Annotated in this window: 47 protein-coding genes and 1 pseudogene (2 of these 48 cut by a window edge); 18 read left to right on the top strand and 30 right to left on the bottom strand. The window is 61.4% G+C overall.

Features of this window, described 5'->3' with window-relative positions:
* The 5 genes from O7A70_RS27845 to O7A70_RS27825 all read right to left on the bottom strand — a co-directional run.
* Positions 1–357, bottom strand: the start of a protein-coding gene (locus O7A70_RS27845; RefSeq protein ID WP_140510395.1) for a carbohydrate ABC transporter permease. Its footprint begins 492 nt before the window's first position; the window shows 357 of its 849 coding nt (coding positions 1–357); it begins with the start codon at positions 355–357; the stop codon falls past the left edge of the window.
* The gene (locus O7A70_RS27840; RefSeq protein WP_442921219.1) at positions 354–1,289 is read right to left on the bottom strand and encodes a carbohydrate ABC transporter permease; all 936 of its coding nucleotides are present in this window, start codon (positions 1,287–1,289) and stop codon (positions 354–356) included. Before O7A70_RS27840 ends, O7A70_RS27845 begins: the two co-directional genes overlap by 4 nt.
* A gap of 1 nt (position 1,290) precedes the next feature.
* Positions 1,291–2,382: an ABC transporter ATP-binding protein gene (locus O7A70_RS27835; RefSeq protein WP_337143214.1), complete on the bottom strand. Its 1,092-nt coding sequence runs from the start codon at positions 2,380–2,382 to the stop codon at positions 1,291–1,293.
* Positions 2,383–2,430: 48 nt separating this feature from the next.
* A complete protein-coding gene (arfA, locus tag O7A70_RS27830) occupies positions 2,431–3,942 on the bottom strand; it encodes an arabinosylfuranosidase ArfA (protein WP_337143213.1) in 1,512 nt (503 codons plus the stop codon).
* 185 nt (positions 3,943–4,127) lie between these two features.
* The gene (locus tag O7A70_RS27825; RefSeq protein ID WP_337109004.1) at positions 4,128–5,054 is read right to left on the bottom strand and encodes an ArsR/SmtB family transcription factor; all 927 of its coding nucleotides are present in this window, start codon (positions 5,052–5,054) and stop codon (positions 4,128–4,130) included.
* A gap of 462 nt (positions 5,055–5,516) precedes the next feature.
* Between O7A70_RS27825 and O7A70_RS27820 the strand changes: the two genes are divergently transcribed.
* The 10 genes from O7A70_RS27820 to apnL all read left to right on the top strand — a co-directional run bounded on the left by O7A70_RS27820 (position 5,517) and on the right by apnL (position 18,552).
* Positions 5,517–6,539, top strand: coding sequence for an ABC transporter substrate-binding protein (locus O7A70_RS27820; protein WP_337143212.1), 1,023 nt, complete (start codon positions 5,517–5,519; stop codon positions 6,537–6,539).
* Positions 6,540–6,615: 76 nt separating this feature from the next.
* Positions 6,616–9,090 (top strand): ATP-binding cassette domain-containing protein, encoded by a 2,475-nt coding sequence (locus tag O7A70_RS27815; protein WP_337143211.1) that lies wholly within the window; start codon positions 6,616–6,618, stop codon positions 9,088–9,090.
* The gene (locus O7A70_RS27810; RefSeq protein WP_337143210.1) at positions 9,087–10,121 is read left to right on the top strand and encodes an ABC transporter permease; all 1,035 of its coding nucleotides are present in this window, start codon (positions 9,087–9,089) and stop codon (positions 10,119–10,121) included. Before O7A70_RS27815 ends, O7A70_RS27810 begins: the two co-directional genes overlap by 4 nt.
* A gap of 104 nt (positions 10,122–10,225) precedes the next feature.
* Entirely contained in the window at positions 10,226–11,053 is an 828-nt protein-coding gene (locus O7A70_RS27805) for a phosphogluconate dehydrogenase C-terminal domain-containing protein (RefSeq protein WP_140510409.1), read from the top strand.
* Positions 11,054–11,313: 260 nt separating this feature from the next.
* Positions 11,314–12,255: a D-ribose ABC transporter substrate-binding protein gene (locus O7A70_RS27800; RefSeq protein WP_337143209.1), complete on the top strand. Its 942-nt coding sequence runs from the start codon at positions 11,314–11,316 to the stop codon at positions 12,253–12,255.
* A 142-nt stretch (positions 12,256–12,397) separates the two neighbouring features.
* Positions 12,398–13,060 (top strand): DUF2291 family protein, encoded by a 663-nt coding sequence (locus O7A70_RS27795; protein WP_337143208.1) that lies wholly within the window; start codon positions 12,398–12,400, stop codon positions 13,058–13,060.
* On the top strand, positions 13,057–14,595 hold the full coding sequence (locus tag O7A70_RS27790; RefSeq protein WP_140718147.1) for a sugar ABC transporter ATP-binding protein: 1,539 nt from the start codon (positions 13,057–13,059) through the stop codon (positions 14,593–14,595). Before O7A70_RS27795 ends, O7A70_RS27790 begins: the two co-directional genes overlap by 4 nt.
* Positions 14,595–15,659 (top strand): ABC transporter permease, encoded by a 1,065-nt coding sequence (locus O7A70_RS27785; RefSeq protein WP_337108998.1) that lies wholly within the window; start codon positions 14,595–14,597, stop codon positions 15,657–15,659. Before O7A70_RS27790 ends, O7A70_RS27785 begins: the two co-directional genes overlap by 1 nt.
* 2 nt (positions 15,660–15,661) lie before the next feature.
* On the top strand, positions 15,662–16,696 hold the full coding sequence (locus O7A70_RS27780) for a Gfo/Idh/MocA family protein (RefSeq protein WP_337143207.1): 1,035 nt from the start codon (positions 15,662–15,664) through the stop codon (positions 16,694–16,696).
* Positions 16,693–18,552: a D-apionate lactonase gene (gene apnL / locus O7A70_RS27775; RefSeq protein ID WP_337143206.1), complete on the top strand. Its 1,860-nt coding sequence runs from the start codon at positions 16,693–16,695 to the stop codon at positions 18,550–18,552. The genes O7A70_RS27780 and apnL overlap by 4 nt, the downstream gene beginning before the upstream one ends.
* On the opposite strand, the gene O7A70_RS27770 is transcribed toward apnL, so the two are convergent.
* Positions 18,528–19,241 carry a transcriptional regulator NanR gene (locus O7A70_RS27770; RefSeq protein ID WP_027145252.1) on the bottom strand — a complete coding sequence of 238 codons (714 nt, stop codon included), beginning with the start codon at positions 19,239–19,241 and terminating at the stop codon, positions 18,528–18,530. The genes apnL and O7A70_RS27770 overlap by 25 nt on opposite strands.
* Positions 19,242–19,424: 183 nt before the next feature.
* Between O7A70_RS27770 and oiaX the strand changes: the two genes are divergently transcribed.
* Complete coding sequence (gene oiaX, locus O7A70_RS27765) at positions 19,425–20,675, top strand: 3-oxo-isoapionate-4-phosphate decarboxylase OiaX (protein WP_337143205.1); 1,251 nt, start codon at positions 19,425–19,427, stop codon at positions 20,673–20,675.
* 5 nt (positions 20,676–20,680) lie between these two features.
* Positions 20,681–22,015, top strand: coding sequence for a four-carbon acid sugar kinase family protein (locus tag O7A70_RS27760; RefSeq protein WP_337143204.1), 1,335 nt, complete (start codon positions 20,681–20,683; stop codon positions 22,013–22,015).
* A gap of 334 nt (positions 22,016–22,349) precedes the next feature.
* On the opposite strand, the gene O7A70_RS27755 is transcribed toward O7A70_RS27760, so the two are convergent.
* From O7A70_RS27755 to O7A70_RS27725, 7 genes are all read right to left on the bottom strand, one after another.
* Positions 22,350–22,736, bottom strand: a complete 387-nt coding sequence (locus O7A70_RS27755; protein WP_337143203.1) for a SapC family protein — start codon at positions 22,734–22,736, stop codon at positions 22,350–22,352.
* A 62-nt stretch (positions 22,737–22,798) separates the two neighbouring features.
* Positions 22,799–23,863 (bottom strand): alpha/beta fold hydrolase, encoded by a 1,065-nt coding sequence (locus tag O7A70_RS27750; protein ID WP_337143202.1) that lies wholly within the window; start codon positions 23,861–23,863, stop codon positions 22,799–22,801.
* A 91-nt stretch (positions 23,864–23,954) separates the two neighbouring features.
* The gene (locus O7A70_RS27745; RefSeq protein WP_337143201.1) at positions 23,955–24,392 is read right to left on the bottom strand and encodes a CBS domain-containing protein; all 438 of its coding nucleotides are present in this window, start codon (positions 24,390–24,392) and stop codon (positions 23,955–23,957) included.
* Between the two features lie 102 nt (positions 24,393–24,494).
* Positions 24,495–24,899: a cupin domain-containing protein gene (locus O7A70_RS27740; RefSeq protein WP_442921218.1), complete on the bottom strand. Its 405-nt coding sequence runs from the start codon at positions 24,897–24,899 to the stop codon at positions 24,495–24,497.
* An 83-nt stretch (positions 24,900–24,982) separates the two neighbouring features.
* Positions 24,983–25,741, bottom strand: a complete 759-nt coding sequence (locus tag O7A70_RS27735; protein WP_337143200.1) for an SDR family oxidoreductase — start codon at positions 25,739–25,741, stop codon at positions 24,983–24,985.
* 70 nt (positions 25,742–25,811) lie between these two features.
* Entirely contained in the window at positions 25,812–26,579 is a 768-nt protein-coding gene (locus O7A70_RS27730) for an alpha/beta fold hydrolase (protein WP_442921222.1), read from the bottom strand.
* Positions 26,580–27,053: 474 nt separating this feature from the next.
* Positions 27,054–27,971, bottom strand: a complete 918-nt coding sequence (locus O7A70_RS27725) for an MBL fold metallo-hydrolase (RefSeq protein WP_337143198.1) — start codon at positions 27,969–27,971, stop codon at positions 27,054–27,056.
* A gap of 465 nt (positions 27,972–28,436) precedes the next feature.
* On the opposite strand from O7A70_RS27725, the gene O7A70_RS27720 reads away from it, so the two are divergent.
* Both O7A70_RS27720 and O7A70_RS27715 read left to right on the top strand, forming a co-directional pair.
* Entirely contained in the window at positions 28,437–28,664 is a 228-nt protein-coding gene (locus tag O7A70_RS27720) for a hypothetical protein (RefSeq protein ID WP_337143197.1), read from the top strand.
* Between the two features lie 202 nt (positions 28,665–28,866).
* Complete coding sequence (locus O7A70_RS27715) at positions 28,867–29,139, top strand: hypothetical protein (protein ID WP_337143196.1); 273 nt, start codon at positions 28,867–28,869, stop codon at positions 29,137–29,139.
* 349 nt (positions 29,140–29,488) lie between these two features.
* Here the strand turns inward: O7A70_RS27715 and O7A70_RS27710 are convergent, their stop codons facing one another.
* From O7A70_RS27710 to O7A70_RS27680, 7 genes are all read right to left on the bottom strand, one after another.
* A complete protein-coding gene (locus O7A70_RS27710) occupies positions 29,489–30,469 on the bottom strand; it encodes an alpha/beta fold hydrolase (protein WP_337143195.1) in 981 nt (326 codons plus the stop codon).
* Positions 30,470–30,808: 339 nt separating this feature from the next.
* Positions 30,809–31,324: a Dps family protein gene (locus tag O7A70_RS27705; RefSeq protein WP_337143232.1), complete on the bottom strand. Its 516-nt coding sequence runs from the start codon at positions 31,322–31,324 to the stop codon at positions 30,809–30,811.
* Positions 31,325–31,675: 351 nt separating this feature from the next.
* Complete coding sequence (locus tag O7A70_RS27700; RefSeq protein WP_140813302.1) at positions 31,676–32,368, bottom strand: response regulator transcription factor; 693 nt, start codon at positions 32,366–32,368, stop codon at positions 31,676–31,678.
* Positions 32,358–32,747, bottom strand: a complete 390-nt coding sequence (locus O7A70_RS27695) for a response regulator (protein WP_337143194.1) — start codon at positions 32,745–32,747, stop codon at positions 32,358–32,360. Before O7A70_RS27695 ends, O7A70_RS27700 begins: the two co-directional genes overlap by 11 nt.
* A 3-nt stretch (positions 32,748–32,750) precedes the next feature.
* The gene (locus O7A70_RS27690) at positions 32,751–33,392 is read right to left on the bottom strand and encodes a response regulator transcription factor (protein WP_337143193.1); all 642 of its coding nucleotides are present in this window, start codon (positions 33,390–33,392) and stop codon (positions 32,751–32,753) included.
* Positions 33,389–36,283 (bottom strand): PAS domain-containing protein, encoded by a 2,895-nt coding sequence (locus O7A70_RS27685; RefSeq protein ID WP_337143192.1) that lies wholly within the window; start codon positions 36,281–36,283, stop codon positions 33,389–33,391. Before O7A70_RS27685 ends, O7A70_RS27690 begins: the two co-directional genes overlap by 4 nt.
* 186 nt (positions 36,284–36,469) lie before the next feature.
* On the bottom strand, positions 36,470–40,498 hold the full coding sequence (locus O7A70_RS27680) for a PAS domain-containing protein (RefSeq protein WP_337143191.1): 4,029 nt from the start codon (positions 40,496–40,498) through the stop codon (positions 36,470–36,472).
* A gap of 642 nt (positions 40,499–41,140) precedes the next feature.
* Here O7A70_RS27680 and O7A70_RS27675 point away from each other — a divergent pair.
* Positions 41,141–42,389, top strand: a pseudogene (locus tag O7A70_RS27675) (cytochrome b).
* Positions 42,390–42,514: 125 nt separating this feature from the next.
* Here the strand turns inward: O7A70_RS27675 and O7A70_RS27670 are convergent.
* From O7A70_RS27670 to O7A70_RS27650, 5 genes are all read right to left on the bottom strand, one after another.
* Positions 42,515–42,949 carry a DUF1810 domain-containing protein gene (locus tag O7A70_RS27670; protein ID WP_337143190.1) on the bottom strand — a complete coding sequence of 145 codons (435 nt, stop codon included), beginning with the start codon at positions 42,947–42,949 and terminating at the stop codon, positions 42,515–42,517.
* Positions 42,950–43,059: 110 nt separating this feature from the next.
* Entirely contained in the window at positions 43,060–43,845 is a 786-nt protein-coding gene (locus O7A70_RS27665) for a sensor histidine kinase (protein ID WP_337143189.1), read from the bottom strand.
* Between the two features lie 204 nt (positions 43,846–44,049).
* Positions 44,050–45,783 carry a DHA2 family efflux MFS transporter permease subunit gene (locus tag O7A70_RS27660; RefSeq protein WP_337143188.1) on the bottom strand — a complete coding sequence of 578 codons (1,734 nt, stop codon included), beginning with the start codon at positions 45,781–45,783 and terminating at the stop codon, positions 44,050–44,052.
* A complete protein-coding gene (locus O7A70_RS27655; RefSeq protein ID WP_337143187.1) occupies positions 45,780–46,814 on the bottom strand; it encodes an HlyD family secretion protein in 1,035 nt (344 codons plus the stop codon). The genes O7A70_RS27660 and O7A70_RS27655 overlap by 4 nt, the downstream gene beginning before the upstream one ends.
* Positions 46,815–46,879: 65 nt before the next feature.
* Positions 46,880–47,221: an SPW repeat protein gene (locus tag O7A70_RS27650; protein WP_337143186.1), complete on the bottom strand. Its 342-nt coding sequence runs from the start codon at positions 47,219–47,221 to the stop codon at positions 46,880–46,882.
* A gap of 390 nt (positions 47,222–47,611) precedes the next feature.
* On the opposite strand from O7A70_RS27650, the gene O7A70_RS27645 reads away from it, so the two are divergent.
* Positions 47,612–48,229 carry a TetR/AcrR family transcriptional regulator gene (locus O7A70_RS27645; protein WP_337143185.1) on the top strand — a complete coding sequence of 206 codons (618 nt, stop codon included), beginning with the start codon at positions 47,612–47,614 and terminating at the stop codon, positions 48,227–48,229.
* Between the two features lie 24 nt (positions 48,230–48,253).
* On the opposite strand, the gene O7A70_RS27640 is transcribed toward O7A70_RS27645, so the two are convergent.
* Positions 48,254–49,420, bottom strand: a complete 1,167-nt coding sequence (locus tag O7A70_RS27640; protein ID WP_442921217.1) for a patatin-like phospholipase family protein — start codon at positions 49,418–49,420, stop codon at positions 48,254–48,256.
* Between the two features lie 681 nt (positions 49,421–50,101).
* Between O7A70_RS27640 and O7A70_RS27635 the strand changes: the two genes are divergently transcribed.
* Both O7A70_RS27635 and O7A70_RS27630 read left to right on the top strand, forming a co-directional pair.
* The gene (locus tag O7A70_RS27635; RefSeq protein WP_337143184.1) at positions 50,102–50,770 is read left to right on the top strand and encodes a response regulator transcription factor; all 669 of its coding nucleotides are present in this window, start codon (positions 50,102–50,104) and stop codon (positions 50,768–50,770) included.
* A gap of 115 nt (positions 50,771–50,885) precedes the next feature.
* Positions 50,886–52,733 (top strand): PAS domain-containing sensor histidine kinase, encoded by a 1,848-nt coding sequence (locus tag O7A70_RS27630; RefSeq protein ID WP_337143183.1) that lies wholly within the window; start codon positions 50,886–50,888, stop codon positions 52,731–52,733.
* Positions 52,734–52,783: 50 nt separating this feature from the next.
* On the opposite strand, the gene O7A70_RS27625 is transcribed toward O7A70_RS27630, so the two are convergent.
* The 4 genes from O7A70_RS27625 to O7A70_RS27610 all read right to left on the bottom strand — a co-directional run.
* Positions 52,784–53,782, bottom strand: a complete 999-nt coding sequence (locus tag O7A70_RS27625) for an ABC transporter permease (protein ID WP_337143182.1) — start codon at positions 53,780–53,782, stop codon at positions 52,784–52,786.
* A 2-nt stretch (positions 53,783–53,784) separates the two neighbouring features.
* A complete protein-coding gene (locus O7A70_RS27620; protein WP_337143181.1) occupies positions 53,785–54,648 on the bottom strand; it encodes an ABC transporter permease in 864 nt (287 codons plus the stop codon).
* The gene (locus O7A70_RS27615; RefSeq protein ID WP_337143180.1) at positions 54,645–56,372 is read right to left on the bottom strand and encodes an ABC transporter ATP-binding protein; all 1,728 of its coding nucleotides are present in this window, start codon (positions 56,370–56,372) and stop codon (positions 54,645–54,647) included. Before O7A70_RS27615 ends, O7A70_RS27620 begins: the two co-directional genes overlap by 4 nt.
* A 117-nt stretch (positions 56,373–56,489) precedes the next feature.
* Positions 56,490–57,671, bottom strand: the 3' portion of a protein-coding gene (locus tag O7A70_RS27610; RefSeq protein WP_337143179.1) for an ABC transporter substrate-binding protein. Its footprint extends 492 nt past the window's final position; the window shows 1,182 of its 1,674 coding nt (coding positions 493–1,674); the start codon falls outside the window, past its right edge — the gene reads right to left on this strand; its stop codon occupies positions 56,490–56,492.

Here is a 57,671-nt window from a genome sequence, read left to right as displayed (position 1 = left end):
GAAGAGCACGATCACGAACAGGACGTTTCGGCCGGGAAAGTTCAGCCGTGCAAAACCGTAGCCGGCGAGCGATGACAAAACCAGCGTGCCGAGTGTCAATCCGCCCGAGACGACGATGCTGTTGCCCACCCAGAGGAATACCGACGAGGTGCCGATGGTGTTGAGGTAGTTCTTGAGGGTGTAGGGCGCGTGAAACACCGAATTCGGATCGGCCATCAGCTCGGCATTCTCCTTGAGCGACAGGCCGATGACCCACAGAACCGGGGCGATCATGACGATCGAAAGCAGGATGACGAGGGCCAACAACACGCGGTCGCCAAATGCCCGCCCCTTGATGGAAGTGGCTGGAGCACTCATGCCCGGTCTGCCTTGTTGCGTGCGACGAGGTACTGGGCCATGGCCGCGATCAGGATGAGGATGAACAGGATTTCCGATGCCGCGGCACCCATGCCGAGATCCCAGCGGCGGAATGCGGTGTCATAGATATAGAGCACGATCGGCTTGGTCAGGTTGTTGGGACCGCCGCGCGTCATCAGCCAGGCTTGGCCGAACAGCTGGAATTGCAGCACGATCTGGATGATGATCACCAGGACGAAAGTGCGTTTGATCGACGGCAGCGTGATCGAGCGCAAGGTCTGCCAGCGATTGGCATTGTCGAGGGCCGCCGCTTCGTAGATATCCTGCGGGATCTGCTGCAGGGCCGAGAGAAAGAGCATCATCGGCAGGCCGATGCACCACCAGACAGTGGCGATGGCGATACCGATCATCGCAAGGCTTGGATCGGAAATGAAGGCTGGGGCAGTGGCACCAAACCATCCGTAGATCGTCGACAGCAGGCCGACATTCGGAATGAACACGATGCGCCAGATCAGTGTGACGATGGTAACCGATAGCACCGAGGAGGAAAAGAACAGGGTCCGCAGCACAGCGGCAGTGCGCGTGCGGCGGTTGAGACAAAGCGCGAGGAAAAGGCCGATCAGAGCCAGCGTCGGCACCGTCAGGAGCACGAAGTAAAAGGTGTTCCAGACCGATTGCAGGAACACCTTGTCGTTAAACAGCCTGATATAGTTGCCGAGACCGACAAAATTTCCGGATGAGAAAGTGTCGGCCTTGTGGAAGCTCAGCCACATCCCCCAAAGGAGCGGGAAGATGAGCAGCGTCGTGAAGAAGAACAGGAATGGCGCGACGAAAATGAAATTTCGCCATTGCGGCGCGTAGATATCGACGCTTGGGGCCCTGACGCCGGCGGCCGGCGTCGAGGTCCGCGGGATCGTCAAACCGTCGGCCACGTCAGGCCTCCCTCGCGTGCCAGGCGCGGCCTGTCTCGTTGAACAGATGCGATTTCTGGCCATCGAAGGCTAGCCCGACCTTGTGGCCGACGGCGACGCGGCTGTTGCCGACATCGGAGCCGACGATCTGCTGGCCATCGCCCAGCCGTGCGTAGATCAAGGTGCGTTCGCCGAGCCGCTCGAGCACATCGACCACGCCGTCGGTATTGCCCTGCCCAGCAGGAACGATGCGGACATCTTCCGAACGGATGCCGAAGCTGTGCTTGCCGCCGGTCAACTGGCTGGAGGCGATCTCGGTCCGAACCGACATTCCGTCCGCAAACCTGACCGTGGCGTTCCCAGCCGATCTGTCGACTGTCGCCTCGACAAAATTCATCGCCGGTGCGCCGACGAAGCCTGCGACGAATTTGGTCGCGGGGCGTTCGTAGATCTCCATGGGAGAGCCTATTTGCTCGATCCTGCGATTGTTCATGACGACGATGCGGTCGGCGAGCGTCATCGCCTCGACCTGGTCGTGGGTGACGAAGATCATTGTCGATTGCAAGCGCTGGTGAAGCTGGGCAAGTTCGATGCGTGTGCGGGTCCGCAAAGCCGCATCGAGATTGGAGAGCGGCTCGTCGAACAGGAACGCCTTCGGCTCCTTTACGATCGCACGGCCGATGGCGACGCGCTGGCGCTGGCCGCCCGAGAGCTGGCCCGGCTTGCGCTCGAGCAAGTGCGCCATTTCGAGGATGCGGGCGGCTTCGTTGATCCGCGCGTCAATGACTTCGCGCGACATGCCGATATTCTCAAGCCCGAAGGCCATGTTGTCGCGCACGCTCATATGCGGATAAAGCGCATAGGACTGAAACACCATGGCAATGCCGCGCTTACCCGGCGGCAGATGATCGATACGCTCGTTGTTGATGGCGATCTCGCCGCTATCAACAGTTTCGAGGCCCGCGATCATTCGCAGAAGCGTCGATTTCCCGCATCCGGACGGCCCAAGAAACACGATGAATTCGCGTGCCTTGATGGACAGCGACAGATCCTCCAGCACCGCCATGGCACCGAAATGCTTGCTCACATTCCTGATTTCGATATCGGCCGTCACGTCGACGCTCCTCCTCAGCGCATGCACTTTTCGATGATCCGCCCGAGATCAGAGTTTCAGGCGGATCATCTGGTAGGAATAGGCCGGCAGCGATAGGCTCAGCCTGCCGCCAGCCACCGAGGCGCCCTCCCCCTGCTTGGGGCCGACATTGCCGGGGTTCCCGGCCGAATTGACGGCTTTCAAATCCGCGTGCGTTATCACCTGGTGATCAACGACGTCAGCCGCGCCGAAACCGCTGATGTCGATCACGGTTTCGATCGCCTCGCTCGAATGGCGGTTGACGGCGAAGAAGGTGACATGGCCGGTTTTGATGTCATGCACGCCGGCCACGTCGACGCAGGAAACCTCACCCGCGACGGTGGACTTGTAGGTCGGGCTGTCCAGCTTGAGATCCAGTGCATTGCCACGGCCGTAGATCGAGGCATAGAGATAGGGATAGAATATCGTCTGGCGCCATGCCGGGCCATCCGGAACGGTCATGATCGGCGCGATGACGTTCACCAGCTGCGCCAGGCAGGCGATCTTGACCACATCGGATCGACGGATGAAGGTGTTGAGGATCAGGCCAACCTGCAGCACGTCCTCGAAATTGTAGATGTCTTCGAGCAATGGTGGGGCGAAGGGCCAGCCGTCATTGCCGCCAAGGATCTTCTTGTCCTGCTGTTTGGAATGATACCAGACGTTCCATTCGTCGAACGAGATGTAGACCTGCTTGCTGGAGCGCTTCTTGGCCTTGATATACTCGATCACGCCGGCGACCGAGACGATGTAGCCGTCGAGCTTCTCGTTCATCGCGAGATAATTCGGCGCGTCATTGGCTTCATTGTCGAAATACATGTGCAGCGAGATATAGTCGACCTCGTTATAGGTATGGTCGAGAACGGTCGCCTCCCATTCAGGATAGGTTGGCATCTTGGCATTCGAAGAGCCGCAGACCACCAGTTCGAGCGACTTGGAAAAAGCGCGCATGGCCTTGGCGGTCTCATGGGCCAGGCGGCCATACTCGTCGGCGGTCTTGTGGCCGATCTGCCAGGGGCCGTCCATTTCGTTGCCGAGGCACCACAGTTTGACGTCGAAGGGCTCCTTGCGGCCGTTGGCGATACGCTTGTCGCTCCACTCACTTCCGCCTGGATGATTGGTGTATTCCAGAAAGTTGCGGGCTTCATCGAGGCCACGCGAGCCGAGATTGACGGCAAGCATCATCTCGGTGTTGGCGGACGCGCACCAGTTGGCAAATTCATGCAGGCCGACTTCGTTGCTTTCCGACGTGTGCCAGGCGAGGTCGAGGCGCACCGGGCGTTCTTCCTTGGGACCGACACCGTCCTCCCAATTGTAAGCTGACACGAAATTGCCGCCGGGATAGCGGACGATCGGAACGTTGAGTTCCCTGACGAGATCGATGACGTCTTGACGCATGCCGTTGGTGTCTGCCGTCGGATGGCCGGGCTCATAGATGCCGGTGTAGACCGCCCGCCCAAGATGCTCGATAAAGGATCCGTAGAGCCTCGGATCGATTTCCGAGACGACGTAGTGCGGATGCGCCGTTATGGCTGCCTTCATGCAATTCCTCCCTAAATATCACAAATGATGATTTAAATCATCTTACTCGATATCAAAGAGAAGCGGCATTCATTCGTCAAGCGAAAAACCACCAAAAGTCTGACAATTGACCGAAAGCCTCGGTCGTAAATGGAATCAATATATTGAAATCGCTGCGTTATTTTTTGGACCCGATTTGATGATTATCAACCGGTTTTGATCCTGAGCAGGATGTCCTGATCGTAATTTCCAAATCCCTTGCCGAAAATGTTGATGCCGCCGGGACGCTTGGCGTCGTCCTTGACGCCAATACGGACCCGGATTGAATGATGGCCCTTGAGGTCGAGGGCGGCGAGGCTGGCTTCTGAAATCCTGACACCGTCGACATAGGTGCCGTCGGTGGAAATTCGCCAGTTCTTCAGCTTGCCATACTGCGAGCCCTTGAGCTTCCACCAGGAGGGCGTGAAGACGCCGCGCTTGTCGCCGAAATCGCCGGGTGACGTCCACGTTCCGACATCGACGCCATTGATCGTCAGCGTGATGTCGGAGGGCCAATCGGCGCTGGTGCCAGGCACTTCCGAGGACAGCTCGGTCACCAGTTCGAGTTCGGTAATCTCGGCATTGGCGAGCTTGGCATTGTTGGGGAACTGGTATTCGACAAAGCCGCGCGTGAACCACAACAGACCAGCCTTCATGCGGTCCGGATCGAGGAAGGTGTTGGGCACATCGAGGAGACCGATGATCCCGTCCGGCGAGCAGAGACCGCAGGGCGCGGTGACCTCGAATCCAGTGTAGAGCCCAATCGGCATCGACACTTCGATCGCGTCGTTCTTGAGCGAACGATATTCGCTCTTGAAGACCACGAGCACTTCCTCAGCGGTCGGATAGCAGATCTTTTGGCTGCCCTTCTTCGCCTTCTGGTTCTCGGTGCGGATCAGGCCAGCATCCTCGAGCACCTGTATATTGGTCGAGACCGTCGACTGCGGCAGCGACAGCAGGGCGGCGATGTCATTGACATTCATCGGCCCTTTCTCATGCAGCAGTTTCAGCATCGAGATGCGCGCCGAAGAGGCCAGCCCCTTGAGAACGGCCATGCCTTCCTCAGGCTCGATCACCAGAAAATTGCGACTCATCGATTGGCCAGTCTATACGAATTCCATATCCGAAATTGCTCCTGTATATCTTGGAATCTGATTTAATCAATGCGCTGACCGCCTCCAAGTCACTTTTATTGATCGCAACCGTGCGGCGGGTTCCTTCCTCGGGGACTTTCGTACGTACGCCTGCCGGTGCCCGAAACTCTTCACGAAAGCGAAATGGCAGCGCAACAGCATCGGGATGGCGATAGCGGCATGGAACGCTGGAAGTCTCGACCTGACCCTCGGACTCTGGGGGTCCCTTACCGGACGACATGCTGCCAATTCAACGCAATTGGCGGGCCTACGCTCAGCAGTCCGACCAGAGCAGCAAAACGCTTGCCTACTTGGTATGCTGGTATAATATGTAGATGGTATGGTGTCTTTCGAAAAGAGCCATCGTCACGGAATGAACAGACGAGCCGATCAGGTCGGCCGGTATTTTTGGGAGGAGATATCATGAAGTTTTCAATTGTGGCGGCGCTTGCCGGCGCCGCGCTAGCCAGTGTTTCGGTTTTGCCGGTGATGGCGTCGCCGGACGCACCGGTGATCGCACTCGCCAACGCCTATTACGGCAACACCTGGCGGCATCAGATGGTGGAGGCTTTCGAGGCCTCGGCCAAGGAAGCCAAGGCGGCCGGTCGGATCGCCGACTACGTCGTCATGAACGGTGACGGCTCGGTGGCGCAACAGAACAGCCAGATCGCCGAACTGATCCTCAAGAAGGTCGACGTGCTCGCCGTCGACGCCGCCTCGGAAACCGCCGTCAACGGCATCATCGAAAAGGCCTGCAAGGCCGGCATCATCGTGGTTTCCTTCGATTCGGTTGCTTCGGCGCCCTGCAACTACCAGCTCAACTTCGACTTCAAGGGCTACAAGGCGGCCCAGGCCGAAGCCGTCTTCAAGATGATCGGCGGCAAGGGCAACGTCATCCAAGTGCGCGGCGTGAAGGGGTCGGCGCCCGACAACGACATGTTCAACGCGCAGCAGTCGGTGCTGGCGAAATATCCCGACATCAAGGTTGTCGCCACCGTCTATGGTCAGGCGACCGCCTCGGTCGCGCAGGCGGCGATCGCCAACGTCCTGCCCTCGCTGCCACATGTCGACGCCGTGCTCGGCCAAGGCGGCAGCGACGATGTCGGCATTGCTCAGGCCTTCGTCCAATATGGCGGTGATTATGCCGGCAAGATGCCGATCATCGAAGGCGGCGGCGGCACCGACTTCGTCAAATGGTGGGCCGACGAGAATGCCAAGAACAGCTACCAGACGGTCTCGATGAACACCACGCCGGGCATTGGCGGCGCCGCATTCTGGCTCGGCCTTTCGCTGCTCAAGGGCGGCAAGGCACCGAAGCTGATGATCATGCCGGTGGCGACCGTCGATGCCAGCAATCTCAAGGAGTATGCGAAGCTGCCGGGTGGCCAGATCATTAGCCCCAGCTATTCGCTCGACTGGGTCAAGCAGAACCTGCTCAGCAAGTAAGGCTTGTCATTGCCAAGGACCGGGCGCCGCCCAGACGGCCGCGCCCGGTCCTTGCCCGTAAAGAAACGGAGGGCGAATGTCCCATCTTGCCGTAGCCGATCCGGAAGGCGCAGCCGCTACGATACCCGACATCAGGCCAAACGTCGTCTCGCTGTCGCGGATCACCAAGAGTTTCGGGCCGACGCTGGCGAACGCACAGATCGACCTCGCCGTCTCGGCCGGTGAAATCATCGGCCTGGTCGGCGGCAACGGCGCCGGCAAGTCGACACTGATGCGCATCCTGTGCGGGGCGACGTCGCCGACCCTCGGCTCGATTTCGTTCGCCGGACAGGGCGTGAGCTTCGGCGCTTACGACACGGCGGAGGCGCAAAGGCGCGGCATCCGCATGGTTCACCAGGAACTGTCGCTGTGCGCCAACCTTTCCGTCGCCGAGAACTTCTTCCTGGAGACACCCGGCGACGCGGCCAACCGGCCGGGCTGGCGCGCACTCTACAGGGGCCGCGCCCGCGCAGCGCTGGACGCCGTCTTTCACGCCAACGGCATCGATGTGAACGCCGAAGTCGGCCATCTCTCCATCGCCGAGCGGCAGATGGTCGAGATCGCGCGCGCCGCCGCCACGCCCGGCGTCAAGCTGATCGTGCTCGACGAGCCGACCTCCTCGCTCGACCTCGACCGCTCCAGACAGTTGCGGGCCTTTATCCGTGAGCGTGCCAAATCCGGCTTCGCCTTCATCTTCATCAGCCACAAGCTGCAGGAAATCATCGACATCGCCACGCAGGTGATGGTGCTGCGCAACGGACGCACCGCCTGGCGCGGCGATGTCGCCGACACCTCGATCGGCCAACTGGTGCAGCTCATGGGCGGCGACGCCAATTCAATCCACCAGCACAGCGCCGTCGCCGCCAGCAGCGGCGAGACGCTGGTCAAATTGTCCGGTTCCCTGACCGCCGGACTCGGCCGCGATATCGAGATCGGCCGCGGCGAGATCATCGGACTGGCGGGGCTCGAGGGCAGCGGCCAGAAGGAGTTGCTGCACGCCATCTTCGAGCCGGATTCCACCGGAGGAACCGCGATCACCAGGAGCGGCGATGCCGGTTTCATTGCCGGCGACCGCCAGAAGGAAGGCGTGTTCCCGCTGTGGAGCGTGCTTGGAAACATCAGCATCGGCAGCCTTGCCCGCCGTCCGGCACTGGGCCTTGTTTCGGAACGTGCCTGCCGCGAGGCGGCGGGCGTTGCAGCCGGCCGGTTGCGGCTTGACGACAAACGCTTCGGCTCCAACATCCTCGAACTCAGCGGCGGCAACCAGCAGAAGGCGCTGGTTGCCCGCGCGCTCGTCGCCGACTCGCCGATCCTGCTGCTCGACGATCCGACGCGCGGCGTCGACATTGCCACGAAACAAGACTTCTACAGGCTCTGCAACGAGATCGCGCGCAGTGGTCGCACGCTGGTCTGGCACACGACCGAAGACGCCGAGCTTTTGGCCTGCGACCGCGTGCTGGTGTTTTCAGGCGGGCGCATCGTCAAGGAATTGAGCGGCGAAGCGATCACGGAATCGGCCGTCGTCGGCGCATCCTTTGCCCAGCAGGCGGACACCCGTGCCGGCGCGGGGCACAGCGCCGCCGGCGCCGGCCTTGCCCGCCGGCTGGTCAACGCGGCCCCCTTCATCAGCCTCGCCGCCGTACTGGCGGTGATGATCTCGGCCAACCCGGCGGTGGCCTCGATCTTCGGGCTCGACCTGCTCTTGATGCCGGCGCTGTCCCTTGTGCTGGTGACGGCGGCGCAGATGTTCATCGTCGGCGGCAGCGAGATCGATCTCGGCGTCGGCGCCTTTGCTGGTCTGGTCAGCGTGCTCTCCGCCACGCTGCTCTACGATCAGCCATGGCTCGGTGCGCTGGCGCTGGTGGCGGCGGTCGCCGCCTATGCTGGGCTCGGCGGCCTGATCCAGGCGCGCAAGATCCCGGCCATCGTCGTCACGCTCGGCGCCTCCTTCATCTGGATGGGACTAGGCTACGCACTGCAGCCGACACCGGGCGGCACCAGCCCCGAATGGTTGTCGGCGATGTTCAGCTGGTCGCTGGTTTTCCTGCCCACCTCCATCATTCTCATCGCCGCCGTCGCGCTGGTGGTGCTGGTGATCGACCGGCTGCCGTTCGGCGTGGTGCTGCGCGGCTTCGGCAACAATCCGACCGCCATGATCCGCTCCGGCTGGTCGCCGACGCGCTATGCGCTGGTGCGTTACCTCGTCGCCGGATTGTTCGCCGCTGCCGCCGGCCTGTCGCTGACGGCGATCAACACGGCAAGCGACATCAATTCCGGCAATTCGTTCACGCTGCTCAGCGTCGCCGCCGTGGTGATGGGTGGCTGCTCGCTGCTGGGCGGTGTCATCTCGCCGGTCGGCACTATCGCCGGCGCGGTCACACTGGCCTTGATCGGCGCCCTGCTCGGGACGCTGAACGTGAGCAGCGACTTCAACGCGGCAACGCAAGGGCTGATCCTCATCGCCCTTTTGACGCTGCGCGGCCTGACCGCAGACCGCAGGAGCGAACGATGAACGGTCTCGCCGCCTTCAGCCTCTGGGCGCAGAAGAACCGCTGGGTCTGGTCGGCGATCGGCGTGCTTTTGCTTTGGCTGGTGCTGTCCGTGGTCACCAACCGCTTCAGCCTCTCCAGCCTGTCGGGCATCATGCTGTCGGCCTCGTTCCTGACCGTCGTCGGCATCGGCCAGATGTTCGTCGTCACCACCGGGCGCGGCAATATCGACCTTTCGGTGGCCTCGGTGATCACGCTCAGCGCCTTCGTGGCGCTGCTCACCATCAAGGGCCAGGACGCCAACCTTGCCATCGGCGTCGGCGCCGCGATCCTGCTCGGCCTCGCGGTCGGCGGGTTGAATTCGCTGCTCGTCGTCGGGCTGAACATACCGGCCATCATCGCCACGCTGGCGACAGGTTATGTACTGGCGACCGCGACACTGCTATCGAACCGCGCCATAGCGGGCTTCGCCGTCAGCCCGCTCTTGAAGACACTGGCGACGGGCCGCATTGCCGGCGTGCCGATCATGGCCGCCATCGCCATCGTTGGCGTGGCCGCGACCTCCTTCGTGCTGCGCTACACGGTTTTCGGACAATTGCTGTCGGCGGTCGGCCAGAACCGCACCGCCGCGCGGCTGGCCGCGATCCGCAACAACCGGGTCATCGCTTCGGCTTTCATCATCTCGTCGGTGCTGGCTTCGCTCAATGGGCTGCTGCTCGGCGCCTATATAGGTGGCGCCTTCCTCGAAATGGGCCAGCCCTATCTCTTGCAGTCGATCGCCGCGGTGGTGCTGGGCGGCACGCTGATCTTTGGCGGCTCGGCGAGCGCCGTCGGCACGCTGTTCGCAAGTATCCTGCTGATCTTCATCGTCACCACCATGCAGATCGTCGGCCTGCCGCCAGGTGCGCAGGACATCGTGCAAGGCATCGTCGTCATCTTCGTTCTGGCGCTGGCCGGCCGGCAAGTGCTGTCGCGCCGAGCCGCCGTCGACCGCACCGACGACGACGGCACACTGGAATCCGAGCCAAATGCGGCGGCTGTCCGCCGGGAATGACAAGCGGATGATGATTTCTCTTGCCAATGTGGTAGAGTGATCATACCAGTAGATAAGATGACGATCGGTAACGCCATCGTCCACGACCAGGGAGCAAGGGCTAGATGACGACGATTGCGCTGTTCGGTGCCGGCGGCAAAATGGGCTACCGCCTTTCGACCAATTTCCGCGGCTCGCCCTATACGATCCGCCATGTCGAGGTCAGCGAGGCCGGGCGTGAGCGGCTGAAGACCGGACTGGGTTTCGACACGGTCAGCGCCGACGAGGCGCTGGAAGGCGCCGACGTGGTGATCCTGGCCGTGCCAGACACCCATATCGGCAAGGTCGCGACAAGCATCGAGAGCAAGCTTGCGCCGGGCACGATGGTCATCGTACTCGACGCAGCCGCGCCGTTCGCCGGCCATTTGCCCGATCGTCCCGACCTGACCTACTTCGTCACCCATCCCTGCCATCCGCCGATCTTCAACGACGAGACCGATATGGCGGCGAAGAAGGACTATTTCGGCGGTGTGAAGGCCAAGCAGCACATGGTCAGCGCCCTGATGCAAGGACCGGAAGCCGACTACGCCAAGGGCGAGGCTATCGCCAAGATCATCTGGGCGCCGGTGATGCGCTCGCACCGCGTTTCCGTCAAACAGATGGCGCTGCTCGAGCCAGGTCTTTCGGAAACCGTCTGCGCTTCGCTGCTGGTCGTCATGAAGGAGGCGGTCGACGAGGTCGTGGCGCGTGGAGTCGACCGGCAAGCGGCGCTCGATTTCCTGCTTGGCCACATGAACGTGCTCGGCGCCGTCATCTTCGGCGAAACCAAGGGCGTGTTCTCTGACGCCTGCAACAAGGCGATCGAATTCGGCAAGCCGGTGCTGATGCGCGACGACTGGAAGCGGGTCTTCGAGCCGGAAGAGATCGCAGCCAGCATTCAGCGGATCACCTGAGTCGACTTGGGTACAGATTACCTGAATTTGTGGTTGACTCATCATACCAGTTGGCTAAGCTAATCTTCGCTCGGATCAACCACGCTTCGCCGGGAGTTCGAAGCTGAGACGGGTGGAGGATGGCGGGGAACAGGAACTTGCTTGGGAGGCCGACCGACGGCTTGGGCCAGGCGTTCCGCAACCTTCACAGCCTGATGGATTCAAACGCAGACAGTGGCCTCGATCGATCGAGACACAGGCTTTTCAAACGGGAGGACTTCATGAAACTGACTCGCAGAATAACGCTTGCGGCGTTCGCCGGCGTGCTGGCACTCGGCACGGCGATACCCGCCTACGCGGCGGACCTCATCGCCATCATCACGCCATCGCATGACAATCCGTTCTTCAAGGCGGAAGCGGTCGGCGCCGAGGCCAAGGCCAAGGAACTCGGCTACGAGGCGCTGGTGCTGGTGCATGACGACGATGCCAACAAGCAGTCCGAACTGATCGACACCGCGATCGGCCGCGGCGCCAAGGCGATCATCCTCGACAATGCCGGCGCCGACGCCACCGTGGCCGCCGTGCAGAAGGCCAAGGACGCGGGCATTCCCTCGTTCCTGATCGACCGCGAGATCAACGCCACCGGAGTCGCCGTGGCGCAGATCGTCTCCAACAACTACCAGGGCGCCCAGCTCGGCGCGCAGGAGTTCGTCAAGCTGATGGGCGAAAAGGGCAACTTCGTCGAGCTGGTCGGCAAGGAGTCCGACACCAATGCCGGCATCCGCTCCAAGGGCTATCATGATGTCATCGACGACTATCCGGATCTGAAGATGGTCACGCAGCAGTCGGCCAACTGGAGCCAGACCGAGGCCTATTCCAAGATGGAATCGATCCTGCAGGCCAATCCCGACATCAAGGGCGTCATCTCCGGCAACGACACGATGGCGATGGGCGCCTATGCCGCGCTCGCCGCCGCGAACCGCAAGGATGTCATCGTCGTCGGCTTCGACGGCTCGAACGACGTGCGCGATTCCATCACCTCCGGCGGCATCAAGGCGACAGTGCTGCAGCCTGCCTTTGCCCAGGCGCAGATGGCGGTCGAACAGGCCAACGACTTCATCAAGAACAAGAAGTCGCCCGAGAAGGAAAAACAGCTGATGGACTGCGTGCTCGTCAATGGCGAAAATGCCGCCAAGCTGGAAACCTTCGCGCTGAAGAACTGAGCCGGCTCAACGCAACGGCGAGGGGCGGACCCGTGTTCGCCTCTCGTCCAGTTTTGTTTTGACGCAAATTCGGACGGAAAACCGTTTCACACTTTTTCTGGAATTGCTCCAGTTTCACGTTCCGGGTGATTCTTTGACCGCCATGCCGAACAGATTGACCTGGCTGACCCGTTTCACCGGGATGATGCTTGCGGCGCTCGTGGGCCTTGGCCTCAGCGCCTGCAAGATCCTGCCGACGCCCGTGGCGCAAAGCGAAAACAATGCGCCTGCCTTCAAACCGGAGAAGATGGTCGAGGACATCTGGGCCTCGAAGGTCCGACCCTATCTCAAGCAGAAGGCCGGGCCGTTCGCCGAGGTCCATGCGTTGGCGAAGACCGATCCGGCGGCGGCCGGCGCCAAATACGGCAACCCCAGGAAGCAGGCGAATTCGCCATGGACCTTCGCGGTGCGTGTCGAGGGCAAGATCATCGCCGCCAACACGCAGTCGCGCGCGGCAACGATGGACATTGACGTGGACGGCGACGGCAAGGCCGATGCGCGCGTCCAGATCGGCCCAGCGATGCGCGGCACGGCACTGCGCGACAGCCTCGATTTCGTCCAGTTCAACGACTTCACCAACCAGATCGACTTCGCCCAGTTCGGCAAGGCCTTCAATGCCTACGCGAGCAAGGCCGTGCTGTCCAAACTGCCGCGCGAGGCACTTGAAGGCCGCGCCGCCAAGGTGATCGGCGCTTATACGATCGAAGGTGGCCAGGACCTGCCGCTGGTGACTCCGGCGGAGGCCGAGATCGGGCCGAAGCCATGAGCCCTGGTCGCGAGGTCATCCTCAAGCTGGAGGACGTCTCGAAAGTCTATGCCGGCACGGTGGCGGTCAAGCAGGCGAACTTCGAGGTGCGCAAGGGCGCCGTCAACGTGCTGGTCGGTGAAAACGGCGCCGGCAAGTCGACCCTGATGAAGATCATCGCCGGCGTCGAGCAGCCGACCGCCGGCCGCATCCTGCTCGAAGGCGAAGAGGTTTCCTTCTCCTCATCGGGAGATGCGGTGGCGCGCGGCATCGGCATGGTGTTCCAGGAGCTGAACCTGTTCGGCAACATGACCGTCGCCGAGAACATCTTCGCCACACGCGAAATCACCAACCGGCTGGGCAAGATCGACCGCAAGGAGCAGGAAAAGCGGGCGGGCGAATTCCTCGACCGGCTCGAAGCCGGCATCCGGCCAGACATGCTGGTCGAGGACCTGCGCATCGGCCAGCAACAGCTGGTCGAGATCGCCAAGGCGGTTTCGCTCGACGCCAAGATCCTGATCATGGACGAGCCGACCTCGGCGCTGAGTGCGGCGGAAGTCGAAATCCTGTTCAAGGTGATCGCCGACCTCAAGGCGCGCGGCGTCGCCATCGTCTACATCTCCCACCGGCTGGAAGAACTGATCCGCATCGGCGACACCGTCACCGTGCTGCGCGACGGCCGCATCACCGGCCAGGAGGAAATGAGACGAGTCGACACGCAGTGGATCGTGCGGCAGATGATCGGCTCGGATGCCAAGGATTTCGCCAAGGCCGACGGACATCAGCCCGGCGAGGAAATCTTCCGCGCCGAGGAGATCTGCCTGCCGCGCGTTACCGGCGGGCTGGCGGTCGATCATGTCTCGCTGTCGCTGCGCGCCGGCGAAATCCTCGGCATATACGGGCTGATGGGCGCTGGGCGCAGCGAGTTGTTCGACTGCATCATGGGCCGTCATGGCCATGCCAGCGGCAAGATCTTCATCGCCGGCAAGCAGGTGAAGGAGCGCGACACGACGCGCCGCATCCAGCGCGGGCTGGCATTGATCCCCGAGGACCGCCAGCGCGAAGGGCTGGTGTCGATCCTCTCGGTCGCCAGCAACCTGACGCTGGCAAGCTTGTCGCGCTTCGTCAGCCTGTTCCATATCCGCGGCGGCGCCGAGCGGCAGGCCGTCGTCCAGATGGTTCGGGAACTGGCGATCAAGGTCGCCGATCCGGCGCAGGAAGTCTCGTCACTGTCGGGGGGCAACCAGCAGAAGGTGGTGATCGGCAAGGCACTGCTCACCGAACCGAAAGTGCTTTTGATGGACGAACCCAGCCGCGGTATCGATGTCGGCGCCAAGGCCGACGTCTTCCGCACCATGCGCAAGCTTTCGCGCGACGGGCTCGGCATCCTGTTCGCCACCTCCGATCTCGACGAGGTGATGGCGCTGTCCGACCGCATCGCGGTGATGAGCAATGGCAGACTGACCGGCATGTTCGACCGCGCCGAGGCGACGGAAGCGGCGATCGTCGCTGCGTCGGCGCTGGGCCACGGACCGGCACATGGAGAGCAACGCTGATGACTGACATTCCGGCCAAGGCGGCCGCTCCTTCCGCCTCCAGCGGTTCCGCGCTGCTGACGCTGATGAAGCTCAGGACCTTCATCGCGCTGATCGCGGTGCTGGTATTCTTCTCGATCGCCGCGCCGAACTTCCTCTCGGCCGCCAATTTAATCCTGATGGCCAAGCACGTGGCGCTCAACGCCTTCCTCGCCATGGGCATGACCTTCGTCATCATCACCGGCGGCATTGACCTTTCGGTCGGTTCGATCGTCGGCCTGTGCGGCATGGTGGCCGGCTATCTCGTGCTCAACGGTATCGACCTGCAGATCGGCTACACCGTCTATTTCAACGTCTTCGAGATCATCGTGATCACGCTTCTGGTCGGCATAGCGATCGGCGCCGTCAACGGGCTGCTGATCACCAGGCTCAACGTCGCGCCCTTCATCGCCACGCTCGGCGTGCTCTATGTCGCGCGCGGTTTCGCGCTGCTGTCCTCCGACGGCCGCACCTTTCCCAACCTCGTCGGCAAGCCGGAACTCGGCACCACCGGTTTCGGCTTCCTCGGCGCCGGCCGGCTGCTCGGCTTGCCGGTGTCGATCTGGATCCTGATCGTGGTGGCGCTGGGGGCTGCCTACCTCGCGCGCTACACCCCGCTCGGCCGCCACATCTTCGCCGTCGGCGGTAATGAGCGCGCGGCGCGGATCTCGGGCGTGCGCGTCAACATGGTCAAGATGTTCGTCTATATGTTCTCCGGCTTCTGCGCCGCGATCGTCGGCCTGATCATCTCCTCGGAACTGATGGCCTCGCACCCGGCGACGGGCGAGAGCTTCGAATTGAACGCCATTGCCGCGGCGGTGCTCGGCGGCACTTCGATGTCGGGCGGACGCGGCACGATCGGCGGCACAATCGTCGGCGCCTTTGTCATCGGCATCCTGTCGGACGGGCTGGTGATGATGGGCGTGAGTTCCTTCTGGCAGATGGTGATCAAGGGCCTGGTCATCATCGTCGCCGTCGTCGTCGACCAGGCGCAGCGCCGGCTGCAGCAGCGCGTCACGCTGATGCAGATGGCAAAGGTGGGTTGAGCATGGAGATCCTAAGTGGAGCGCTGATCGGCTGCGGCTTCTTCGCCGTCAACCAGATGCATGCCTGGCGCGACATCGAGGGCGCCTCGATCGTCGCGGTCTGCGACCGCGATGCCGAGCGACTGCGGATCGTCGGCGACCAGTTCGATGTCGCACGGCGCTACACGGACGCAGCGGCGATGTTTGCGGCGGAGAAACTCGACTTCGTCGACGTCGCCACCACGGTGGGCAGCCATCGTGAGCTGGTCGAGATGGCCGCCGCGCACGGCGTTCCCGTCATCTGCCAGAAGCCGTTCGCGCCGACGCTCAGTGATGCCAAGGCGATGGTGCAGGCCTGCCAAACAGCCGGCTTGCCATTGATGGTGCATGAGAACTTTCGCTGGCAGTCGCCGATCCAGGCGGTGCGCGCCGTACTCGACAGCGGCGAGATCGGCACGCCCTTCTTCGGCCGCATCTCCTTTCGCTCCGGCTATGACGTGTTTTCCGGCCAGCCCTATCTGGCGACGGGCAAACGCTTCATCATCGAGGATCTCGGCATTCATATTCTCGACATCGCCCGCTTCCTGCTCGGCGATGTGTCGAGCCTGACCGCGCGGACCGCACGCATCAACCCGGCCATCGCCGGCGAGGATGTCGCCACGATGCTCATGGACCACGCCGGCGGCGCCACTTCGGTGGTCGATTGCAGCTATGCGACCAAGCTTGCTGTGGAGCCGTTCCCGGAAACACTCATCGAACTCGACGGCAGCGACGGCACGATCCGGCTGGCGCAAGGCTACCGGCTGACCGTCACAGGCAAAACCGGAACCAAGGTGAGCGACGTCTCGCCACCACTGCTGCCCTGGGCCTCGCGACCATGGCACAACATCCAGGAGAGCGTTGCCGCCATCCAGCAGCACTGGATCGACTGCCTTGCATCAGGCCAGGAACCGGCTACTTCAGGCGCCGACAATCTCAAGACATTTGCCCTGGTCGAGGCCGCCTATGCGGGTGCCGCCAGCCGCGGGCCGGTGCAAATCGACGCCTTGCTCAGATGACGGCTGAGGCTTTCCAGCTCTACGGCACGCTCGCGGCCGAGCCCAAGCCGGTCACGTTGCGCGCGGGCGCGCTGAGTACGGAGCTGGTCAACGGCAATCTGCGCACCATCCGCCATGGCGGCACCGAAGTGCTGCGCGCCATCGCCTATATCGTGCGCGACCGTGACTGGGGCACATACGAGCCTGATCTGACAGATCTGGCGATCGACCAGAAGGATGACCGTTTCTCAGTCAGCTACACGGCAAGCTGCCTCGGCCCGAACGGCAGCCGGCTCGGCTTCCGCGCCACGATCGAAGGCTCCGCCGACGGCAGGCTGGTGTTCGACGTGACCGCGTTGCCAGAGAGCGATTTCGAAACCAACCGCTGCGGCTTCTGCATCCTGCACCCGATCGCCGGCCTTGCCGGCAGCCCGGTGACGGTCGAGCATACCGACGGCGGGGTAGTCGAGACGGAACTGCCCGATCTGATCGACCCCTGGCAGCCGTTCAAGAATTTGCGCGCCATCACGCATCAGGTGCGGCCCGGCGTTGTCGCGCAATGCCGGATGGATGGCGACACATTCGAGATGGAAGACCAGCGCAACTGGTCTGACGCTTCCTACAAGACCTATGTGAGGCCGCTGGCGCTGCCATGGCCCTATGTGCTGCCGGCCAGACAACCCCTGCGCCAGACGATCAGCCTGCAAATCACCGGCGACGCCAACGTGCCTGCCTCGGCAGCGGCGGCCGAACCGGTCCGCGTCAAACTCGGCAAGGCCGGCTCGAAGCTGCCTGACATCGGCGTGGTGATCTATCCCGAGGATGTCGAGGCGGCACTTGCCGACCTGCCGATGCTGGGGAGGCTCGGTCCCCGGCAGCTGCTTTTCCACTTTGATCCGACCCGCGGCCACGGCCTCAACGCGCTGCGCGCCCATGCCCGGCTCGCCGCCGCCTACCCTGTTTCGACGACGCTGGAATGCGTGGTCGCCTGCGCCGGCGATCTCGACGCCGAACTTTCCAATGTCGCCGATTTGGTACGCCGGGCAGGCCTGCGGCTCGATGCTGTCGCGGTGTCTCCTGCGGTCGACCGCCAGTCGACGCCGCCGGGCAGTGCCTGGCCGGCATGCCCGCCGCTCGAGGACGTGTATGCGGCCGCTCGCCGTGCCTTTCCCGATATCCGTCTCGGCGGCGGCATGTTCAGCTATTTCACCGAGCTCAACCGCAAGCGCGTTCCGGCCGACCAGCTCGATTTCATCACCCACTGCACCTGTCCGATCGTGCATGCCGCCGACGATCTCAGCGTCATGCAATCGCTGGAGGCGCTGCCCTTCATCACCCGGTCCACCCGTGCGATCTTCGGGACAGAGCCGTACCGGATCGGGCCATCGACGATGGCCATGCGCCAGAACCCCTATGGCGGCGCGACCAAGGACAATCCGCAGGGCCAACGCATCGCCATGGCGAACCGCGATCCCCGCCATGCCGCGCAGTTCGCCGCCGCATGGACGATCGGCTATGCCGCGCGCGTCGCGCCGGCGGGACTGGAGATGCTGACACTGTCCAGCTTCGCCGGACCGTTCGGCGTGGTCGCGGGATCAGGCGAACCCGTCGCGCAAGGAACGCCGCGGCCGATCTTCCAGGCCATCGAAGGGCTTTGTGAGTTGGCTGGACTGACGCATGTTTCCGCCACGACGAGCGACGAGACGCGGGTCCTGGCGCTGGCCGGCCGCTCTGTCTCGGGCAAGATCATCGTCTGGCTGGCGAATCTGACATCGAAAGACGTCCCGGTCGACGCTTCCGCGTTTGGCCAGGGCAATCTCGCAATGCCGCCCTATGCGATTACCAGGATCGGTTACTTCTCGGAATTCATCACATAGAGCGCACGCGAGCGCTCGAGGTGCTTGATCATCGCCTTCTCGGCGCCGTCGGCATCCCCGTGCTCGATGCGGTCGATGATCTCCTCGTGCTCGGTCAGCGTGTATTTTTCCTTGCCGGTCCAGATAAGCATTTCAGTGTGGTATTCCTTCAGCCAGCCCAGCGTGGCTTCGCTGACGGCGACATAGATCGGATTGCCTGAAATGGACGCGATCTGGGTATGAAACTTCATGTCGGCGGAGATGAAGGCTTCCGAATCGCCGCGCGCGGCGCGCTGCTCGGCCACGGTTGCCTTCAGCAGTTGCACATCCTCCGATGTGGCCTTTTCCGCGGCTTCCCTGACCATGCCGCGTTCGAAAAAGATGCGCGCGGTCTTCAGGTGCTCCAGCGTGTCCCTGGACGAAGACAGTATGATCTTGGCCGCGCCGTCGACCTGCTTGATGATCGACTTGGCGGTCAGTTGCAGCACCTTGGCGCGCTCGCCATGCGAGATGGCGACGAGCCCCATATTGCTCAGCGCCTGCATGGCTTCACGGATCGCCGGCCGGCCGACCTCGAAGCGCTCCATCAACTCGCGCTCGGACGGCATGTCATCGCCGGGCTGCAGTTCGCCACTGGTGATCAGCCGCTTCAGTCTTGCAAAGACTTCGTCGGAAAGTTTGCGCCGGACGATCGGCTCCGAACGGTTCATCGTCGCGAATCACTCCCTTGACCCAGCCCTATCTAGCATTGCCGCTGCGATTCCTGGAATGCCCGTCCGCTGACCGCACTGTAGCCGCCAATGGGATATTCCTTGCAATACTTATGTACTCATTATACCAGATTTCTTGCGCGACGAAACTTTTTTCGAACCCTTTTCGACCGGCCGACATCCATGATCACCTTGACCTACCGCATCGAGACGCCAGGCAGCATCGAGTCGCTGGCGGCCAAGATCGCCAGCGACCAGTCGACCGGCACCTTCGTCGCGCTGCCGGGCGAGACGGAGGAACTGAAGGCTCGCGTGGCGGCGCGCGTGCTGGCAATCCGCCACCTGCCTGATGCCGCGCAGCCGTCTCTCCCGGGATCCGGCAACGGACCGTTCAGGCGCGCTGATGTCGACATCGCCTTCCCGTTCGATGCCATCGGCACCGACCTTGCGGCGCTGATGACCATTGCCGTCGGCGGCACATATTCGATCAAGGGGCTCACCGGCATTCGTGTCATCGATATGAAGCTGCCGGAACAATACCGGGGCGCCCATCCCGGACCGCAATTCGGCCTCGCTGGCAGCCGCATGCTGACCGGCGTCGAGGGCCGTCCGATCATCGGCACCATCGTCAAGCCGGCGCTGGGCCTCCGGCCACATGAGACGGCCGCGATGGTGGGCGAACTGATCGAGGCCGGCGTCGATTTCATCAAGGACGACGAGAAGCTGATGAGCCCTGCCTATTCGCCTCTGGCGGAGCGGATAAAGGCGATCATGCCGCTCGTCCTCGACCATGAACAGAAGACCGGCAAGAAGGTGATGTATGCCTTCGGCATCTCGCATGCCGATCCCGACGAGATGATGCGCAACCACGATCTGGTGATCAAGGCCGGCGGCAATTGTGCCGTGGTCAACATCAACTCCATCGGCTTCGGCGGCATGGCGTTCTTGAGGAAGCGCTCCGGCCTGGTGCTGCACGCCCACCGCAATGGCTGGGACATCCTCACCCGCCATCCCGGGCTCGGCATGGATTTCAGAGTCTGGCAGCAGTTCTGGCGGCTGCTCGGCGTCGACCAGTTCCAGATTAACGGCATTGCCTCGAAATACTGGGAACCAGATGCATCCTTCGTCCGCTCCTTCAAGGCGGTGACCACGCCGATCTTCTCGCCTGACGATTGCGCGCTGCCGGTGGCCGGTTCCGGCCAATGGGGTGGACAGGCACCCGAGACCTATGAACGCACCGGGCGAACGGTCGATCTCCTTTATCTCTGCGGCGGCGGCATCGTCAGCCATCCGGACGGACCGGGCGCCGGCGTGCGCGCCGTGCGTCAGGCCTGGCAGGCGGCTGTGGACGGCATTCCGCTGGCCGATTATGCCCGCAGCCATGCCGAACTAGCGCGGTCGATTGAAAAATTCGGCGATGGCAGGGCGGCCTGACACCCATGCAAGACCTGCTGCTCAGCTACTATGGCGACGACCTCACCGGCTCGACCGATGTGATGGAAGCACTCGAGCTTGGTGGCGTCCCGACCGTGTTGTTCATGCGCCAGCCGGACGCCGAGCAGCTTGCACGGTTTTCGCACTGTCGCGCGGTTGGCCTCGCTGGCACCAGCCGCAGCGAGACCCCGCAGTGGATGGACACGCATTTGCGTGACGCGTTCGCCTGGCTGAAGGCGCTGAGAGCCGATATCTGCCATTACAAGGTCTGCTCGACCTTCGATTCAAGTCCGGTAATCGGCAGCATCGGCCGGGCAATCGAGATCGGCCGCTCGGTCTTCGCACAGGACAGCGTGCCTATGCTGGTCGGCGCACCGCAGCTCAGACGCTACACTGCCTTTGGCCACCTGTTCGCGGCCTATCGCGACCAGTATTTCCGCATCGACCGTCATCCGGTGATGAGCCGCCATCCGACAACGCCGATGAATGAGTCCGACCTGCTGATTCATATATCGCGACAGACCGGACTCTCCTTGGGATTGCTTGACCTGGCGACGCTGCAGTCCACATCGCGATCGCAGGCATTCGATCGCCTCGTGGAGAACGGTGCCGCCATCGTTCTTATCGACGTCGACAACCGGGAGACCCAAGCCCTTGCTGGCAAGGAAATATGGCGGGTTCGCAAACCGGGCGGTTCCATCGTCGTCGGCTCGTCCGGAATCGAATATGCGCTGTTGACCGAGTGGGCGTCGAGGGGCATCGCCAACGCTGGGCCACGCTTTGCGCAGCCGGGTGCCATCGACCGGGTGGCCGTCGTGTCGGGCAGTTGCTCGCCGACCACCGAACGACAGATCCGGCATGCCCTGTCCGACGGTTTCGACGGCATTGAGGTCGACCCTGTCGAATTGGTTTCGGAGGGGTCGGTGCAGGCGATTGCGCGTGCGGCGGCAAAGGGCCGCGCCAGTCTGCAAGCAGGGCGCAGCGTCATCCTTTATACGGCACTTGGCCCCACCGCCGACAGGGGCGCCGAAATCGACCGGGAGGATGGTGCCCGCCACAAGCTTGGCCGCGGCCTTGGTGCGCTGCTGCGCCAATTGACGGAGGAGCAGAGCTTGCGGCGCGTGATCATCGCAGGCGGTGACACGTCAAGCCATGCGCTGGGACAAATGGGCGTAGACGCGCTGACCGTCAGGATGCCCCTGCCCGCCTCGCCCGGTTCCCCGCTTTGCGTAGCCCATTCCAGCATCGATGCGATCGACGGGCTGGAGGTCGCGTTGAAGGGCGGGCAGGTAGGAACCGACCGCTATTTCTCGTCCATCCGTGACGGCCTTCAGAATTGACCTTGGCGTTGCGCTGGGACATTGCGAAACCTGGGGAGACATGCACAGTCGATTAGGGCTTGCGCCCGAGCACCAAGCGAGCACATGTCTGCTCGAAAGTCGACCGGCAGAGCCCCTCCGGAACAGGCCTTTAAGCATTGGTTCAGCGACGACCGCTTTCGAAAAAGGCTGCGCTTCGCCAGGAATGGCAGACATGCCGCGCAGGCGAGCCACCCCGCCTGACTGCTCAAAATGACCGCTTTCGGGAACTGGCTACGGCGGGCTCTACAGCTGATTGAGGCGCATTGCGGACCCGCCTTTGCGCACGCCAAACCGCAGTTCGACGCTTTTGCCTTCAGGCGCTCTTCGCCCCCTCCGCCTTGCGCACCGACGCCTGATGCACCAGCGAGGTCCAGCTGTTGGTCGAGGCGAGGTGGCAATAGAGCAGGCCGAGCGCGCCTGACTTCCTGAGGTCGAGGAAGGCCCCGTCGCTCAATGTGTTGAAGGCCGCCTCGTCGATCACCTGGAAGTCGGTGAGGTTGAGCACTTCGCCGCCTTCCAGCGTCACCTTGCTCTGACGCGGCGAAAACAGGCCGTGGGCGTCGATCTTGTCGACCATCTCGCGGGTGGCCCTGAAGTCGATCTGGAACTGGTTGCAGAAGGCGAGCGCGCCCCAAAAGCAACGGCTTGCTGCTGCGTGAGGCACAGGTGCCAAATTGCGTCGGGATGCCGACATACCCATACAGCCCACTCCTGGATTCACGGAGACCCGGAAAGCCTACCCTCGGAGGTGTAGGTCGGCAATCAGTAGCCGCCGATTTCGATGACTGCATCGGCAAATGCTCGCGGAGCTTCCTGCGGCAGATTATGTCCGATCCCGCCGCTGATGAGCCTGTGCGAATATCTGCCGGAGAATTTCTTGGCGTAGGAACTGGCGTCCGGATGTGGCGCGCCATTGGCGTCGCCTTCCAGCGTGATGGTAGGCACGGCAATGACCGGGGCTTGGGCGAGCCGGTTTTCCAGATCATCGTATTTCGGCTCGCCTTCAGCAAGCCCGAGCCGCCAGCGGTAGTTGTGCATCACGATGCTGACATGGTCCGGATTGTCGAAGGCCGCTGCGCTGCGCTCGAAGGTGGCATCATCGAAATTCCACTTCGGCGAAGCGAGCTGCCAGATGAGTTTGGCGAAATCGCGCCTGTATTTCTCATAGCCGGCACGACCGCGGTCCGTGGCGAAGTAGTATTGGTACCACCACTGCAGCTCCGCCTTGGGTGGCAACGGCAGCGTGCCGACTTGCTGATTGCCAATGAGATAGCCGCTCACCGAGACCATCGCCTTGCAACGTTCGGGCCAGAGCGCAGCAAGAACGTTCGCCGTCCGGGCACCCCAATCGCAGCCGGCGATCGTGGCTCTTTCGATTCCTAGCGCATCCATCAGGGCGATCGCATCGACCGCAAGCGCCGACTGCTGGCCGTTGCGCATCGTCTCGTCCGACAGGAAACGTGTCGTGCCATAGCCGCGCACGTAAGGCACAATCACGCGATACCCTTCTGAGGCGAGCATGGACGAGACTTCGACGTAGGTGTGAATATCGTATGGCCAACCATGGAGCAGGACGACGGGTGCGCCGTCGGCGGGCCCCAGCTCCGCATATCCGACGTTCAGCGCCCCGGCATTGACCTGCCTGAGCGGGCCGAATGATTTGTGTGCCGCCTGCGTCGTGGACGCTGGTGCCTGGCTCGTCCAAGTGGCCGCCATGCTTCCCGGCACATTCAAGCCAAACTCGGTGGCGGCGAACGTCATTGCCGCGGCACCAACAATGCGGCGGCGACTATGGTCGATTGTCTCGGGAGACTTGCTCGTATCCATGATGATGCCTTTGTGATTGCGGTGACCAGCAAGGAGGAACCTCAGCATCGACCCAAAGAGGCCGCTGCGAGACCGGCGCCCTGCCCTTGCGCTATTGATAGCCGATACCACCAATGTAGCTGGCGAGCAGCTGCTCCTGGAGTTCCTCCTGTTCGAAGAGCGCCTTCATCGCATCGCGGATATCGAGAATGCCAAGCGGTTTCGAGTCGGCGCCGAGAACCGGAATGTTCTGAAGCCGTTGCGCGACCATGATCTGCCAGACCGAATGAACGTCGTCTTCGGGACCGCAGGAGACGAGACCCCGGCTCATCAATGCCGTTACGGGGGCTTCCGCCGATCCTGAATTCGCCAGGTGACGCACGAGGTCGGACTTGCTCAACACCCCTGCCGCCTCGCCACCGCCATGGCAAACGATGACCAGGCCTATGGCCGGATTGGAAAGTGACAACGCTGCATTCCGCGCCGTAGCGTCCACGCCGATCACCCTGAGGCGGGCCGATGTCACCGGATGCAGGCTGTCGATGCGCATGACGTCCTCCTAAGAGCGCCTTGCGGCCGCAGCCGAAGGATAGCTTTCAGTTTAGGCATGGTTGTGGAGTTTGGCCAGAAATCCGCCGGAAGCGTCCCGCTTTCATTTCCCGTAAATCGTCAATTCCTTCTCGCTGGTATCGACGACGAAGATCGCAAGCAGGCGGGCGCGTTCCGTCTTGCTCGCGTTTTCGCTGACGGAATGATGGTCGCCCGGAAATTCAGAGAAACTTTCGCCGGCGCGATATGTCGTTACGGGTCCGTCGTTGACCTGGCTTCGGATCGCCCCCTCCAGGACTGTCGCGTAAATGAACGCCGAATTCGGATGGGTGTGGGCCGGCGATGTACCGCCCGGCTCGTACTCGACAAGCACGGCTTTCATGCTCTTGCCAGGCACATTTGGAAGAACATGGTCGTAGACAAGCTTCACGCTTGCATCATCATGGGCCATGGCTGCGGGAACAAAAGCGGTGGTGAATGCCGCCGCGCAGACGAACGTCTTGATCATGTCTTATCTCCAGTTTGCAAGAATGAGTGGGAGAGACAGCCGATCTGCTTGAGATGAGCTCGGCGTTCCCTTCTTCTGACTGCTTATTGCTGTTGCGCGGACCGGCTGAGCCAATCGTCGAAGTGTATCGAGCCGATGCGAGCATTCTCGCCGGGGACGAGCGTTCGATCGTCAATTTCCACTGCGCCGTAGTAGAGCGCGTGAGGATCCACGACCAGTTTGCGAGGGTCCTTGGTTGCCTTCAGGAACCGCCCGACCAGTTCGCTGAGACGCACGCGCTCCGGACCGGCAATTTCGATCATGCCGTTCAGTGGCGCCGCAAGCGCGGCGTCCGCCATCGCGTCGGCGACATCATCGGCCGCCATCGGTTGGAAATACGCCGGGGACATAGTGATGGTATCCCCAACCGCGCCTGTGTTTGCGAGAGCGGCCGTGAATTCGAAGAACTGCGTCGCGTGAATGATCGTGTAGGGAATTCCCGACTCTTTGATGAGCCTCTCCTGAGCCATCTTGCCGCGGAAGTAACCCATGCCCTGCAGGCGGTCGGTGCCGACGACCGACAGCGCAACGTGATGACGCACGCCAGCTGCCGTTTCGGCTGCAAAGAGGTTTCGCCCGGCCGTCTCGAAGAACTCGATGGCAACCTTTTCCTCGAACGACGGCGAGTTCGCGAGATCGACGACGACCTGCGCGCCCGCAAGCGCAACGGCCAGGCCTTCGCCCGTGACGGTGTTGACTCCCGAGTTCGGTGAAGCCGCAAGCACGTCATGTCCTTTGTTTCGCAGGCGCTCCACGGTCTTTGAACCGATCAGCCCGGTTCCGCCGATGACGACGATTTTCATGTCTGGTCTCCTGGTCTTGCGTGTCGGAATGGATTGTTTCGATAGAACGGATGGCGTTCCGGCCAGATGCTCACTGTGCCGATGCCGCGTCTTCGATCAGCGAGGTGACCTCGCCGGGATGCGAGACCATCACAGCGTGGGATGCACCCTCGATGACGACAGTCTTTACGGCGTACGCGCGCTTTGCCATGAAGCTCATGACGGCTGGCGGGATATTGCGGTCACCCGAGCCATAGATCATGTAGGACGGCAGAACCTTCCACGAAGCAACGCCCGAAACCTCAGCCAGAGCTGCCTGCGTAACGGGGCGTTGAGTGGCCGCCATGAGCAAAGTCTGCTCTTCCGGGACGTCGGCGGCGAACTGGGCGCGGAACTTGGCCGGCTGAATGAAGAGATCCTGTCCGCCGTCGGGCAATGCGACTGGGACAATTGCGCTCCCCAAGGTGCTGCCGGGAAACTTGCTGGAAAGCGTGAGGCTCGATTCGCCGGTATCCGGCGCGAATCCCGCCACATAGACCAAGGCCTTCACATTGGCATTGCCATTGGCCGCCTCGGTGATGACAGGCCCGCCATAGGAATGGCCCACCAGCACGACCGGCCCGGAGACCGACCGGACGATGGCTGAGACCGCCGCCGCATCGCTCGCGACGCTGCGGAGCGGATTGGCTGCGGCTATCGCTGTATAACCGTCGGCGCTGAGTTTTGAGATGACTGCATCCCAGCTTGAAGACTCGGCGAAGGCGCCATGCACCAGCACGATCGTCGGCTTGGACTGAGAACCCGCGGTCTGGGCCATCGCGCTGCCCGATACGGCAAGCGCCGCGGTGAGCGCCAGGATTCCAGTGATATTTGGCATTTGCTTTCTCCTTTGTGGCCTGTCGTGACCAGTGAGGAGGAAAATGCGACGACGCGGCCCGCGCGGCTATTCTACGGAAGGGTCTGTCATCCGATGCCAAGGTACAGGGTAGGCCATCGGGGGACAGGATCCGCGGGACGAGGCCCGATTTCCCGTGCTTCGCAATGGGATATCTCTCGCTGGTGTGGAAGGCCGGCAGAAGCCGGATCAGGAATCGCGGCCGCTGGCCAGCGGATGTCCGCGCTAACTCTTCACGGCCTTGGCGCCGAAGGCCTCTGGCGAAGAGAGTTCACACTTCAAGCGGGCCGTCGCCATGATGCTCGACGATATCGGAGCGGCGGTTTTGGAGCGCGTCGCGTCGAAACGGATTCATGCGACGCGCTCTAAGTCTTTGTTCGATGCATGTCTGCGAAACCGGGGGCACTTTTGCGCGACGTGCATCAACCCGACAGGCGGTCAGTAATCCCAGACGGCCGGTACGCAACGAAAGGCGTCGCCCTCGACCGCGACGTGGCAGACGGATGGGAACGACAGGTGAGTGGCCACCAGGGGCTCGCGGGTCGCCGCCAACTCCCGCAAGAGGCTGACGCGGACGCGGGCCGCCTCTTCGGGATCGTGTTCGAAGCCGTTGTGCCAGTCGGGGCGGTCGAACCCGACCTGGAACACAGCGTCGCCGGCGAACGTCAGCCGGTCGCCGCCGGACGCGAGGCGGACCACGCTGTGTCCGGGGGTGTGGCCGCCGGTGCGACGGACGACCACCCCCGGCGCCACCTCGTACTCATCCTCGAACGGCCGCAACTGGTTATGGTACTCGTTGACGAACCGCTTGGCCGTCCGCCGAAGTGCGTCCGGGAAACCTTGCGGCATTGAGACCCGAGAGAAATCGGGCGACTCCCAGAACTTGAGCTCCGCGGCTGCCACGTGGATCCGCAGATCCGGACGCAGTTGGTCCTTCACCCCCTCGACGAGCAGCCCGCCAATGTGGTCCATGTGCATGTGGGTAAGCACCACGTCGGTCACCGATGCGAGATCGATGCCGGCGGCCTCCAACCGCTGGCCCAACCGCCCGGCCTGCGGCAAGTGCAAGTCCGGGTCCATCCCCAGCCCAGCATCGACGAGTATGGTCCGGCCGCCGCTACGCACCACGATCACATTCAGCGGCCACTCGAGCATTTCCGGCGGCAGGAACATGTCCTCCAGCCAGGCCGCCCGGACGGCCGGGTCGACATTGTATGCCATAACCGGGGCCGGTATCGGTAGCACTCCATCGCTGACCACCATTACTTCAATCTCGCCGACCCGCAGCGCGTAACGCGACGGAACCAACTCGTCGGACCCCGGTCTACCGGGGTGTGAGGTGTTGTCCAAGCTCATGTTTGTCTCCTGCTGATCGCCTTATCCACGGCCATATCGGCCACCTCCGCCGCTGGTCCCATGGGTTGGCACGCGCCTCCATCGACCCACTGGCGTCGGTGGAGGAAGTTGCACCGCATCGGCCCGCGCGGCCATCGAGCGGAAGCGTCGGTTTCGCCATGCGAAGGTCTATGCCGGACCCGTTGAGAGCATCGGTGATCTCCCGCAAACGGCTATGATGCAGTCGGCGCGCCCCCGACATAGCGTTTTCAGGCATGTCTTGGTTGGCACGCTGGTCCGAACGAGCAAGTCCGGCGCGGCCGAAAATCCTGCTCTCGCAAACAACGTCATCTCCTAAACTTTGGCCTACACACCCCGATCCTTTTGTGCTGCCTAGACAGTCAGCTCGTCTGGTCGTTTAGCAAACGTACGGCGCTTATCCTAATGGAGTACTAACGATCGAAAACTCAAAGCAGAAGTCACCCAATGAAAATCATCCCCCTTATTTGCACTGCTCTTGTTGTTTCAGCAGGAGCGACATTTGCCGGAAGCGACCACTATGAACCGAGTGGGGATCAGCAGTCTGCAACTGTCACTGACTACATGCATGTCTTCTCGACCAAGAAGACTGGCAATGGTGCCCGCATGCCGCAAACCGTGCTCAAGCCGGCGGCTCCCACCCGCGAACCCGGCCAAGGCATTTGGGGCCACTGACGCCCGACAATCAGAAAATTGAAGGGCCGAGGCGTGACCTCGGTCCTTCTTCCGCCGCACCAGCGATACGTCCTGGATATGTGAATCCGGATTTCCTATCCGGGCCGCGGTCAGCTGCCTGTCGCATCTCGGAGACGATATCGATCGCGCTCGATCGATATCGTGACCTGCCGATTTCCACCATTTCGGGATCATCACGAAATTGCTGCCGGAGGCCTGTTTTACCATCGGTGACGGTATCGGCCAGCGGTCGGTTTCCAAGATCGCCCAGATGTCGCTGGCAAAACAACTATCTATGATCGACAGATTCCCGGCGCTCGGCAGGCTTGTCTTCCAGAACGCTTTGGCCTTGCAGGCGCTCGCCGGCGACGGCCGACGACGAGACGTGGTGTCTGTCGCCTGCTGCCGTCTCCGCGGCGACCGAAATGTGGGCAGAGGTCTCAACAACCTCCGGCGTTGTCCCTCCCTCAAATAGTGACCAGTTCGCCAAGTCGCGGGCGAGCTGCGCGTAAGCACAGCCCGTCTGTCCGCAAGGGGTTTCATGCCTTGGCGGCTGTGGTCCGAGTGGCCGTCCGTGCATCATTTGTCCCTCAGTGTGCGTCCCGTGCCGGCGCCAGCGCTGGAGTTCGATGGCGCAGTGGTTCCGTTCCACCGTCCGAGACATGAGCCGGCAGAACCAGCATTCGGGCCACCGCTCGGCTATGCGAGCGCACAACGTTTGGCCTCTTGGGCCGCCTGAGATAAGGTTCAACGCGCGCGACAGATTGCCAGAGATGGTCATCGAGAGCTCCAAGGAATTGCGGATGACGCGCGGCCAGCCGGCATCATCCCCTGATGAAGGCGAGCAGGTCAGCGTTGACTTGGTCCTGGAGCGTGGCTGTGATGCCGTGCGGCGCCCCGGGGTAATAGATATCCTTGGCACCCTTGATCAGCCGCGCCGACTTGACTGCCGAGTCCTTGACGGGAACGATCTGGTCGTCCTCGCCGTGCAGGATCAGGGTCGGCACGTCGAACTTCTTGAGATCTTCAGTGAAATCGGTCTCGGAGAAAGCCTTGATGCATTCGTAAGCGTTCAAAAGACCGGCCTGCATGCTCCACAGCCAGAACTGATCGAGCGTCCCTTGCGAGACCTTGGCGCCCGGCCTGTTTGCGCCATAAAACATGGGCGCCAGGTCGCGGTAGAATTGCGAGCGGTCCCCGACGAGGGCGCTTCGCATACCGTCAAACACTTCCTGGGGCAGGCCTTCCGGATTGGCTGGCGTCTTCAGCATGATCGGCGGAACCGCCGCGATAAGAACGGCTTTGGCAACCCGCTTCGTTCCGTGCCGCCCGATATAGCGAGCGACCTCACCTCCTCCGGTGGAATGGCCGACCAGCGTCGCGTCGTGAAGATCAAGCGCCTCGATCACTGCCTCCAGATCGTCGGCATAGCCGTTCATGTCGTTGCCAGACGAGGCTTGGCTGGACCGGCCATGGCCGCGGCGGTCGTGCGCCACCACGCGGAAGCCGTTCCGCGCCAGGAAGAGCATCTGGCCGTCCCATGCATCGGAATTCAGCGGCCAGCCATGCGAGAAGGTTACAGCCGGACCCTTGCCCCAGTCCTTGTAGTAGATTTCCGTGCCGTCCTTGGTCGTGATTGTGCTCATCGTCTTGGATCCTTTGCTTGATTTAGAAGTGGGAAGGTTTTGCACTCGGCTCGCGGCCGAAGCGGCGAGCGGCGATCCGGCGGCGGCAACTACGCTCAAGCCGGCCAACAGAACATCGCGGCGGGATGCGCCAACGGAGAAAAGTCCATCCTGGTTCATCGCACCGTCCTTGGTGTGTGGCTTTGAACATTCGGTTCACCATCACGACCATCGATCGACCTGCGCGATCGCAGTTCGGGGAGGGACGGGCGAAGGAGCAGTCGAAACTCGACGGTCGTGATGGCTTGCAAGGAGGATGCACCGATCCGGGGAGCCAACCTATTCTACGGAAGGATCTGCGATACGATGCCAAGGTGCAGGATAGTCACGCCGAGGCATGGGTCTTGGCTAAGGGGAAGGCCTGGCGATTAGAGTGCTTCGACTCTTCGGGCAGACATATGCACGTTCCGGGGCGGGCACCAGAGACACAGGCCCCCGACCCGTCACAACCGACGAATATTAGTTCGATCTGTGAAGCGTCTCAAACAGGAACCAGATCCGCTGCTCGGACTCGTCAATCCAATTTTCCAGGAGGCTCGCTGTGGCCACGTCGCCGTGTTCGTCGCAAAGGCCATGCAGGACGCGCATTCGGGCGGCCAGCGTGCCATTGTCCTCGCGCAATTCCGCCAGCGCCTCGTGCGATTGGACGAAATCGGCATCGTTGTCCGCCAGTCGTTGGCGGCGGGAAATGTCGCCGATCGAGCGAATGGTGGTGCCGCCGAGTTTGCGTACCCGTTCAGCCAGTGGATCGGTCACGGCCAGAATCTCGTCTGCCTGATCATCGAGCAATAAGTGGTAGTCGCGGAAATGTGGTCCCGACATGTGCCAGTGGAAGTTCTTGGTCTTCAGATAGAGGGCGAATAGATCGGCCAACAGAACCGTCGCTGCAGCCGAAATGTCGTGCACCGCTTCGTTGGAAAGGCCTGACCGGGTGTGCAGGTCGGCACTCATGCGGGACTTAGCATTGTCTTCCATGGTCCTTACTCCTTTGTTGGGACGAAGCCGAAAGGGGCTTCGCGAATTGACATTGAGCTCGGCCTGCCAGAACCGGCCGGGGCATTGGCGGCATGGGTATTGCGAGACCACCTCGTTCAAATTTCTCGGCGAGGCAGATCTTGGGTCGGCAGGGTCGTTATCTCACGCTCGGTTCACGTTGCCGGCTAACCTACCCCCTGAGATTTGTGCTGGACCCGGCGAAGGTCGCGAGCCGGCGCAGTGCAGACTCCGCTGAAAATACGGCGACGGCTAGAACCTCTTGACGAAGAATGGTCTGCGGCGCTGGGCAATCCTATTGGACGGGAGGCATGGAGCGGCCTATGCTAGCGTCTAGGTCGCGCCGGCCTCGCGCATCGGCGCGGGCAGTGTCTCCCATGCCCGGATCAGCTCGCCGATGGAAGCGGCCTCCATCTTGCGCATGACATTGCCGCGATGCAGTTTGACCGTCACTTCACTGATGCCGAGGTCGAAGGCAATCTGCTTGTTGAGGCGTCCGCGCGCCACTTCGCAGAGAACCTCGCGCTCGCGTGGCGTCAGCGTCTCGACGCGCTCGATGTTGCGCTTGACGACGACCGCCTGCGCCCGCCGCTCGGCATCCATCGCAATGCCCGTTATCACAGCGTCTAGCAGCGTTTGATCCCGCACCGGCTTGGTGAGAAAGTCCACGGCGCCGGCCTTCATCGCCTGGACAGTCATCGGAATGTCGCCATGCCCGGTCAGGAAGATGATGGGCTTTGGGTTTCCGTTTTTCGCAAGATGATGTTGCAGATCGAGACCGCTCGTCCCCGGCATGCGCACGTCGAGGATCAGGCAGCCGGGGCTGTCCAGTATGCCGGCGTCGAGCAGTTCGCGGGTCGAGGTGAAGCAGACCGGCAGGAAACCCGCCGACAGGATCAATTCGAACAGCGCCTCTCGAACAGACGGATCGTCATCGACAATGATGACGAGCGGCTGCTCCGCTTCACTCTTTCGTTGCTTTGCCAACGGCGCCGATTTCCGCAAGAGCGGCTGGTCAACTCTCATGTTTGTCCTCGGTTTCTTGGTTGCGTAAAGCTTCGGTGACGGCAGCAAGCAGAACCTGGCCGTCAAAAGGCTTCCGGAAAAACCCGCTAATGCCCTTGGCGCGGTACTGATTCGCTATCTCGTGACGGCCGGTGATCAGGAACACCGGCAGTCCCGGACGCGCCTTCTTCACCAGATCACGAAGCTCAAAGCCGTCCGTGCCAGGCATCCCAATGTCGGTGATGAGCACGTCCACGCCCAACAGCCCGTCGATGAGCAGGGATCCCGCCGACGGAAAGCTGCGGGCCACATAGCCCGCCGACTCCAGAAGGTCCTCGAGCGACTCAAGCAGCCTTGGATCGTCATCTACAACCGCCACGACAGGTCTTCGCTTGGTCACGGCTCAACTCCCTCCCGCTCGGCGCGAGTGAGTGATCGGTATCTCCAGTCGCTCCGCGATACGCACGAGGTCGGCGAGCGATGCCGCCGCCATCTTCTGCATCACATTCCTTCTATGGATTTGTAATGTGACCTCGCTGATCCCGAGTTCGGCGGCGGCCTGCTTGTTGAGAAGACCGCTCACCACCAGTGGCAGCACCTCACGCTCGCGCGGCGTCAGGTCAAGATAGCGTTGCCGCAACACACCAAGTTCCGCGCGGTCTGCTCGCTTTTCCCGATCCTGGGCGATCGCCGCGTGGATTGCGGCCATAAGATCCGCATCACTGAAAGGCTTGGTAAGAAAATCCACGGCGCCGTGCTTGATCGCACGCACCGAGGATGGAATGTCGCCATGTCCGGTTATGAAAACGATCGGCGGATGATCGCCCTCCGCGATCTGCCTCTGCAGATCGAGGCCGTTAATATCCGGCAATTCGACATCGAGGATGAGGCACGACGGGGCGTCCGGCTTGTTCGCGCCGACATAGTCGCCCGCCGATCCAAACGAGATGGCGCGCAAACCGTGCGAGGCCAGCAGTTCGCCGAGCGCCTCCCGGATACGTTCATCGTCATCCACGATGAAGACAATATGATCTTCCATCGTCATGGCGCCTTTATAGGCAACGTGAAGATGAACGTCGCTCCATGCGGCTCGTTCCTCTCCATCCACAATCGCCCCCCGTGAGACTCTATGATCGACCGGCAGATCGCCAACCCCATCCCCATGCCCTGCTCTTTCGTCGTGAAGAACGGCTCGAATATCCTGTCCGGATATTCGACGCCCAGGCCGCGATCGCTGATCTCCGTCTGGACCACATCTCCCATTCGGCGCACGCGCACCCCAAGAATCCTGTCACCTGCAGTAGAGTCCATTGCATCCATGCCGTTGCCGATGAGATTGACCAGAACTTGCTGGATCTGGACACGATCCAGCGCGACAAGTGGAAGCTCGGTGTCGACATTGATGTCGATGCGGACACGCCGCCGCGCCGCTTCCTCGGCCATGAGGTTGTGCGCCTCCGCAATGAGGCCGCTGAGCGCCGTAGAGATCCTGCTGTCCATGGATTGCTTGAACAGAGCGCGGATGCGGCTCACGACATCGGCGGCTGAGTTTGCGTCACGAATGATGCGCTCGGCCGTGGTCTTCGCGCGAACGAGGTTCGGAGGCTCGGCGGCCAGCCAACGGTAGCAGGCGTGTGAGTTGGCCACGATCGCCGCCAGTGGCTGGTTCACCTCATGCGCGATGGATGCCGAGAGCTCCGCAAGGCTTGCCGCTTGGCTCGCCCGTGCAAGTCTTTCTCGCGCCAGACGCAGTTCCTCCTGCGCCCGAACCTCGCCGTCAATGTCCAGGCAGATGACATTCCACCGCACAATGGCGCCCTCGGCATTCCGCATCGGCGCCGCGCGCATGTCGACCCAGAGATATTCCCCATCGAAGCGCCGCAGACGGTGCCTCCCCGAGTATGGCTCGCCGGTGGACAACGAACGGGCGTACTGCTCCTTGACTGCCGCGAGGTCGTCAGGATGAACACCGGCGTCGAGTGTGCCGGCCAACCGGGACTTTCCCGCACCATCCAATTCTTCAAGGTTGTATCCGAGGAATTCGCGGAGCTGCTGGCTGCGATACATCGGCTCGCCATCCGGCGCGGCGCAATCGATCATCACCGGCAGCGTTTCAACGAGCTGCCAGAGAAAACGCTCCCTCTCGCGCAGCGCTTCCTGCGCACGCATCTCATCGTCGATGTCGATGGAAATTACGAACCATTGTACAATCGCTCCGCCTTGGTCCCGCACCGGCTCGGCGCGGCCATCAACCCAGCGATACGCGCCGTCCGCGCGACGCATACGATACTTCAAGGAGTAGGGCTCGCCGGTAACGAGGGAGTGGCGGACTGCCTCCAGCAGGCGGGCTGCATCTTCGGGATGAATGAGAGACTGTACGACTGCCGCCAGCCGGCTCATATCCGGCTTATCCAGTTGCGCCAGGTCGTTCAACCCGAAGAAGTCAAGCAAGCGCTTGTTGAAGAAGGTTGGCTCGCCTTCGGGCGTCAGACGCCTTATCTGGACCGGGACCATGTCCACGAGCTGCGAGAGCTCACGCTCCCGACCGCGCAACGCCGCCACGGTTTTCTTATAAACGTCGTTGTCAAGCGCGATGCCAAACCATCCTGTGATTTGACCCTGGCTGTCGCGCGTTGGGCGTGCGGCGGTTCGAGCCCAGACATAGACGCCCGTCGCGCGCCTAAAGCGAAACTCGACATTGAAGTGATCGCCGGTCTTCAGACAGTGACGCCATGCGGCTGCGACCTGGTCATAGTCGTCCGGATGAAGCAGCCGTTTCCAGGCGGTATGACCCTCCTTCAAGGAAGCATTCAAATCCTCCGGCGTCACCCCGAGGGAATTCTGGGCAAACGGATGTAGATAGATCCATCGGCCAGCCGCATCGAATGCCCATCCGTTGCCGAATATGCTCTCGATGACCTTCGCCGACCGGATTGGCTCGGCTTCGTTTTCACCTAACGGGTCTGATCCTGTCGTAGTCAGCGGCTCCCTGTCTGTCACCAGATCGTCGATGTCGACACTTACACTGTACCCCGGCTCCGATCGGGTCTCGGTCCAACGATAGTAGCCGTCGGCCTGACGTTGCCGATGTTTCGTGACCTGGGGGACACCCGTCCAGAAGGCGCGAGCGGCCGCATGAGCCGTCGCAGTCCGGTCATTCGGATGAATAAGGCTCAGCGAATGCGGTGCGTTGGGCGCGGTTTTTTCCTTGAGCGCGGCGCTGTCGGCGTCAGCAAATCGATCGCTGACGAGCGGAACATCGCCGTCAATGATTGTACCGTACCATGCAAGCACATGACCCTGGCTGTCACGCAGTGGCTGCCCCGAGATTCGACCCCAACCGTAAGCACCGCTCGCGCGTAACATGCGGTGTTCGACATTGTAATGCTCACCTGTTTGCAGGCAGCGGCGCCATGCGGCGACGGCGTCGTCATAATCGTCTGGATGAATGACGCGCTTCCAGCAGAATTCACCTTCTTCCGACGGAGAATTCAGATCGTCCAGCCTCATCCGAGCAAGGGTCAGCGCGGTCGGCGTCACGTAGATGAACCTGCCGGCGGCATCGGTTGCCCATGCATTGCCGACTACCCTCTCGACAACCTGCGCTGCCCAACCCGCGTCGGCATCGGGTGACGCCGGGAGACGTGTGGCAACGACCGCCGCAACGCAAAGTGCCACGGCAAAGAACGCTGCCCATAGCAATGCGAGATCGCGCATACCGCCAATGTCGAACCAGGCGGCCCACACCAAGCCGGCGAGCGCAGTCCCCAATATCGGATAGAGGAGCTGAACCGTGCGACAACGTGCATAGAGGTTGAATGCGGCAACCGGGGCCAACAGGCCAAATGGCGTCGCGGCCAGCCAGGAAGCGCCCATGCCGATGACGGATACTCCGATCGCAAGGGCCAGGCGTTGTTGGGGAAGCACTGCCGTCACGATCGGCTTCTCCTGCCGGACAAAGAAAGCCTGGGGACTTGTTCTCAACATCTGAACCTGGCGGCGAACTCGCACCCAGCCTAGTGCCATCACGCCGGCCCCGCATCTTATGGAAATCCATGCATCGGAGATGTTGCAGCTATCGGGAACCGGAATGCACGATGGAGACAATGTGATCTTCCATCGTCATGACGCCGCTTTCGCTTCGACAGGCAATGTGAAGATGAACGTCGCTCCATGCGGTTCGTTTTTCTCCATCCATAATCGCCCGCCGTGAGACTCGATGATCGACCGGCAGATCGCCAACCCCATGCCCATGCCCTGCTCTTTTGTCGTGAGGAATGGCTCGAATATTCTGTCTGGAAACTCGACGCCCAAGCCGCGATCGCTGATCTCCGTCTGGACAACCTCTCCCATTCGGCGCACGCGCACCCCAAGAATCCTGTCGCCCGCGGTAGAGTCCATCGCCTCCATGCCGTTGCGGATGAGATTGACCAAAACCTGTTGGATCTGGACACGATCGAGCGCGACAAGCGGAAGCTCGCTCTCGACATCGATGTCCATACGGACACGGCGCCGCGTAGCTTCCTCGGCCATCAGGTCACGCGCTTCGGCAATGACGCTGGCGATCGGCGTGCTGGTCCTCATTTCAAGGGCTGGTCTGAACAGAGCGCGGATGCGGCTGACAACATCTGCCGCGGAGTTGGCGTCGCGGATAATGCGCTCGGCCGTGGTCTTCGCGCGAACGAGGTTCGGAGGCTCGGCGGCCAGCCAACGGTAGCAGGCGTGTGAGTTGGCCACGATCGCCGCCAGTGGCTGGTTCACCTCATGCGCGATGGATGCCGAGAGCTCCGCAAGGCTTGCCGCCTGGCTCGCCCGTGCAAGACGCTCTTGCGCCAGACGCAGCTCTTCCTGCGTCCGAACCTCGCCGTCAATATCCAGGCAGATGACATTCCACTGCACAATGGCGCCCTCGGCGTTTCGCATCGGCGCGGCGCGCGTGTCGACCCAGAGATATTCGCCATCGAAGCGCCGCAGACGGTGCTTCCGCGCATACGGCTCGCCGGTGGACAATGAACGGGCGTACTGCTCCTTGACGCCCGCGAGGTCGTCGGGATGAACCCCGGCGTCGAGTGTGCCGGCCAACCGGGACTTTCCCGCACTGTCCAATTCTTCAAGGTTGTACCCAAGGAATTCCCGGAGCTGCTGGCTGCGATACATCGGCTCGCCATCCGGCCCGGCGCAATCGATCATCACCGGCAGCGTTTCGACAAGCTGCCAGAGCGAGCGTTCCCTTTCTCGCAGCGCTTCCTGCGAAGTCACAAAATCGTGGATGTCGACGTTGGCGCCGTACCATCGGATTATGCGACCATTCTCATCGTGAAGCGGATCCGCGCGTCCCTCTGTCCAGCGATATGAACCATCCCATCGACGGTTACGAAACTTCAGCTCGAACGGTTCACCCGTGCTGAAGGAATGAGTTAGGGCTCCCAGCAAAAGAGCCCTGTCGTCTGGATGGACGATGGTTTCAATGGCGCTTGGCAATCCTGCCTGAGCATCGAAATCTTCCAGTTTCAAACCGATATAGTCCGCCATGGTTTTGTTGATGTATGCTGGCTCGCCGCCTGGCGTTACGCACCAGATCTGCATTGGCACTGTGTCTATGAGCTGCTGAAGCTGCCGCTCGCTGCGTCGCAGCGCCTGTTCGACGTGCAGCTGATCGTCGACGTCGTGCGAGAGGCCGTACCACTGGACGATGCGTGCGCTCTCATCCCGCAGTGGCTCCGCGCTGCCTTCCACCCAGCGGTAGACGCCATCACCACGCCGCAGGCGATATTTCCTGGAGAAGCGCTCGCCAGTGGCCAAGGAATGGTTGAGCGCTTCCCTGAGGCCGTCCGCATCATCGGGATGGATGGCGGTCTCCATGAAGGCCGACAGCCGGCTTATGCCCGGCTTGTCTGCATCGGCTATGTCCCGGCCGAGAAATTTTATCAGGCGCTTGTTGAAGAACGCCGGCTCGCCCTCCGGGCTCAACCGCCAGAGCAGGCTCGGAACCATATCCACGAGTTGCGAGAGTTCCCGCTCCCGATCGCGCAACGTTTCCTGCGCACGCATCTCATCGTCGATGTCGATGGAAATTACGTACCATTGCACAATCGCTTCGCCTTGATCTCGCAGCGGTTCGCCGCGGCTATCAACCCAGCGATACGCGCCGTCCGCACGACGCATACGATACTTCAAGGAGAAGGGCTCGCCACTGGCGAAGGAGTGGCGGGCGGTCTCCAGCAGGTTGGCTGCATCATCGGGATGGACGAGGCTCCCTATGACAGCAGCCAGCCGGCTCATGCCCGGCTTGTCCAAACCCGCTACGTCGTCCAGACCAAAAAAGTCGAGCAAGCGCTTATTGAAGAAGGTCGGCTCGCCTTCGGGCGTCAGACGCCTGATCTGGACCGGGACCATGTCCACGAGCTGCGAGAGTTCCCGCTCCCGGTCGCGCAATGCCTGCTGCGCGCGCACCTCATCGTCGATATCGAGAGAGACCCCGTACCATTGCACAATCGATCCATCTTGATCCCGCCGGGGCTCCACCCTGCACTCCGCCCAGCGATAAGCGCGATCTTTCTCAAGCCAACGAAACCGCATCGCGGAGCCGCCGCCGGTTTCGAAAGAATTCCGCAACGTTCGCTGCACCTCGAGAGCATCTTCGGGATGAATCAGCTCGTGCAGCAATTCTTCGATGCTCGGCTCCTCGAGCTCTTCGAAGTTCGGGATGACGGAGCGAAAATGGTCCTGGTATCGCTTGTTGAAGTAGACTGGCCCACCCGCAGGGGTTGCACTCCAGACGCGGACCGGCACAGCGTCGATCATTTCCTGAAGCTGACGCTCGCTCCGCCGCAGCGCCTCTTCGGCGTGCATCTGATCGTCGATGTCGTGGCAGAGGCCGTACCACTGGACGATGCGTCCGCCCTCATCGCGCATCGGCTCCGCCCGGCTCGACATCCAGCGATAGACGCCGTCGGCGCGGCGCAGGCGATGCCTCATGGAAAACCGCTCACCGGTGACGAGGCAGCGGTATAGGGCGTTCCTAAACTCCGCTACGTCGTCCGGATGGACGGTCTCTATGACCGCCTCCAGTCGGCTCATGCCTTGCCTGTCTGTGCCCGCCACGTCGAAACCGAGATAATCCATCATGCGCTTGTTGAAGAAAGTCGGCTCGCCGTCCGGCGTCAGACGCCAGACATGGCTCGGGACCATGTCGACGAGTTGCGAGAGCTCCCGTTCGCGGCCGCGTAATGCCTCCACGCTTTGACGCAATGTGTGCAACGCTAGCTGATGCTGCCGGGATATGGCGGCCACGATGAGCGCCGAAAATGCCGAGACGGCCAGAAAAAGCTGCAGCATGATCTGATTATGCTTCAGGGACTCGACATCACCGGCAAATTGGCTGGTACCGGATATTGTGAACACCGCCGTAATCAGCGCGAGGAGGGTCAAGGTGACGGCGGCCCCTTTGAACTCAAAGCGCACCGCCGCCCACAGAAGAGGCGGCATGATGATGTAGGCGAAGGGCAGGTAACCGCTCAAGGAAAGGGCGGCGACACCTAGAAAGATCACTCCCAGGACGCAAGCTTCGATCCACCGCGCGGCCGATAGCTGGGCCTTGCCGCGCCAGTTCTGGAACACGACCAGCGCCAGTGGCGCCACGATTAGGACCCCGGTGGCGTCTCCGATCCACCAGAGAGGCCAGGCCGCCACGAAGGTTTGCGACTGCATACCAAACCACGCAAGCGTCGCGCTCCCAACCGTCGCGCTTATGACTGGCGCAACTCCGGCGCCCAGCACGACGAATGCGAGAACTTCCTGCAAGGTTTCCAGCCGAACCGGTCGCCTTAAGGTCCGGTTCACGAGCCACGCGCCGGCCACGGCTTCAAGAGCGTTGCCGGTATAGATCAGGAAAGCCGCAGGCACCGGACTGTGGAACCACAAGAGATTGCTGGACAGCTCAGACAGACAGCCAGCCAGCACCCACCATGGCCAGCTATGCCTGGAGGTGAAGACAAGAGTAGCGATGAAAAGCCCGCTCGGCGGCCAGATGGAAATGCCTGTTCCAGGTACGATTGCGAGCGACTGGGCAAATCCGCAGCCCAAGATGTAGGCGGCAATAAAAAACCCCAGGTGGAAGAATTGTGGGCGGTGCGACCAGACGTACATCATCGGCTGCTCCAGCTCGGGACCGTCGGCGCTCGGTATAGCACTACTTCTGAACATCTGGCCGGCTAAAATCCCACCCGAGATTTGGGCTGGCGAACACAGTCCCCTCCCATTCTAGATTCCGCCATGCGCCAGCGCACCTCATGGAAATCCATGCATTGCGCGGGGCAAGGGGGTGCCACGCGCCTCCGCGGAAAAGCCGGAAGACAGCCGCTCCGCGCATGGCGCATCAACGAATTGCGGCGCCACTTGCCGTCGGCCAAGATACATGATGTCCGCGGCAGCCCGCCCAACTCCTTAACGCAGGAAACCATAGACCAACGTATCGGACGCACGCGTCCTCGGCACAATGGCCCGCGCTGCGGAAGGCTGGCATGGTCGGCGCTGCCGTAACCGGAATGACGCCGGGATGCGACCTGTCGAACGCGCGGATTCTCCCGGGTGGTGTGACGACACGGCGCCGCCGCCGGCAAGTCGCGGCAGCGGTGCTGACGGGTTTACTCGCGCGACGGCTCGGCGAACCTGCGCGCGCAACCGGATCGGAGTGCCGCCAAGGGCGAGTGAACCCGCTCATCTGCAATGAAGGCAGCCGGCTAAGGAGCGCGCCGATTTCGGTACCGAGAATTCGATAACCAGGGCGATTTAATGAGTGGCGGACATTCAACCTATGTACCCAAGACTAGGATCGGACGCTGGCTCGACGCCCGCCTGCCGCTGCCGCGCATGGTGCATGATCAGTTCATCGTCTATCCCGTCCCGCGCAACCTGAACTACGCCTATTCCTTTGGCGGCATCCTCCCGATGATGCTGGCGGCGCAGATCGTGACCGGTGTCGTACTGGCGATGCACTATGCGGCCGACACGACACTGGCCTTCAATTCGGTCGAGAAGATCATGCGCGACGTGAATTCCGGCTGGCTGTTGCGCTACCTGCATTCAAACGGCGCCTCGTTCTTCTTTATCGCGGTCTACATCCATATCTCCCGCGGCCTCTACTACGGCTCCTACAAGGCGCCTCGCGAGCTGCTCTGGATACTCGGCTGCACCAACCTTATGTTGATGATGGCAACCGCCTTCATCGGCTATGTGCTGCCCTGGGGCCAGATGTCGTTCTGGGGCGCCACCGTCATCACCGGCTTCTTCAGCGCCATCCCGCTGATCGGCGACTGGGTCCAGCAATTGCTGCTCGGCGGTTTTGCCGTCGACAATCCAACGCTCAACCGCTTCTTTGCGCTGCACTACCTGCTGCCGTTCATGCTGGCGGGCGTCGTGATTTTGCACATCTGGGCGCTTCACGTCGTCGGCCAGAACAATCCCGCAGGCATCGACGTGAGGTCGGAAACCGATGTCGTGAACTTCACACCCCACGCCACGATGAAAGACGCGCTCGGGGCGGTGGTGTTCCTGATCGTCTTTACGCATTTCGTCTTCTACATGCCGAACTCGGGCACCCCGACAACTACACCATGGCCGACCCGCTGAAGACGCCGGCTCATATCGTGCCCGAATGGTACTTCCTGCCGTTCTACGCGATCCTGCGCGCCGTAACGTTCAACATCGGGCCGATAGACTCGAAGCTGGGTGGCGTGCTCGCCATGTTCGGCGCTATCGCCGGGCTGTTCCTCGTGCCTAGCTCGACACATCGAAGGTTCGCTCGGCGGTCTACCGTCCCTGGTACAGGCGGTTCTTCTGGCTGTTTGCCGCCAACGCGATCTTCCTTGGCTGGCTGGGCTCGAAGCCCGCCGAGGGCATCTACATTCCGCTGATGCAGGTCTCCGCCGTCTACTATTTCGCATTCTTTCTCGTCGTCATGCCGGTGCTTGGCTTGATCGAGACGCCACGCCGGCTGCCGAACTCGATAACCGAAGCCATCCTGGAGAAAAGCGCCAAATAGCCTCCTCGGCCGAGCGGATCGAGCGGGCAAAGGCAGATCGGCGCGAACTCGGCACGCCCGTCAGCTTACGGTCACATCGCCTGCCGCCATTCCTCTTCCATAGGCAGGTGGTTGTGCATGTTGAACTATCGCGACATGGCGTTAAGTTTATTCACGGTCTTCTCGTCGAGTAAACCATCGAACCAGACGTCGAACATCGTATCGAGCAGGGACTCGTCATTGCTTGCTTCGGAAAACAGCGTCAGCGAGGCGTGCAGTTTCCGCGCATCGATATCGCCGAAGACGGCGTAAGCGCTTTTGTTCGAGAGCCGCTGCAATGTGCCAACACATTCCCGATAGCGACTTTCCAGCAGCGGAGATGAGAGGTAGGCGCTGGCTTCCTCGAGGGACGTGATGGCGTAAGGCTCGGGCGCCGCGTCGCTTCGATAGGATGCCAGCCTCGGAAATATGAACTCCATGAATGGAGTGCACATCATTCCCCGATGTAGGATACGGATCGCATCGCCGTACACTCGGTTCTGTGCGCGGACGAACCTCTGCAAATTGTATTCGTCGCTCATTTCGGTTTACGCCAATTCTTCCGCGTAGAACAATTTCGCCTGCGCCCTGGCGAGAATGGCTGCGCCTCCCTGCCCCGACGAGAGACATACCCATGGTGCGAGCATGCGGGTCATCGAACTCTCCTCTTGGTTTGCGGCAAATCCCTCCGAACCTGCATCGCGGGCAACCGCAATATCACTGTCGTGCCCGCCCCGAAGATGCTCTCGATGTCGACGCTTCCGCCGTGCTGCTCGGCAAAATGCTTCACCATCGGCAAGCCGACGCCGCCCAGGCCCTTGCCCTTGGTCGTGAAAAAGGGATCGAACGCCCGGAGCACGGTCTCCCGCGTCATTCCGATACCGCTGTCTTCGACCCGGAGCTCGACCATGGTGGCCAAGCCGTGGACGATCGTAGCGGCGCTTATCGAAATTAGACCGCCACTCGGCATCGCGTCGCGCGCGTTGAATACGAGATTCAAAACCGCGTTCTGCAAACCGAGGGGATCGCATTTCGCTGCGGCGAGATCGGTTCCGGCGCGAACATCGAGACGAAAGCTGGCATCCCATGCGCTTCGAAGAAGGTTTTCGACCTCGGTCAGGCAGGCGCTTACGCTTGCATGCTCAAGCGAGCGGTAATTCGCCGCGGCACCGCCTACCGTCTCCCGGACGAGCGTGCCTGCCCGCTGCAGAGCGGTCATGGCGCTGGCGATTACGGGCTTGAGAGCAGGAGCCGTCGAGACGCTCGGGTCGCGAGCAACCCTATTCAACGCGGATGAAGCGACCTGGATAAGGTTGCCTAGATCATGAACAATGCCGGCTGTCGGCTGTTCTATGGGCGGGTCGGCCTGCGAAACGTCGGCAATCCGGTCAAAGACATAGTCGCCGGCAGTGCTTGCTTCTGTTTCCGCGCGCGACATTTCATGCACTCCTTTTTTGGCCGACACTTGGCGGTGCAGGCTCGCAAGGGGAGCCTATATTGAGGAGCGTTCGCGGGTCGATTGGGTTGGGGATGAGGGCGATCCATACCGCAGTATATGTCTTGCTGCGGTTTCGCTGGGTTGCCCTCCCAGCACCCACGGCGCGCGATGGAGCGGCCAAGCCGGGACAATCCCGGACGTGTGTCAGACTGGCAACCGCGCGTCTTCCGTCGCAGACGCCTGCCGCTGATTCTCGTCGATTCGGACTTTCGAGGCGACCAAGGACGGCTGGCTCGGAATCATGTCGGACGCAGGCGCGTCCAGCCTCGGGAAGCCGGTTGGCTTCAAGGATAATTGCGCCGCGCGCAGTCTTGTGAATCGGGTGAGGCCGATCTTGATCGCGACCAGAACGGGCGCGGCGATCACAAGCAGCAGCGCTACGGCATTGAACGCGGTGTCGAAGGCGATCACGGTGGACTGACCGGCGACGGCTCTCCCCAGCAGGCTCGTCGCTGCCCGACCAGCCGCCACGGGATCCATCCCTCTTGCCGCCAACAAGGCGGTCGTCGTCGACAGACGCTCGCTGACTGCAGGAATGCCCGCGGTGACATTGGCGCCAAGTACCGCGACATTGGCCGCGACGTTGTGGTCGATCAATGTCTGAAGCCCGGCGACTCCCATAAGACCGCCGAGCTGACGACCCGTGTTGAAGAGGCCTATGCCGGATGCCAGGTTTTGGTCGTCGAGTCTGCCGAAAGCGATGAGGGTGATCGACAGGAACAGGAAGCCGAGGCCCAGACCGCGCAACAGGATGGCTGGCATCATGTCGTCCGCTCCGCTCTCGATGGTCGAACCGGACAGCATCCACATCGCAACCATGATCATCAGGATTCCGAAGGGTACCGTGGCGATCGGAGGAACCCGGCGGGCCTGCATGAGGAAAGCAGCGATGAGGAGCGCGCTGATGAAAAGTACGCCGCTCGGCAACAGCAGCAGGCCGGCATCGGTTGGCGTGAACGCAAGGACGGACACGGCAAACGAAGGGATCAGGAAGGCGCTCCCGAACAAAGCGGCGCCGGCGACGAAACTGACGATGAAGGCGAACGAAAAATCCTCCGATTTGAACAAGGTGAAATCCAGCAGGCCTTGGCCTTCGGCCATCACCTGTTGGCCGAGAAATGCCAGCAAGGTGGCCGTGCCGATCACTGCCACCCACAGGATCCGAGGCTCCTCGAACCAGTCCCATCGGCTGCCTTGGCTGAAGACATAGGTGAAGCAGAAAAGTGTGACGGAGATCAGGGCGAAGCCGAACCAATCAAACGGATGGTGCGTGGTCTTAGCGTGGATCGGGCTGTCCGCGATCAGCAGAAGCCCGGCCGCCGCCAACGCCACCGGAACGATGCTGAAGAATATCCATGTCCAGGATTGGCTATCGAGCAACCACCCTTGAAGGGCTGGAGCGATGGTGGCGGGGGCAACGACCGACCCCATTGCGAACAGGGCTTGAAGGATTGGTTGGTGGGATCGCGGATAGGCGAGAAAAATGACCGCCTGGCCCCCAACAAGCAGGATGCCTCCGGAGAAGCCTTGCATCACGCGGAGCAAGACAAGCAGGTCCAATCGGTCTGTGGTGGCGGCAATGGCGCAGGCTATGCCCATGACCAGGGTTGAGCCGATGACCAGACTGCGCGGGTTGACACGGTTCATCAGGCAGGCAGCGGCCATGAACCCGACTAGCTTCGGAGCGGTGTATCCGATGTCCAGCCAAGCGAACTCATCGGGAGTTGCATAGGTGTCGCCAATGATATCGCCGCGCCCGAGCGACAGGACCGTGCTGGCAATCGCCTCAGTCAAGGAGGCGAGCACGATGCCCGCGACGAGAAAGCCTCCCGCCGCAGATCGACCACGGCCCTGCGTGGCGACGAGCGCCGTGGTCACGAGCCGCTCGCTCCATTGATCTCGACCCGGGCGGACAGGCCCGGGACGAGGCGGCCGGCCAATGGATTGCCGACAAACCGGATCTTGACTGGAATGCGCTGGACGACGCGAACGAAGTTCCCGGTCGCATTATCCGCGGGAAGCAGGCTGAACGCAGATCCGCTGCCCGGCGAAAAGCTGTCCACCACCCCTTCAAACCTCTCGTTTGGGTAGCCGTCGATGGCAATGCGGACGTGCTGGCCGGGCCGGATATATTCGACCTGGGTTTCTTTGAAATTCGCCACGACCCACACGTCGTTGACCGGTACGAGATCCAGCAAGGAGACGCCAGGCGCGACAAGCCGGCCAATGCGCACCTGACGGTTGCCGATGACGCCGCTGACTGGAGCGCGCACCACGGTGCTGTCGAGATCGATTTGGGCGAGATCGCATGCGGCCCGTGCCTGTGCGACGGCGGCAACGGCCGCTTCGCGCTGAGTGGCAAGAACGGCGACACGTTGCTGCTGTGCCTCTACCGTTGCCGATGCCGCTGCCAGGCCAGCCTCGGCTCTCAAGCGCGCGGCATCAGTTTCATCGACCTGGGCCCGGCTCACGGCGTTGCTGCGAATAAGTTCGCGGCGGCGGTCGGACGCCTTTATCGCGAGGTTCAACTCGGCCTCGGCCGAACGCATCTGGGCTTCGGCCTGTCGGATGAGGGCATGCTGAAGCTGGATCTCTGCTGCAACATTGCTGAGACGAGCCTGGGCAGCTTCGACATTGGCCGCAGCTTGCGCGAGGCGTGCGCGGTAGTCCCGATCGTCAATCCGGAACAGGACGTCTCCGGCCTGGACGGTCTGGTTGTCCTTAATCTCCACCGCAGTGACATAGCCGGCAACTTTTGGAGCGATGGAGGTCACGTCTCCGCGGACATAGGCGTTGTCGGTCGACACGTTGCCGTCCGAACTGGCCCAAGCCCACCCCGCAGCCACGACCACAAAGGCGCCGAGGCACAGCAGCAAGCCGACGATCTTTCTTTTGTTGCGCTGTGCCACGGCGTCCTCCGGTAATGAACGTTACCATCCGCTTTTACGGTAATGACTGTTACCAAGTCAAGAGGCTATGCCGATGCCGTGCGGCTGTTCCGGAGCTGGATGATGGCGACCGTCGCGACGCAGAGTCCAATCAGGACGTGGGTCCACATTGCTGCCTGTGCCGATCCGAAGCCGAGCAGGAATGGCGCAATCACCGCCCATGAACCCAGGGTGAGGTTGGACCATTCGGCCCAAGCCCCGTAGCGGTAGAGCGCGACAGCGGAGCAGCATACGATCAGCGTGCCAGCGATCCCGGCGTTCCAAGCCGCGGCAGGCAGCCCGGCAAACAGGAACGCAGCGCAGGCCAAGCCAGCGCCCAGAATGAGGTTGGTCCACTCCAACCCCTTGCTTGGTACTTCACTTTTCATCTTCATCTCCTTTTTCGGTCCGTACCACCTTTCCACCAAGGCTGCGGTGAACGGAGACGGGAGGATGAGACAGTCCGGTGCGCTCGCCTATTCTACGCAGGCGTATGTCGGGCGATGCTAAGGTGTCAGGCGGATGGGCGTGATGATGGTGAAAGGTAGCGAAGCGCTCAGGTCGCAGCGAGCTTCGGCTTAGGAGATCAGCCCTTCTTACGTCGCATGTGTCACCCACCTTGCCGTTGCGAGACAGTGCGGACAGGATTCGCCGGCCAGGCCCGCGGTATGCGCGACGCCAGGCACACCAGCACCACGGCCCCTGGCATACTACCGTTGACGTCTTTGGTAACACTCGTTACCAATCAGGAAGCGCATTGTGATTGGGGGGAAAGGCCTGTGGTTGCAGCGAAGTCGAGGGGAACCAAAACCCGTCGTGAGGCCCTTCTTCAGGCGGCTGCCGAGGTCTTTTTCGAACAAGGCTACGCGGCAACAAGCATCGACGCGATCATCGAACGCGTGGGCGGATCGAAACGCAACATTTACAATGAGTTCGGCAATAAGGAAGGGCTGTTCTCGGCCATCATAGTGGAAAGCGCAGACAAGGTGCTTTCGACCTTGGCAATTGAAGAGATTGAAGGCCATGACTTGCGGGAGACGCTGACGGCATTTGGCCAACAGCTTCTGGACGCTTACATGTCGCCCACCTTGCTCGGCATATACAGAATTGCCGGGGCCGAGGCCAATCGCTTTCCTGATCTCGTGAAGTCGTTCTACGAACAGGGACCCGGCCGGGCCACGTCCCGGCTCGCCGAGGTCCTCGAAGTCGCAAAGGAGCGCGGAGAAATTCAGGGCGGCGATTGCCTGGGCTTGGCAGGCCATTTTGTAGCCATGATGCGGGGCAACCTCCATCTGCAGGTCATTCTCGGCCTACGCCCGCCGCCGTCGCGCGAAGAAGCGAAGGCAGCGGTCAGTTCCGCCGTTGAGGTCTTTTTGAACGGTATTCGACCGGGTTAAGAAGCATTCAAAGGGCGACCGCCTTCAGCGAAAGACAGGGCGGTCTTTCCACAGATTTCCGGCGACTGTTCCGGTGTATCCAAGGTCATAGACGGTCTGCATATAACTGGTGCTGAAAGGATTGAGCATCGAATAGGGGACCTGAACGTCAATCGTCGCCAGGTGGAAACGTGCCCCTGTCTGTTTGGTATAATCATAAAGGATCGTCAGTTCGCTCTGCGTTTGGGACTTGAGGAGGATGGAGTATGCCCTTGCCATGACGGACAGCGTTCTGTTCGGCGTGGTTGCGAATTCCGGTATGAGCGCGTTGTTGACGATCACGTAGAAATCGACGTCCTGCTGCTTGTTCGGCACGAGATGGTTTGTGCTTCTCAGGATTGCCTGTGGAAGGATCAAGAATTGCGAGGACGATCCCCCATCAGAATGCATTTCCTGGAAGCGGCGACCTCCCGACTCGGTCTCGATCATGACCGCCGGATAAACACCCGGAATGCTCGCTGATGCTATCAGAACATCCTGGACAAGCTTGAGCGCGGCCGCGCGGCCGCTGTTGGCGATGGCGCCTATGTTCCACAAGACGGCACGCTGGGTGTCGAGATTGGTTGTGAGGACAAAAAGGCGACGGCCCTCGCGATGTTGTGCTGCAATCTGTTGCAGGACCGCCGGAGTGATGAAGCGCTCGACCATCCACCTCAACGGCGCTGATCTCAGCAAGCTCGATCCAATCAAGCCAACGGGAAATTTGGTTGCGATAAGGTCCTCCGCGACACCGCTCGTAGTGAGATGCACCAGAGTTTCGTCATAAGCAGATCCGAGGAACGCGAACGGTGCGATCAAGGCACCCGTGCTTACGCCGGTGACCACATCGAATTGCGGGCGGGTACCGGCCGCGCTCCATGCCGAAAGTACGCCGACGCTGAAGGCGCCTCCCGCACCGCCGCCGGAGATCATAAGGACGTCGAGGCCATTCGGCTCGGTCTCCGGCGTCCAGTCGCGAACATCTCCTGACCCGATCAGAGCGTCGCGATACATTCGGATCTCGCCATAGCCGGTGATCGAAGCCTTGTCTGCTTCCGCGGCGTCATTGGATCTGTCCGTCGCGGTGATCCCAGGCGCGCAACCCTGGAACCGGGCGAAAGTCGCAACCAGTGCTGCCAGCCCAATGAGCACCAATATTTTCAAAGGCCGCAAAGCGGATCTCCAACGTGCTTGGCATCGTGAACACCGCAACTTCGGTTAATCCGATGGTCTCGGGCACCGGTCGAACGGGTCGCTTCCGGCGATGAGCCTTGATCTCCATAGGCATGCGTAATGCTGGCAGCGCGGTATTACCCGTCGGCCCGACCCATCATGCGGATTGCATGCTCCTCATTTTGACCGACACGACGTCGATGAGGAGCCGCTGAAGCAGGCTATGTGAAGGCGTGGTTTGTAGTCGATTGGTTCAAGGATGAAGGCAGGCAATACCCTAGTATAGGTCGCCTGTTGGATATCGGCAGACCACCGCAGTTTTTCCCCTCGTGATAATGGCTCCGCAGCACCGGCGCGGGTGGGGCACAGCGGCGTCTGGCGAAGCAGCCGATCACCCATGGTGATGCCCTGCGCCGAAGGCGAACGACATAAGGGCCGGAACCGGCGGTCCACATACCTATACCGAGGTCTAGGTCAGCCATTCAAATCGCCAGATCCGATCACCCTTTGTCGTGTTGCGTTGCCTGCCGCTATACAGCTACGCCAGACCTAGAGACTACGATTGGCGGGGCATCGTTAGCTATCGGTCGCCGAACGAATTCCGGCGGCAGCGCGTGAGGCGGAGGTCGTAATTGACGTGTGACGGAAACGCAGTTGACACTGATCACGTGACGCCAATTCGTGTCCAGCAGATCTCCCCGAGGCGAGAGTAATGGCGTGGCAACTTCAGGTATCGCAGACAGTCCCGTAGTAATTCTGATCGACGATGACGCAGCGGTCCGCGACGCGTTGGAGGAGTTGCTGAATTCGGTTGGCATCGACACGATATCGTTTCCCTCAGGCCAGGAAGTGCTGGACGCGACGCTGCCGGATCGCCCGGGCTGCCTTGTTCTCGATGTGCGAATGCCTGGTCTGAGCGGCCTCGACCTCCAGCATCTGCTTGCAAGCAAAGGCATAAGGACGCCGATCGTCTTCTTGACGGGTCATGGCGACATCGCCATGAGCGTCAAGGCGATAAAGGCAGGGGCAGTGGATTTCCTGACCAAGCCGGTGCGGGACCAGACGTTCCTGGACGCGGTGTCTACAGCCATAGCCACCGACGTCGCGCGAAGAGCGGCGTCGGCCATATCACGCAAGAACGCGGCCCTCTATCAGACACTTACGCCCCGCGAGCGGGAAGTGCTGAGATTCGTGGTCTCTGGCGCGATGAACAAGCAGATCGCATCGCACCTTGGTATCAGCGAAATCACTGTAAAGCTCCATCGGAGCAACATGATGAAGAAGATGAACGCAAGGTCCGTCTCTCATCTCTTCAACGTTTGGCAGTCGCTTCCAACTGATATCCGCTGAGCCCCGGCTGCCGGAGAGGACAGTTGGGCAATCAAGTGCAGGGCTCCTTTAGCTGCTTGGATAACGGCCGCGACCGGGAGACGGACGCAGAGGCGGTCTCGAGAGGGTCTCAAGAATGGAGCTGACGTCATCGAAACAACGCCGCGCCGTGGCATTGGTGATCGGCGCTGCGAGCGTATTGCTGGCAATATCTATCGATGAGCCCTCCGGTCTGCTGGTTGCGGTTGCGATCATATGCATCTGCATCGGCTGGAAGGCGGGACTGGTGGCCGTTGCCGCGGCTGGTCTGCTTTCATCCGCGATCCTGTTTTTGCCGGAATCCAGGGCCACAGGCGTGGTGGCCCGGTGGGTGGTGTTTATCGTGGCGGCGTTCGCGCTGTGGCTCGTGATCAAGATTTTCAGGACCATGAGCTTCTACGATCAAAGCTACCAGGGCACTAAGCCCGATATTGCCAACATCCCGGGTCTCGGATGGGCAGCCCATCCAAACGGCCGCCTTCGGTTCTTCAATCCTGCTGCCCTCGCATACGTGGGTGTTACGGCCGACGAAATGCGAAGGATGATGGATGCAGATGACTATTCGTGGGCACAGTTTATCCATCCGGACGACGTCGAGGCGAGCATAGCCAGGTGGCGCCACAGCATGTCGACCGGTGAACCGCTGAACGACGAACGGCGCGTCCGGCGGTTCGACGGCACATACCGGTGGTTTCGCGATATTGGCGTCGCTTCGCGAGATGATCGTGGAAGGATAATTGGCTGGAACGGTCAAATCGAAGATATCGACGATCAGAGGAAGGCCGAAGCCGCGCTGCGCCAAAGCGAGAGAGAACTGCGACTTCTTGTCGATACAGTCCCGACCATGATCTGGCTTCTGACGCCGGCGGGCCTGCCATATTATTTCAACAAGCGTTTCGTCGACTGGGCCGGAGTAGACCCAACGGAGAAGGAACCAAGCGGCAAGCCTCAATTCGCCAAACATGTAGAGTTGTTCCATCCGGACGACCGGGCAGCCATGAAGGCTGCGTTCAAGACGTCCTTTGCGCGCGGTGAGCCGCTCCAGCACAAAGGTCGGATTTGCCGCAAAGATGGCGAGTATCGCTGGATAGATTCACGCTTCGAACCGCTGCGCGATGACGATGGCACCATCGTGCGTTGGTACGGCGTAAACTTGGACATCGATGACGAAATCCGCGCGCAGGAGGCGCTGCGCCTGGCGGACGAGAGACTTTCGCGTGCGCTGCGGGCAGCCAGTTTGTCCGAACTATCGGTTTCCATCGCACATGAGCTCAACCAGCCGCTGCAGGCTGTGGTGGCGAACGCCGGCGCCTTCCAGAGATGGCTCGGTGCGGACCCGCCAAGCTTCGATAATGCCATTCGGGTCGCTCAAAAGATCATCCGAAATGCCGATGCTGCCGCTCAGGTGATCAGCCGTATCCGGGCATTGTTCGCGAGGACGACAGCTGAGCCCGAGCCGATAGACCTGAATGCGGTGGTCATTGAAGTGTGTGACCTGCTTGCCGACAAGCTTCAGTCGAGTAGTGTCAAACTTGATATTGAACTCGACCCTCGCCTGCCAGCAGTTACCGCCGATCATGTGCAAATGGAGCAGGTCGTGCTGAACCTTGTACGCAACGGCATCGAAGCTATGCACGACATCAACGCCCACTCGAGAAGGCTGCGAATCGTCTCGCGGTGCCGTGGCGACGAGATGGTCGAGGTAGAGGTGTGCGACCAAGGGCGCGGACTGAGCGATCCGGAAAGGATTTTTGAGGCGTTTTACACCACCAAGCAAGAGGGATTGGGAATGGGCCTGGCGATCTGCCGCTCGATCATCGAGTCTCATGGCGGCCGGCTTTGGGCCAACAACATCGCAACTGGCGGTGCGTCGATAACCTTCGGCCTGCCAAAAGGTTCCGCCAAAGCAACCAATATCTCGACTGCCGAACCGGGACCCGGCTAGAACAAAAATCAATGCGATTTGTCATCGGGGTCGAGGGCAGGCTCTACAGGTCACAGATCAATCCGAGGGTCAGCTAGCGACTGGCTGATTTCCACGAACGTGTTGACCAAAATGTATAGGATGCCAAAGACCATGGCGACGCCTAGCACCGCTGGCAGGTCGGCGCTGGCAAAAGCTTGAACTGCATATAGGCCTAGCCCAGGCCACCCGAATACGCGCTCGACAACAAGAAGGCCGCCGAAGAGGAGGCGGACTTGAAGGCTGAACATAGACAGCGGGGCCGAGGCGGCGTTGCGCAAACCGTGGCGCAACAACACACTGGTCTCGCTAAGGCCCTTGCCGCGGGCCGTCCGGACATATGCCTGGCTCACGACATCGTGAAGCGCACCGTTCAGGCTTCGGCCAACCGCAACGCCGATGGGCAATGCCAGTGCGAGTGCGGGGAGGAAAATGTGCTTCAGCGCATCTACGCTGACCTCGGGACGGCCGGTCAGTATTCCATCGATGAGATTGAGCCCTGTGGGGCCGGTGAACCCGCTAAAGCGGCTAAAATCAAGGCGACCCGCTCCTGGAAGCCATCCGAGCCGGAACCAGAAAAAGTAAGCCAGAAGCAAAGCCGACAGAAAGACCGGTGTCGAGCCCGCACCGATTATAGCGAGCCGTATGCCGGTCGATCCCGTAAATATAAACTGAAGTAGCGCCATGGCGCCCGAAAGCGCCGCCCCCAAGGTTAGCGATACCAGCGCAAGCTCGAGCGTGGCAGGCAAATATTGCCGTATATCGACAGCCACTGGCCGCCGGGTCCTCACTGAGATGCCAAGATCCCCATGAACGAGGCGCAGGAGAAAGCGCCCGTACTGGACAACGACCGGCTGGTCGATGCCGAGTTGCTCGCGTATCGCTTTGATAGTTTCGGGCGGAGCGCTCGGCCCAGCTACAGCACGCACTGGATCGGCGGGAATAATGCTCTGAAGACAGAAAACGATGAAGCTCATAACCAGGAGGACGACGACAGCACCGGCGATGCGCTTGATCAGGTAAGTCAGCATAGTCACGCGCCTCTCAGTGCGGCACGCAGGCCGTCGCCGGCCAGATTGGTGAGCAGGCAGAGAAAGAAGATGATCGCGGCCGGCAGGATTGGCAGCCACCAGTGGACGGTGAGGCTGTCGAGCGCACGCGCGGTCATCGCTCCGAGTTCAGGCGCCGGTGCGGGTAACCCAAGGCCAAGGAACGACATCAACGATAGGGTCATGATGACATTCGCGAGATCCAGCGACGCAGCGATGAGCAAGGCGGGGGCGGCTCCCGGCAGTAAATAGCGCAGAAGCAATCGCCGACCACGGACTCCGGCGATGCGGGCCGCCTCGACATGCGGGCGGGCTTTGAGGCGACGAATTTCATCGCGGGAAATGCGTGCGTACCAAGGCCACCAGAAAATGGCAATCGCGATCATCGTGTCGACCAGCCCAGGACCGAGCGAGGCAACAACAGCGAGTGCGATGAGCGTCGCTGGGAGTACTAGGAACAGGTCGGTGATGCGCTGGATAACCAGATCGACCCTATCGCCCATCAGGCCGGAGATCAGCCCGAGTAGTGAACCGACGATGAGGCTGAAACCGATCAAGATCAGCCCTGGCAGCCACGTGTATTGAACGCCGAGAATGACACGCGAGAACAGATCGCGACCGATCTCGTCGGTGCCGAACCAATGCTCACCCGATGGCGGGAGATAGGCCGCGGCGACGCGCAGTTGTGGGTCAAACGGCGTTATCCAGGGGGCTAGCAGGGCGACTGCAGTGACAACGGGCACGCCGACAATGCCGATGCTTTCGAGCCATCCGGCACGCCGGAAGAAATCGCGCCAGTTGAACCGGGGCCTGGCAGGCCGTGTATCCAGGTCCGACATGCCGGTCATCGACCTTGTTCCGAATCGAGACCCGGCACGGCCGCGATGAGCGAGCGTGTGTAAGCGGTCTGGGGCGCGGCAAGGAGCGTATCTGGGTCGGCAACCTCCACCAATTCGCCGTCCTTCAGCACTGCAATGCGATCAGCGATAATCCTCGCGGCCGCAAGATCGTGGGTAACGAATAACATCGCCATGCCGAGCCTCCGGCGGAGGTCGCCGAGAAGGTTCAATGTCGTGGCCGCGAGCGAGACGTCCATAGCGCTGATCGGTTCGTCGCAGAGGAGAAGTTTTGGGCGGACGATAACACCCCGCGCCACAACGGCACGCTGGCATTGCCCGACGGAAAGCTCGGCCGGCAAAGCGTCCATCAGTACCGGGTCGAGGCCAACCAGCTTGAGCGCCTCTCCAACGCGCCGCCGACGGTAATCACTGTCCCGCGACAGCGCGCGCAGGCGCTCGCCGATTTGTTCGCCGATCGAGAGCCACGGCGTGAGCGCCGATATCGGGTCCTGAAACACCACTTGCGGAAGTAAGTTGTCGAAGCGTGAAACTTTCCCGCTGTCGCAAGCCAGGAGCCCGGCGGCAATTCTCAGAAGGGTGGACTTGCCGGCACCACTCTCACCTACCAGAGCCACGCACTCCCCAACCTTGATCGAGAGGCTGATCGATTTCAGTACGGGCTTCGGTCGACGGGCGCGCCAAAACGATCGGGCGCCCGTCGGATAGCTCTTTCCGACATTCGACAGCTTCAAAACGATACCTTCCTGGGTCGTCTGGGCCGGCCATGGCTTCGAGGCTGCGCTATGTTTCGCGAGGAATGGTGTCTGTTCGGCGTGGAGGCAGGCCGCTGTTCCGCGGTGGGAGGAAACAGGCCGCAGTGCTGGCCGGATCGCCGTGCAATCTGACTGGACGAGTGGGCAACGCATTGCATAAGCGCAGGCGCTTTCGACATTGACGGAGTGTCTGCGCTCCGGCGGGAGAGTGGGGAGCGGCCGCAACCGATCGGAGTTGAAGTCGAAGCGGGCGGCAAGGAGGCCAGCGGAATAGGGGTGTGCAGGATTGCGGACGACATCGCGGATATGGCCGATCTCGGCGACGCGTCCGGCGTAGAGAACCAGTACGCGATCCGCCAGTGATGCCGCCACGGCAAGATCGTGCGTTACGAACACAATCGCGGTGTGCTCGCGGACGTGGTCTCGCAACAGATCGAGGATTTGCTTTTGGGTGGTGACGTCAAGCGCGGTGTTCGGTTCGTCGGCTATCAGCAATTTAGGTTTTGCCATCACCGCCATGGCAATCAAAACGCGTTGACGCTGCCCCCCCGAGAGACGATGCGGAAGGGCGTCCGCGATGCGATCGGGATCGGGCAAGCCGGTTCGGCTGAGCCAGTCGACGATTGATGCGTTTGACCCGCCATTGGACTCCCTCATCTGGCGGCGGATGGTCATGGTGGGGTTGAGCGCACCCATCGGATCTTGCGAAATGGCACGAACGAGGTGACGGCGGGCGTGCCGCAATGTATGCGCTCCAGCTCCGACTAACTCGGTGCCTGTCAGCAGGATCGAGCCTGTAACATGCGGTTGGCTCTCACGCGGCAGAAGCCCCTGAATCGTCAACCCTATGCTTGATTTGCCTGAGCCACTTTCTCCGACCAGCGCAATGATCTCACCGGGAAACAAGTCAAAGCTGATGCCATCGAGGACACGGGAGCGACGACCTTCGCGGCTGAGCATGACCGAAAGGTCTTTGACGGCAAGAACCGGCTTGCTTGTCGCCGGTTCGAACGTTCGGTGCGGGAGCCTAGTCATCGACTGCGACCTGATCCACCGGAAACAGCGACTTAGCCAGCTTTACTGTCCCCGTCGAACGGTGGCGAAATCTATGTTGCCCGGCGGGTACACAGGACGTAGTCCAAGGTCCTCCAAACCGTGGACGTGGACTACCACATCATCGACGTCAACCAGTGGAATGACGTAGCCAGCGTCGAAATACAATTGGCCCGCCTGCTCGTAAAGCGCGTCACGTTCTTCGATTTCCGTCATCTGCCCAGCCCGATCGACGATGGTATCGGCCTCCGGCAGCACGCGGCCGAAAAAGTTGAGGGGTGCGTCCTTGGTAAAGAACACCTTCGCCTGGTTTTCTGGATGTGCGGCATCAGGACCTGAGATGGTGAGCAGCAAGTCGGGAGGACTCGGATCGTCCTTCAGTGTATAGGCGGCGCCGGACGGCAGCACATAGGCGCTTGCCTTCACCCCGATCAGAGCCAGTTGCGCGATCATCAGATCAGCGATGCGGCCGTAGCTCGGCGCTGCACTGTGGAGACCGACAACAAGATTGACCTCGCCATGGTTGGCGATCGCAGACTTGGCCGCGTTAAAGTCGGTAGGGAACTCCACCGGATGCGACGCGTCGAGCATAACCTTTGAATACAGCGATTTCGAAGGAGACGCGAATTGTCCAAAGGCATCCTTAACCCACAAGGCGGGGTTGATTGCCGTCATCACGGCCTTACGGACTTCCAAGTCATCTAGTTGCGAACCCGGCCTAACGAAGAGATCGAACTGGTTCATGCTGGGAGCGGCGGTTATCTCGAGACCTGCTGGGAGGTTCGTGAGCTGCGCGAACGGATAGTTGATCGGCACGGCATCGATCAGACCGGCCTGAAGTTGAAGAATTTGCTGGCTGATATCGGGCACCACCGAAATTTGGATAGCCCGAAAGAAGGGCTTATCACCCCAATAGTCGTCGTTGCGCTCGAGCACGTAACGCTGCCCGCGATTGAACTCCGTGAGCTTGAACGGCCCGGTGCCCACGGCATGCTCGTTGAGCCAGGTTTTTGCGAAATCGCCATTGTCATGCTGGGCGAGTGCGGTCGGGCTGATGACTTTGGGTCCCCACGGACTGGAGAGTCCGTCCAGCAAGGAGGGTTGAGGATGGCCGAGAGTGAGCACCACCGTGAGATCGTCCCGCGCCCTCACATCAGTCACGTTGCTCAGTGAATAGCTCAGGCTCATTCCACGGTTGCGGCGGCG

This window comes from Mesorhizobium sp. Cs1299R1N1, from assembly GCF_037179655.1.
Taxonomy (GTDB): Bacteria; Pseudomonadota; Alphaproteobacteria; order Rhizobiales; family Rhizobiaceae; genus Mesorhizobium; species Mesorhizobium salmacidum.
Note: the sequence above shows the minus strand (reverse complement) of the source record. Positions and strands in the feature narration are given on the sequence as shown.

Bases quoted from the DNA above. Each gene is read 5' to 3' on its own strand.
- O7A70_RS27690 (WP_337143193.1), bottom strand. From the start codon at position 33,392: ATGACGATGGAAGATCATATTGTCTTCATCGTGGATGACGATGAACGT.
- O7A70_RS27615 (WP_337143180.1), bottom strand. From the start codon at position 56,372: ATGCTCAGCCGCGAAGGTCGTCGCTCCCGTGTCCTCGATGGCATCAGC.
- O7A70_RS27790 (WP_140718147.1), top strand. From the start codon at position 13,057: ATGAGCCCTGGTCGCGAGGTCATCCTCAAGCTGGAGGACGTCTCGAAA.
- O7A70_RS27800 (WP_337143209.1), top strand. From the start codon at position 11,314: ATGAAACTGACTCGCAGAATAACGCTTGCGGCGTTCGCCGGCGTGCTG.
- oiaX (WP_337143205.1), top strand. From the start codon at position 19,425: ATGATCACCTTGACCTACCGCATCGAGACGCCAGGCAGCATCGAGTCG.
- O7A70_RS27810 (WP_337143210.1), top strand. From the start codon at position 9,087: ATGAACGGTCTCGCCGCCTTCAGCCTCTGGGCGCAGAAGAACCGCTGG.
- O7A70_RS27745 (WP_337143201.1), bottom strand. From the start codon at position 24,392: ATGCGCATCGACAGCCTGCATCCGGTGACATCGGCCCGCCTCAGGGTG.
- O7A70_RS27760 (WP_337143204.1), top strand. From the start codon at position 20,681: ATGCAAGACCTGCTGCTCAGCTACTATGGCGACGACCTCACCGGCTCG.
- O7A70_RS27650 (WP_337143186.1), bottom strand. From the start codon at position 47,221: ATGAAAAGTGAAGTACCAAGCAAGGGGTTGGAGTGGACCAACCTCATT.
- O7A70_RS27770 (WP_027145252.1), bottom strand. From the start codon at position 19,241: ATGAACCGTTCGGAGCCGATCGTCCGGCGCAAACTTTCCGACGAAGTC.
- O7A70_RS27755 (WP_337143203.1), bottom strand. From the start codon at position 22,736: ATGGGTATGTCGGCATCCCGACGCAATTTGGCACCTGTGCCTCACGCA.
- O7A70_RS27620 (WP_337143181.1), bottom strand. From the start codon at position 54,648: ATGACCGGCATGTCGGACCTGGATACACGGCCTGCCAGGCCCCGGTTC.
- O7A70_RS27700 (WP_140813302.1), bottom strand. From the start codon at position 32,368: ATGAGAGTTGACCAGCCGCTCTTGCGGAAATCGGCGCCGTTGGCAAAG.
- O7A70_RS27630 (WP_337143183.1), top strand. From the start codon at position 50,886: ATGGAGCTGACGTCATCGAAACAACGCCGCGCCGTGGCATTGGTGATC.
- apnL (WP_337143206.1), top strand. From the start codon at position 16,693: ATGACGGCTGAGGCTTTCCAGCTCTACGGCACGCTCGCGGCCGAGCCC.
- O7A70_RS27820 (WP_337143212.1), top strand. From the start codon at position 5,517: ATGAAGTTTTCAATTGTGGCGGCGCTTGCCGGCGCCGCGCTAGCCAGT.
- O7A70_RS27625 (WP_337143182.1), bottom strand. From the start codon at position 53,782: ATGCTGACTTACCTGATCAAGCGCATCGCCGGTGCTGTCGTCGTCCTC.
- O7A70_RS27780 (WP_337143207.1), top strand. From the start codon at position 15,662: ATGGAGATCCTAAGTGGAGCGCTGATCGGCTGCGGCTTCTTCGCCGTC.
- O7A70_RS27670 (WP_337143190.1), bottom strand. From the start codon at position 42,949: ATGAGCGACGAATACAATTTGCAGAGGTTCGTCCGCGCACAGAACCGA.
- O7A70_RS27825 (WP_337109004.1), bottom strand. From the start codon at position 5,054: ATGAGTCGCAATTTTCTGGTGATCGAGCCTGAGGAAGGCATGGCCGTT.
- O7A70_RS27785 (WP_337108998.1), top strand. From the start codon at position 14,595: ATGACTGACATTCCGGCCAAGGCGGCCGCTCCTTCCGCCTCCAGCGGT.
- O7A70_RS27795 (WP_337143208.1), top strand. From the start codon at position 12,398: ATGCCGAACAGATTGACCTGGCTGACCCGTTTCACCGGGATGATGCTT.
- O7A70_RS27740 (WP_442921218.1), bottom strand. From the start codon at position 24,899: ATGATCAAGACGTTCGTCTGCGCGGCGGCATTCACCACCGCTTTTGTT.
- O7A70_RS27750 (WP_337143202.1), bottom strand. From the start codon at position 23,863: ATGGATACGAGCAAGTCTCCCGAGACAATCGACCATAGTCGCCGCCGC.
- O7A70_RS27720 (WP_337143197.1), top strand. From the start codon at position 28,437: ATGAAAATCATCCCCCTTATTTGCACTGCTCTTGTTGTTTCAGCAGGA.
- O7A70_RS27735 (WP_337143200.1), bottom strand. From the start codon at position 25,741: ATGAAAATCGTCGTCATCGGCGGAACCGGGCTGATCGGTTCAAAGACC.
- O7A70_RS27680 (WP_337143191.1), bottom strand. From the start codon at position 40,498: ATGATGTACGTCTGGTCGCACCGCCCACAATTCTTCCACCTGGGGTTT.
- O7A70_RS27725 (WP_337143198.1), bottom strand. From the start codon at position 27,971: ATGAGCTTGGACAACACCTCACACCCCGGTAGACCGGGGTCCGACGAG.
- O7A70_RS27665 (WP_337143189.1), bottom strand. From the start codon at position 43,845: ATGTCGCGCGCGGAAACAGAAGCAAGCACTGCCGGCGACTATGTCTTT.
- O7A70_RS27710 (WP_337143195.1), bottom strand. From the start codon at position 30,469: ATGAACCAGGATGGACTTTTCTCCGTTGGCGCATCCCGCCGCGATGTT.
- O7A70_RS27805 (WP_140510409.1), top strand. From the start codon at position 10,226: ATGACGACGATTGCGCTGTTCGGTGCCGGCGGCAAAATGGGCTACCGC.
- O7A70_RS27705 (WP_337143232.1), bottom strand. From the start codon at position 31,324: ATGGAAGACAATGCTAAGTCCCGCATGAGTGCCGACCTGCACACCCGG.
- arfA (WP_337143213.1), bottom strand. From the start codon at position 3,942: ATGAAGGCAGCCATAACGGCGCATCCGCACTACGTCGTCTCGGAAATC.
- O7A70_RS27815 (WP_337143211.1), top strand. From the start codon at position 6,616: ATGTCCCATCTTGCCGTAGCCGATCCGGAAGGCGCAGCCGCTACGATA.